Source organism: Pustulibacterium marinum (genome assembly GCF_900116665.1).
Classification (GTDB): Bacteria; Bacteroidota; Bacteroidia; order Flavobacteriales; family Flavobacteriaceae; genus Pustulibacterium; species Pustulibacterium marinum.
Genome location: NZ_FPBK01000009.1, coordinates 1 through 57,671 on the forward strand (window position 1 = coordinate 1; position 57,671 = coordinate 57,671).

Consider the following 57,671-nt stretch of genomic DNA (forward strand, 5'->3'; position numbering starts at 1 on the left):
AGCTTGAGAGAAAATTTCACGGGCAGTGATACTTTTAATTGTTCTGGCAATCTTTGTTGGACTGTAGGTTGGAACACTCTGTAACAGAAAATGAACGTGATTCTTGTCTGAACCTATTTCCAAAAAGTGAATTTCATATCTATCCTCAATTTCGATACAAGTTCTTTTTAATATTCGATCAACTTTTGGACTCAATACCAATCGACGATACTTCGTTGAACATACCAAATGGTATAATAACAAAGACACATTATGACTTTTATGAAAATGTCTACTTGAGCTCACGCTCAAAGATTACTATTTTTTTCACGCGAGGCAAGCCTCGGGGTATTTACCCGCCTAGAATAAATATAAAAACCCTTCGATAATAATTTATCGAAGGGTTTTTTATTGACTTTCCTTTCTGACAAAAGACAAAATAAATCAACCTATTAAACAGTTAGCATAATGAAACCTTACATAGAAATAATTTTAATCACCCAAATCAACACCAACAATAAGTAAACAACAAACAGAATTGACATCGGTCATTATCAATCAACTCACTAATATTTAGCACTACATAAAGAGCAAAAAAAAGCCTCAACTTTTCAGTTGAGGCTTTTTATATGTTAGTAATACAAAGGCTTTATTAGTCAGCCAAAATAATTACTTTATTATCATTCATTTCTATAGTTCCACTATTAATAGGTAAAATTGTAGCGCCATCAGCTTTTGTGAATTTAGCTTTAAACTCCTCTTTAATAGTTACATTTCCTTTTATCTTAATAGTACCTTCTCCCAATAAAGAAACAATAGGAGCGTGATTTTCTAAAATCTGGAACTCTCCGTTAACACCCGGAACAGCAACAGATTCTACGTTTCCGTTGAACAAAGTAGCTTCTGGTGTAACAATTTCTAAAATCATAGTTCTATTTTTTTAAAACAGCTAAATACTGCTTATTAAGCTTCAGATAACATTTTTTCTCCAGCTTCAATAGCTTCTTCAATAGTACCTTTAAGGTTGAAAGCAGCTTCTGGTAAGTGATCTAATTCACCATCCATAATCATGTTGAAACCTTTGATAGTATCTTTGATATCTACTAATACTCCAGGAATACCTGTAAATTGCTCTGCTACGTGGAAAGGCTGAGACAAGAAACGTTGTACACGACGAGCGCGAGATACAACCAATTTATCTTCTTCTGAAAGCTCTTCCATACCAAGAATTGCAATAATATCTTGAAGTTCTTTATAACGTTGAAGAATCTCTTTTACATTTTGTGCACAAGCATAGTGCTCTTTACCTAAGATATCTGCTGTTAAAATTCTTGAAGTAGAATCTAACGGATCAACCGCAGGATAAATACCAAGCTCAGCAATTTTACGAGACAATACTGTAGTTGCATCTAAGTGAGCAAAGGTAGTTGCAGGAGCTGGATCCGTTAAGTCATCCGCAGGAACGTAAACCGCCTGTACAGAAGTAATAGAACCTCTTTTTGTTGAAGTAATACGCTCTTGCATAGCACCCATTTCTGTTGCTAACGTTGGTTGGTAACCTACCGCAGAAGGCATACGGCCAAGAAGTGCAGACACCTCTGAACCAGCCTGTGTAAAACGGAAGATGTTATCTACGAAGAAAAGAACGTCTTTTCCTTGAGAATCACCTGCACCGTCACGGAAATATTCAGCAATAGTTAAACCTGATAAAGCTACACGAGCACGAGCCCCAGGAGGTTCGTTCATCTGTCCGAATACGAACGTAGCTTTAGATTCTTTCATTTGTTCTTTATTTACTTTAGATAAATCCCATCCACCTTCTTCCATAGAGTGTATGAAATCATCTCCGTACTTGATAATTCCAGATTCTAACATCTCTCTTAAAAGGTCATTTCCTTCACGAGTTCTTTCACCTACACCTGCAAATACAGATAAACCACCGTGACCTTTAGCGATGTTGTTAATTAATTCCTGAATCAATACAGTTTTACCTACACCAGCACCACCGAAAAGACCAATTTTCCCTCCTTTTGCATAAGGCTCAATAAGGTCAATTACTTTAATACCTGTAAATAAAACTTCGGTAGAAGTTGACAATTCGTCAAATTTTGGAGCTTCTCTGTGGATTGGTAATCCATCTTTTCCAGATTTTGGAAGATTTCCTAAACCATCGATAGCATCACCCATTACATTGAATAGACGACCATATACATCGGAACCGATTGGCATTTGAATAGGATTTCCTGTAGCAACAACTTCTGTTCCTCTACTTAATCCGTCAGTAGAATCCATAGAAATCGTTCTTACTGTATCTTCACCAATATGAGATTGAACCTCTAAAACTAATTTAGAACCATCTGCATTATCAATCTCCAAAGAATCATAAATTTTTGGAAGAGCAGCCTCGGTTTCGAATATTACGTCTACAACCGGACCAATAACTTGTGCAACTTTACCTGTAACTTTTGACATTACTTTTGATTGTTATAGTTTAATAAAAACTGTGCTTTTTCAGTCCGCAAAGATATGTTTTTAAACTTTAAGAATAAACTGCTTAGGAGATTTTTTTGCTTAGTTTTTATATTTTTCTTAACAAAGATAATTTTCTCAGTAAGTTACTCATGTAAAGCCTATTAAAGAAAAAGCCTTGCTTCATATGAAACAAGGCTTTTGTATTTGTATGTGTTAATATTTATGGCTGAATAGTCCAAGAAAGATAATACATAGAACCTATATACCCGGTACCAATAGCTTGAAAATACTCATGTCCACCAATATTTGTAGCTCCTAGTTTAAACGTAGAGTTTAAGAAATCTACTCCATAATTAACCTGTGCATCCACTACATGATATGCAGGAACATTACCATCTGCGAAAGATGCTTGCCAAAAATAAGCATCGCTCCAACGCCAACTAACATTGAAACCTACATTATCAAATAGCTTTTCATTTCCAAAACTAGCTTTTACTTTATGCTTTGGAGTATTGAAACTTGGTCTAAAATCTGGATCTTCAGATTCATCAAAATCAAATCCTGAATAGGTATAATTAACACCTAAATCGTAATTTTTGAAAATTTTCGTTTCTAAACCTGCATTTACACCATACGAATTAATGTTTACCGCAGAGTTTGTATAAGCTTGAAAAACTTGATAATCTCCATTCTGAAGTGCCAATAACGATAGCGAATTATCACCAACTTGACCATATAAGGGAACCAAAACATTTTCAGTAGAAATAAAGTCTTTATATCTATTGAAATATCCACTAACATCTAAGACTATATCTTTTATTTTACCTCTATAACCAAGTTCAACTGCCGTTACCTGCTCTGGTTTTACCAACTCTACATCTGCGGCAGTTGGCATTCCTTGATTTACAGAACGCAGAGAAAACGCATTTTCATAAGCATCTCTACCATAAACTGTAGCTTCTGTTTGCCCAGTTGTAGATTGACCACTTGTACTTAATGTACGGGTTACATTGTATCTATCTAAATTATCTGGTGAAGAACCTACTAATATTGCAGCTCCAGCATCTAAACCAATGTACAAATCTTGTGTAGTTGGATTACGGAAACCTGTTTGCATGGAAGCTCTTATATTATGATTTCTTGATTCTCCAATAGTATACCCAAGAGATAATCTTGGTGAGAAGAAACCATCAAATAACTGAGATTTATCAAAACGTCCAGAGGCTGTGATCTTTAATCTTTCATCCGCTAATTTTTTCTGAATTTGCGTGTATGCTCCAAATTCGGAATATGAAATTGGTCCGTCATAATCTGTAAAGATAGTTCCGTTAGAGTTCAAATTGTACTCTCTAAAAGACCCACCAATTTGAATTTCTGCAAACTTCTCTGTTAAGTGAGAAAAATTATAGTTTGCATCCACATGATGCATTTTGGTTTGATCTTGAAATTTTGCACCTGTGGCTAAATTTGGATCGTTGATCACCTGATTAAACGCAGTATTATAAGCTTCTGTACCCGGTAGTAATCTTCCTTGATCAGCTGCCTGTCTTGCCAAATTATGCGCCGTTTGGTAATCCAAAGGATTTCCTGTTCCCATTCCTAATCTTGCTCCAATGTAAGTCTGCGCATATTGTTCAAACCAATTTTGATCTGACTTCCAATATCTATTCACATTGATGGCAGCAAAACGCGTATCATAAGAATCTCCAGCATTCTCAGTAGTCATATATCCACGAACAAAGAAATTATCATTTCTTACCTCTAGCTTAAATTGTTGCATTAAAAAGTCGTTCAATGAATATCGGTTAGATCCTTGATAAATTGTGTTTCCACTTCCTATCTTATACACTCCAATAATTTCAAAATCATCTGCAAACGGCTTGTAATGAACCGCTACATCTCCTTTGAAACTTTGAGCATTGTAATTCATTAAATCTACTTCGTTATAACCCGTTCTAGAAACCACGTCAGAACCAATGGTTCCTGTTGGTAATCCAGCCAATTCATCAAAATTAAGTGTAGTAGCTACTTCATCCCCATAAATATTTAATCCATTAAAAGCAGGATTAGATCTGTCATACGAAGGATTATTAACATCTGTGTAGTTGGTAGCATACCAATCCGTTCCGCTCAAATAAGAAACAGAACCTTTTACAGCAAATTTATCACTAAACTTTTTTGCCAAACGCAATCCTAAATCGTAGTATTCATTGGTACCAGCGGCTTTTTGAGACGTAACTCCTCCTTTTACATAAGCACTAATTCCCTCATGCTCAAACGGACTTTTTGAACGCATGAATAAAATACCGTTAAAAGCATTAGCCCCGTACAGAGCAGAAGACGCTCCAGGAAGTAATTCTACGCTTGCCACGTCTAATTCATTCATACCCAATAAATTTCCTAAAACGAAATTCAAAGCAGGTGAAGCATTATCCATCCCGTCTACCAACTGCACGAAACGCGTGTTAGCAAAAGTGGCAAAACCTCTGGTATTAACAGATTTAAACGTTAATGAGTTGGTGTTGAGATCTACACCTTTCATATTTTCTAAACCATCATAAAAAGAAGCAGATGGAGTAGCTTTAATTTGTTGAATCCCCATTCTCTCAACAGATACAGGCGACTCAAAAACACGCTCTGGTGTTCTAGAAGCAGAAAGCACTATTTCATCTAACTGAGTGTGCTCTTCTTCAAGACTAACAGTAACTTTTTGATTGTTAGTAGAAATTTCTACCACTTGAGCAGTAAATCCAATACTAGAAAATACTAAATTAAAAGGAGGATTTTTCTCCGTTTCGAAAATAAAATTACCATCAAAATCGGCTACTACTCCTTCAGACGTTCCTTCGAGTACAACATTCGCTGAAGGAATTGGTTCATTATCACTATCTACAATAGTACCCGTCACCTTAGTTTGGGAAAAAGAGATAGCAGTGCATAATAATGCAATTACACATACTAACTGTTTCATGTTTTGGGATATTATTAAATTTTCGGTAGCAATATACGTTTTTTTTCAATTCAACAATAAAACTACCTTAAAATTTACAATAACTCAACAAATTATTCCACAGTAACCGATTTAGCTAAATTTCTAGGTTGATCTACATTACACCCTCTCATAACGGCTATATGATATGACAATAACTGCAATGGAATGGTTGTAATTAATGGTGTAAGTGACTCGGAAGTTTCAGGAACTTCAACTACATAATCAGCCATTTCTTTGATAGTAGTATCACCTTTGGTCACAATTGCGATAATTCTACCGTTTCTAGACTTGATCTCCTGAATATTACTTACAATTTTATCATAATGCCCCTTTTTGGTCGCAATAACCACAACAGGCATGTTTTCATCAATCAAAGCAATAGGACCATGCTTCATTTCTGCAGCAGGATATCCTTCTGCATGAATATAGGATATCTCTTTTAATTTAAGAGCTCCTTCTAAAGCAACCGGGAAGTTGTAGTTTCTTCCTAAGTACAAACAATTGGAAACCCCTTTATATTTTTCTGAAATCTCTGTTACAATACTATCACTTTTTAAAACCTCTTCTACTCTATTTGGAATAGATTCTAAGTCAAATAAGAATTTCTTATACTCACTTGTAGACATGGTTCCTTTGGCATTCGCTAAACGCAAAGCCATTAAAGTAAGCACTGTAATTTGAGTTGTAAATGCTTTTGTAGACGCAACTCCAATTTCAGGACCTGCATGCGTATAAGCTCCCGCATCGGTTTCTCTAGCAATAGAAGAACCTACTACATTACAAACACCAAAAACAAAAGCTCCGAAGGATTTTGCCAATTTGATAGCAGCAAGTGTATCTGCAGTTTCTCCAGATTGCGAAATGGCAATGACAACATCTTCACTACTGATTACAGGGTTTCTATATCTAAATTCAGATGCATATTCTACTTCGACAGGAATTCTGGCAAGATCTTCAAATAGATATTCTGCAACCAAACCAGCATGCCACGAAGTACCACATGCAACAATGATAATTCTTTTAGCATTCAAAAATTTCTGAAGATTATCTTCTACTCCAGACATTTTTATGATTCCTTCATTGGAAAGTAATCTTCCTCTAAAAGTATCGAGAATAGCACTAGGCTGCTCATATATTTCCTTAAGCATAAAATGATCGTAACCATTTTTTTCAATTTGCTCAAGGTTTAATTTTAATTCTTGTGTATTAAAATCAACTAAGGCATCACCTTTGATTTTTCTAACTTTTACATCTCTTCCAAGACGAATTACAGCCATTTCTTCATCCTCTAGATAAATGGCATTGCTGGTATACTCTATAAAAGGAGAAGCATCTGAAGCAACAAAATATTCGCTTTCACCAACACCTATTGCCAATGGACTTCCTAGTTTTGCAACAACAAGTTCGTCTGGTTTCTTTTTATCAAAAACGGCAATAGCATATGCCCCAACAACTTCATTTAAAGCAACTTGAACTGCCTTTCCTAGTTTTACCCCTTCTATTTTTTGAATTTCTTCAATCAAATTTACCAACACTTCTGTATCGGTATCAGAATAGAAAGTATATCCTCTCTTAATCAATTCTTTTTTGATAGAAGCATAATTCTCAATAATTCCATTATGGATGATTACCAAATCTCCGGAATTTGAAAAATGTGGATGTGAATTAACATCGTTTGGAACACCATGAGTAGCCCAACGTGTATGGCCTATTCCCAAAGTTCCTTTGGCATTAATAGTTTCTTCAACTTTTCGCTTTAACTCTGAAACTTTACCCTTGGTCTTACATAACTGAGTTTCTTCGCCATCAAATATTGCCACTCCGGCACTGTCATAACCTCTATACTCAAGTCTTTCTAATCCTTTTATTATAATAGGATAGGCTTCTCTATGACCAATGTAACCAACTATTCCACACATAAATTCAAAAAAATAACTAGTTGTTTATAGGATTTGTGTAATACACCTCTAGGCGTAATCTTTTATCTTCAGGAACCGTTTCACTAGTTCCGTAAAGTATAGTACCAAAAGGATTAGTAACCGATGCTGAAGGAATTAACTTATCATCCTCAGTAGACGTTTTTGCTGTTAAAACCGTAGTTGTATTTACATTGGAAGTAACTACAATTCCTAATCGCACATTTGTAGAATCACTTTGAACCAACGTATTCAAATGTTCTGTTAGTCTTATTTTATAGCGTTCGCTATTTCCATCATCATCCTTTTCTACAATACCGCCGTATACATATTTTGAGAAATAAGGATTAGACTCATTTGTTGTACCATCAAAAGCATAATCTATCACAGGAGCCGAATCGTCATCTAAACTAAACAAATACAGTCTTGATGGCTCTACAACATCCCCATTTTGATCTAATAAATCATGATTAATTGAGAACGTTAAGTTTGCCTCATTAATTAACCAATTTTCTGATTGCATCATTGATACTGCTTCCGGAGTAGTGATATCATCTTGATCTAAATCAAAATTATTATCAAACATACTCAACTCAACCATACTTCCCTGACCTCCTTTAACATATAAAGCTTCCGGATCTGTAGATGTATCAAAAGACGGAAAGTTCGAAGAATTGGTTCTTTGAATGATGTTTCCTGCCAATGATAGCTCAAATGAAGATTCTTCAATTGAATACCCTTCTTCTTCATCAGCATCATATCTACGGTATTCATATTCAATAACTATTTTTGCTTCCGATAAGCTTAATAACATTAACAAATTATCGCTGATATTTGAGGTACTGATTACAATTCCTCTAAAGTATTCTTTAAAATTATTATTGTTTTCCAAAGCAGTAGCATCCTCCATATCTAAAATTTTCGTTTGGAAAAAATTAGAAGTAACATCATCACCAATTGGAAAGTCTAATCGAAGTCTAGGTTCTAACACTTCATCTATTTCTTCAGATTCATCCTCTTCTGTAGTTTCATCATCCACTTGCATAATCTTGATAGTTTCACTACTAATTTGAAAATCAGTATCATTCACCAAGTTTTCTCCTAAATAATTCTGAAAATCAAGATCCGAAGATGATGAGAAATATTTGGCTCCTTCAGTAAAATTACTATCAGGATCGTAGTCTCCTAAATAATATGTAAGCTCATCTACTCTTAATGTAAATTCTTGCTCTTGGTTTCCATAAATAGAATCCAAGGTATATGTAGCTACGTCATCATCATCTAAAATTGCAGCACCATCATCGTCTGTTGCAGTAGAACTAAAATATGGGATATCTAAATATACACGCGTAATGGTTTCATGCTCATCAATGGTTGAAGAAAGTGTGTCATCTGCCATTTCCACAGCTTGACTATACGTACCAAAAGTTGGAGAAACCGTACCTAATTGCACCTGAGAAACAATATACGATTCTTCTTCCCCAAAAATCGGATTGTTATATTTCCCTAATTGATAAACATCTAAACCGTTTGTTTGAACAGCATTTAATTTTACATTCCTCGCATGTACCGGGTAAAATGCACGTTCTGCTTCAAAATTTGGGGTTACCCCCGCCAAGTCTAGATTGCTAAATTCTTTTTCACACGATGTTGCCATCATTATCACCATAACCCCCGCTGCAATGGTGAAAAAAAATCTTTTTGAGTTTTTAAACATATAAACTATGAAGTTAATTTCAATATTTCCTTATTATAGAATTCCATATAGGCTTCCTCAAATTCATAAATAGGAACAAATGGTAACGTAGGAACGTCTAAAGATGAAATATGTTTTTGAAGTTCTTCCGGAATATTTTCAGATGCCACAATAACACCGTCTGAATTTGCCGTAGCAACCTTCATTAGATTTGTATAATCTGGAGTTTCTAAAGCAGCTACTTTTTCTTTCTCAAAACCATCAAACAACACTTTATCCATCATCTTAGTATCTAACGTACCTTCAAACCCTTTGTTGTACACAGAAGTAACAATTTTACTTTCTGAGAACAATGGTTCATCTTCATAGTATTTTTTAAGATATAATGGAAGTAAAGATGCCATCCAACCATGTACATGGATAATATCTGGCGACCAGTTCAATTTTTTAACAGTTTCTACAACTCCTTTTGCAAAGAAGATAGCTCTTTCATCGTTATCAGGAAACAAATTTCCTTCTTTATCATTGAAAGTAGCTTTACGCTTAAAATACTCTTCGTTATCTATAAAATAAACCTGAATACGTTCTTTTGGAATAGAAGCAACCTTAATAATCAACGGCATATCCATATCATTCACCACCAAATTCATACCGGATAAGCGTATTACTTCGTGTAGTTGGTGTCTTCTTTCATTAATATTGCCATATCTTGGCATAAATATTCTAATTTGCCCACCTCTATCATTCACCATTCTAGGTGCTTCAAAAGACATCAACGATGTTTCATTTTCAGGTAGGTAAGGCATCACTTCAGAGGATACAAACAACACTTTCTTATCAGTCATAAAATCTTTGCTTTAGTTAAAGACTAGCTTTTAAACATGCAAAATTACAAAAATTATGTGTATTTGTCCTAAAATATATAATTTTGCACCGCTTAAAACGAGAACAATGAGCCTATATAGAGAGAAAGAAAAATTGCAAAATTTCCTTTCTGATCAACATCAAGACCAATTAAAAACAGGCTTGGTACCCACTATGGGAGCCTTACATGAAGGTCATATTTCCTTAATTCACAAAGCAGTATCCGAAAATGATTTGGTGGTAGTGAGCATTTTTGTGAATCCAACACAATTCAATAATGCCGATGATCTTGACAAATACCCAAGAACTTTGGAAGCTGATTTAGAAAAAATTAATGCTTTTAATGATAAGGTAATTGTTTATGCTCCAGATGCAAATGATGTGTATGATAGCAATGTTGCTGCAACAAACTTTGACTTTGACGGATTAGAATTTGAAATGGAAGGCAAGCACAGAGCCGGGCATTTTGATGGAGTTGGGACTATTGTAAAAAAACTGTTTGAAATTGTAAAACCAACCAATGCATACTTTGGTGAGAAAGATTTTCAGCAATTACAGATCATAAAGAAAATGGTAGCTAAAACACAACTACCTGTAAATGTAATTGGCTGTCCTATTCTTCGAGAAGCAAATGGTTTGGCTATGAGTTCTAGAAATGAAAGGTTATCAAAAGAAATGCGACAAAACGCTGCATTCATTTTTAAAACCTTAATGAAAAGTAAAGAAGTTTTTGGTCAAGAATCTATCACTGCAACAAAAGATTGGGTTACCAATCAGTTTGCAGAAAATCATGATTTTGAATTAGAATATGTAGAAATTGCAGATGAACACACGCTAAAACCTGCAATTGAAAAAACGAAAGAACAAAAATATCGCGCATTTATCGCCGTTTACACTGATGGTGTAAGACTAATTGATAACATCGCTTTAAATTAATTACCTTTGTGTCATGCAAGTACATGTAGTAAAATCGAAAATTCACAGAGTAAAGGTTACCGGAGCAGATCTTAATTACATTGGTAGTATTACTATTGATGAAGATTTAATGGAAGCAGCAAATATAATTCAAGGAGAAAAAGTTCAAATTGTAAATAACAACAATGGTGAACGCCTAGAAACGTATGTAATTCCAGGACCAAGAGGAAGTGGTGAAATCACTTTAAATGGTGCTGCCGCAAGAAAAGTTGCAAAGGGTGATATTCTTATTCTTATAGCCTATGCTATTATGGATTTTGAAGAAGCCAAAACTTTTAAACCGTCACTCGTTTTCCCTAACGAAGAGAACAATCTGCTTACGTAGTTTGAAAATCAATATTAAAAAAACATTAAGTATTTCACTCCCACTTTTGCTGGGAGTTTTTTTAATATGGTATTCTTACAATAAATTTTCAGAAGAACAACTCAGAGAAATTCAGCATTACTTCTCAAATGCAAATTACCGCTTTGTTCTTATTTCTGTGCTTTGTGGTTTTTTAAGTCATCTTTCAAGAGCTTACCGCTGGAATTATATGCTGAAACCACTAGGTTACAAGCCCAAAATAGCCAATAATACTATGGCTGTTTTTGTAGGATACATTATGAACTTGGTAATTCCGCGTTCGGGTGAATTTTCAAGAGCATTGATCATCAACAAATATGAAGATGTCCCTTATGATAAAGCTCTGGGAACCATTATTGGTGAACGCGTGGCTGATATGCTTATCCTTTTAATTATTGTTGCAAGTGCATTTTTTATTCAATTAGATGTACTGAAAGATTTTGTTCTAAGTATAGTTCCCATTAAAAACATTCTCATTTTACTCTTTATCTTAATCCTATTAGGCTTAGCATTTTTATGGTTTGTTTACAAAACCAATAATGTTTTAAGCAACAAAATAAGAGGATTTGTCACCGGAATTTTCGATGGAATTCTTTCCATTATCAAAATGAAAAATAAATGGGGTTTCATTTTTCACACTCTATTTATCTGGGTGATGTATGTAGCCATGTTTTACATAAATATTTATGCGCTACCCGAAACTAGCAATATGGCTGCCGGCACTGTAATTTCAGCATTTATTGTTGGAAGTTTTACCATTGCTTTTACAAACGGTGGTTTTGGCTCATACCCTTTTTTCATCTCAAAAATATTAGCTCTCTTCAGTATTCCATTAACCCTTGGCACGGCTTTCGGATGGATTGTTTGGATAGCTCAATTTGTGATGATGGTTTTCTTTGGAGCGCTATCACTTATTTTATTGCCAATCTACAACAGAAATAAATAATTGATTAAATTGCGTGTTTTACACCAAAAGCTTTCCAAGTATGAAAAAACTTTTATCATTGTTACTTTTTTGTGCATTTTTTTCAGCCCAAGCACAATTTTCTGTAGAAGAAGTTGAATCAGGAATCTTAAAAGAGAAGAGAACTCTCAAGATCTACAAACCTGTAAATTATACAGAAGAAAAAGTATATCCACTTATTATTGTTTTTGATGCTGATTATCTTTTTGAACCCTTAGTTGCCAATATTAATTACTACAGTTACTGGTTAGAAATGCCAGAAGCCATTATAGTTGGAGTGAATCAAAAAGGCATCCGTTATGAAGATTGCGAGTACAGCGGAGAAACAGGTTTACCGGATAATAAAGGAAATGATTTTTTTGATTTTGTAGGTTTAGAGCTTATTCCATACATTGAAAGTCAATACACCATAGCAAATTTTAGAGTAGCCGTAGGCCATGGAACCACAGCAAATTTTATAAACTATTATTTGTTTAAAGATGCTCCTTTGTTTAATGCCTACATAAATCTAAGCCCAACTTTCGCCCCTCAAATGGAAGAACGTATTGCTTCGCGATTAGGACAATTCAAAGAGAAAAAATTCTATTACTTGGCAACGGCAGAAAACGACGAGAAGAAAAATAGAACCAAAATAGGCAACCTCAACACCATGTTAAAACAAGTAAAAAACAATCAGTTGTATTATTACTACGATGATTTTGAGAGTGCCAACCACAATTCTACCGCAGTTTATGCAATACCAAATGCTTTAAATAAGATCTTCGGTATATTCAAACCAATCACACCAGCAGAATACAAGGAAAAAATTCTTACCATGGAAGAGCCTGTTATCAATTATTTGAATGACAAGTACAACACCATTGAAGATCTTTTTGGTTTCAAAAAAGAGATATTAATTAATGATTACATGGCCATTTATGCAGCCTGTAAAAAGAAAGAAGATGCAGAATCTCTTAGAAACCTTGCCGAGCTTGCAGAACAAGATTATCCGGCTACTATGATGTATGATTATCTTATGGGTGAATATTATGAGCAAATAGGCAACCCGAAGAAAGCCGTAAAACACTTTCAGGAGGCATTTGCAAAAGAAGAAATAGATTTCATGACAAAAGATTTGGCTTACGAAAAGATGCAAGCCATTAAAAACGACTTTGGTTATTAATGGCAAAAGTTAAAACATCCTTTTATTGTCAAAATTGTGGTGCTCAATACGCGAAGTGGCAAGGGCAATGCTCTTCGTGTAAGCAATGGAATACCATTGCAGAAGAAGTAATTCAGAAAGAAGAAAAAAACTCCTGGAAAACTACTACTGAAAACGGCTCTAAAAAACGAGCCCCAAAACCAGTTTCCATACATGAAATTCAAAGTGAAAATGAATTTCGTATGTCTACCAATAATATAGAATTTAACAGGGTTCTTGGAGGCGGTTTGGTTCCAGGTGCAGTGATTCTTCTTGGTGGAGAACCTGGTATTGGTAAAAGTACATTGCTATTGCAAATTGCGCTTAACCTGCCTTTTAAAACACTCTATGTTTCTGGAGAAGAAAGTCAGCGTCAAATAAAAATGCGCGCTGATAGATTACAAACAAGTCCTAATGACTGTTTTATTCTTACCGAAACCAAAACGCAACATATATTCAAGCAGATCGAAGCATTAGAACCTGATGTTTTGGTTATCGACTCTATTCAAACATTGCATTCAGATTATATTGAATCTTCTGCCGGAAGTATTTCTCAAATCAAAGAATGCACTACCGAACTCATAAAATTCGCAAAGGAAACACACACACCTGTGTTGCTTATTGGTCATATTACTAAAGATGGTAACATTGCCGGACCAAAAATTTTAGAACACATGGTTGACACCGTTCTTCAGTTTGAAGGCGACAGAAATCATGTATATCGTATTTTAAGGTCTCATAAAAACCGATTTGGTTCTACCAACGAATTGGGTATTTACGAAATGCAAGGTGCAGGTTTACGCGAGGTGAGTAATCCATCAGAAATATTAATTTCAAAAAATGATGAATACTTAAGCGGAACTGCCATTTCTGCAACTGTAGAAGGTTTACGACCGTTAATGATAGAAATTCAAGCATTGGTGAGTACCGCGGTTTACGGAACTCCACAACGAAGCACAACAGGTTTCAATGCAAAGAGATTGAATATGCTTTTGGCAGTTTTAGAAAAACGTGCCGGTTTTCGTTTAGGCGCAAAAGATGTATTCTTAAATATTACCGGAGGAATTTCTGTAGATGATCCTGCTATTGATTTGGCGGTTGTGGGCGCTATTCTTTCTTCAAATGAAGATATTGCCATTGACCGAAGAGTTTGCTTTGCAGCAGAAGTGGGCCTTGCAGGTGAAATTCGTCCTGTAACGCGCGTTGAACAACGAATTGTGGAAGCCGAAAAATTAGGTTTTACTACCATCATTATTTCTGGACAAAATAAAATCCCAGAAGGAAATTATCAAATAGAAATCAAAAAGGTTAACAAAATTGAAGAAGTTGTTAGCTTTTTATTTGGATAGATTTGGCACAGAAAATGCTTACTTATAAGCATGAAAAAGAAGTTGTTACCAAAATTTATCATATCGATAATTCTTATCAGTTGTTGTATTGGCTGTTCAAAAATCACCAAAGTTACCGACATAGTTACCAATCCTTCTGCGAGAGAAGTCTATGAACGAACATTGAAAGATAGCTTACAGGTGTTCTCCCAATGGAAAAACGCTTATGCTTCTGCCCAACAAGATAGTTTAGAAATAAACCTTCCATACACTGAAAATGGGAAATTCAGAAAAAACAGCTTCCACACCTACAGTTACAATTTTGAGGTAAAAGAAGGTAGTGCTATCATCATATCTGTAGCGCAAGACACGCTACCAAAATCTGTTTTCATTAGTGTTTTTCAGCAACAAGATTCTATATTTAAAGAAGTCACAAGTAATCAACCTACAGAAAAGAAACTTGAATTTACGCCTGAAACATCGGGTAATTTCAAGGTAATTATTCAACCTGAATTAGCAAATGACAATCATTTTTCATTGATCTTGAACACCAAACCGCAGTATGGTTTTCCAGTAGCAGGGAAAGGCAACAAGGCTATTCAAAGCTTTTGGGGAAATGCGAGAGATGGTGGTAAACGAAAACATGAAGGAATAGATATTTTTGCAAAACGCGGAACTCCTGTAGTGGCTGCCGTTGATGGAAGAGTGAGCAGCACCGGAAATCGTGGTTTAGGCGGAAAACAAGTTTGGTTAAGAGACGGCCTTTTTGGAAAATCCCTTTACTACGCCCATTTAGATAGCATTTTAGCTACCTCAGGGCAACGTGTTTATATAGGCGATACACTTGGGTTTGTGGGAAATACAGGAAATGCAAAATACACTCCTCCACACTTGCATTTTGGAATTTATAAGGGTTATGGTGGTGCCATAGATCCATTACCGTTTGTATTTAAAACCGAAGAAATATCCCATCAATTTACGGAGGTTTATGAAAGTGATTCGCTTCGTATTAAATCTTCCAAAGCCAATGTACGTGTAGGACCTAAAACAAGTTTTGAAAAAATTACTTCCTTAGAACGGAACGATATTATTTTCCCTCTGGGAACTTCGGACAATTGGATTCATTTTAAAAATGAAAATGGCTTACATGGATACGTTCATGCAAGCCTTGTTTCTAAAATTTGATATTGTTTTTGTAAATAAGCTAAATTCCCTGTTCTAAAACCTCAGCAGATGGATTGGTTTTTTCAAATTCTGTAGGCGTCATTCCGAAGTGTTTTTGAAAATTTCTTCCGAAGCTCGTCTGCGATTTATACCCCACCATTTCGGCAACTTCATAAATTTTCATATTGGTGGTTTTGATCAAATGTGCAGCCTTTTTCAATCTACTTAAATTGATCAACTCATTGGGAGATAAATCTGAAATTTCTTTGATACTTCTATACAAAGTGGATCTACTCATGTTCATACAATCAGCAAGTTTATCTACATTGAGCGATTGATCCTTTAGATTTTCTTCAATCACTTTATCCAATTTGGATAAAAATGATTTGTCTGTATTGGATGTGGCTAAAGATTTGAGATGCGCCAGTGGAGAACTGGAAAAATGTCCCAGAATTGTTCTTCTATTTTCTATAAGGTTTGAAATTTGAACCAGAAGATAATCCATAGAAAAAGGTTTGGTAATATAAGCATCTGCACCAGATTCTAAACCTTCTATTTTTGCATTCAATGCACTTTTTGCAGTCAAGAGAATTACAGGAATATGACTTGTTTTCTCTGTCTTTTTAATGTCTTTACACAATGAAATTCCGTTTTTAATAGGCATCATCACATCGCTCACCACCAGCTGAACTTCATTTTTTTCTAATAATTTCCAGGCCTCATCACCATTCTTTGCTAAGAGCACGTTGTAGCTTTCGGAAAGTTCTGAAAACATAAAATCTGCCAATTCTTTATTGTCTTCCGCTACCAAAATTAGCGGTGCTTGCTTGTTCAACGTGGCATGAGTTTTCTCCTCTAATACATTAGTTTCTTCTGCCGAATTGATAGTTTTAAATTCTTCTGATTGATGAATTGGCATTTCCAAAATAAAGGCATTCATCTTTGTATCCTTTTCATCTATTTGCAAAGATCCACTGTGTAATTGCGTTAAGGAATAGGCCAAAGACAAACCAATACCCGTTCCGGTATTTTGAGCATCCGCAGGCAATCTGAAAAATGGTTCAAAAATTCGATTCCTTAACTCAGAAGGAATCATTTTCCCATCATTTTTAATGGTTATTTTAAAGGTATCATCTGTCATTCTCAGCTTTACAGAAACTTGTTTATCTGAATATTTTATGGCATTCCCAAATAGGTTACTCAAAATTTTCCTGAAGGCTTCTTCATCTGCGAAGGCTGCAACATTCTTTTCCGGCGTATCAATGATAAACTGTAAATTTTTGTCTTGAATTAATTGACTAAATCGCATATGTGTTTCCTGAATAATTTCGGTGACATCTATGGCTACAAAACTCAATTTTATATGCTTCATTTCTGCCTTTCGGAAGTCTAGCAATTCGTTTACCAAATTCAATAAACGCGATGTATTCTTCTCCATAATCCCTAAATTTTTAGGAACCTCTGGCGATTTGTATTTCTGCTTCATTAATTTCTCCAACGGACTTTTGATCAACGTTAAAGGCGTTCTAATTTCATGAGCTATATTGGTAAAGAATTCAATTTTTGCTTGATAAATTTCCTTCTCCTTTTCATTTTGCAACTGTTCTATATGCCTGTTACTCTTTCTGCGAGTGTATCGATGATAGGTTCGCAAAGCGAAATATGCCAATAGAATCAAACTTAAAAAATAAATCAAAAAGGCAACTTTACTCAAATAAAATGGGGGAAGTACCGTAATAGCGAGCGCCGCATTTTCTTTGCTCCAAACCTCATAATTGTTCAAGGCTTTTACTTTAAAAGTATAGGTTCCAAAAGGAAGTTCTGTAAAATTTACTTCGTGATTTTTCCCTAGCGGAATCCATTCATCATTCAAACCTTCTAGTTTGTACCAATACCGTGTCATTTCGGGAGAAGTAAAACTCAGGGAAGCAAATTCTAATTTAAAAGTTGATTGATGATCACTAAGCGTAATTTCATCCGAAAATAAAATAGATTTATCCAATGGAGAGTTTAATTTCCCAACAGGAACATCTTCGTTATTAATAAAAATATCTGTAACATACACAGGAGGATTAAACGTGTTTTGCGTGAATTTAGCAGGGTTAAAACTAATAAGCCCTTTTACACTTCCAAAGTACATTTCACCATCGTTGGTTTGTAATGCCGAGCAATAATTGAACTGATCGCTCAACAAACCGCTAGACTTGGTAAACACTTTTACATCGTTATTTTCAGGATTAAAAGCCACCAAACCATTGGAACTGCTCATCCATAGATTTTGGTCGGCATCTTCCAACATGGTATAGGTTACATTGCTTGGTAAACCGTCTGAACGGGTATATCTTTTAAAGTTATTTTGCTCAGGCAGAAACTCGTTTAGTCCATTTTCGGTAGTAATCCAGAGTCGGTTTTTGCTATCTTCAAAAATTCCGTTGATCACATTAGAGCTAATGCTATTTGGATTGTTGCTCTCATACCTGTAAAAACCTTTTTCTCCTGTTTTTGGATTGAAATAATACAATCCGTCCCAATATGTACCAGCCCAAAATGTGCCGTTGTGATCCTCCAAAAAGTACGTGTAATGATACACTTCTGGAAAGCCCGAAACCACTTCAAAGGTGTCCGTATCCTTTATGTATTTGTGAATTCCTGCAGAAGTTAACACAAAAATGGAACCGTCAAGACTTTGATAAATGTACAGAATGAAATTACTACGAAGATTTCCCTGCTCTACTCCAGTACCATAATGCCTTTTTATAGTTCCGGTTGCTATATCCATAACATCTAAACCATGCTCAAAAGTACCTATCCATAATTCATTGTCCACGGCAAGTAATCCGTGAATATTGTAATGAGCTAAATTTCCATGTTCTTTTCCGTATGAATAGTTTTTGAATACACCCGTTTTAAGATTCAATTGATTAAGACCGGCGTCCTCTGTTCCTATCCAAAGATTTCCATAGACATCTTTTTCAATTTCTCGCACAGCATTACCACTTATTGAGTTTTCGCCAACTCGAGGGAAATACCGAGTAAAAGGTGTGTATGGCTTTGGATAATAATTTACACCACCAAAATATGAGCTTATCCAAACACCTCCTTCTTTATCTTCTACCAAGGCATAAATTGCATTATCAGAAAGCGAATATGGATTTCCATAATTCTTTTTAAAATTTTGATAACTTCCATCTTCCTGGTTTACTATAAATACACCCGATTCACTAGCAACCCAAAGTTCTTTATCACTTTTCATCAAGAAATCTCTAATGAACAGCGGATTTTCATCTTGTGATAGAATAGAATTCATAGTTTGACTTGAAATCGAATATGTAAACGCACCTTTATTTTTTGTTCCCACCAAAATGGTATCATCACCTTCCGTTTGCATAATGGTAATGATGGTTCCTTCGGTTTCAAAGTTAGCTGCGGTGATTATTTTCTTGAAAGAATTATTCTCAGGAATATATTTAAAAACGATATCTCCAGAACTTACATAAACATCGCCGTTAGAAGTATGCGAAACAAACGTAGCATAGAATTGATCATACTTTTCCACATTTCTCAGCCCTCCCTTGCTCGTTATTTTTAAAAGCACACCATTAGCAATAATCCATAAATCACCATTTGTTGTGCATTCTATATCTAAAATAGGTTGATTCTGCGTTTCCTGTATCAGTGTAAAAGATTCTGTACGTTCATCATATTTAAACAATCCGGTATCGGTTCCTACCCACAAAAAATCATTGAATTCATGAATACATCTAATGAAATTACTCCCTATACTTGTGGAATCTCCTGGAATATGCTGAAATGTTTTGAAGTTGTAACCATCATATCTGTTCAAACCATCCTTAGTACCAAACCACATAAATCCTTTACTGTCTTGTAGCATGGATATGACAGAGTTTTGAGAGAGTCCATCCTCTACTTGCAAGTGTTTAAAAGAATGGTCTTGCCCCTGTAAACTGAGCGAAAAGAAACAAATAATGGAAAATATAATACTGTTTTTCATACACTACAAAGTAAGTTAAGGCAACGTTTTCGAAAGCATACAAATCATGTCATTTTTCCACAAATCATTTCAAACCAGTCGGAAATTTGATAAAATTTTAACATTGAAACAATTTGAACAAAGATTGAAACACAATCGTAGAAATTCTTCCCCAAAAAATAATCTACTTTGGAAAACGAAATAGTTACGCTTTTTAACGTCTTCTAATTTTTGTTTCTTCAAAAAGACACAATGAAAATTGCATAATCAGCAATTTACAAAATAGTTCAAAAGAAGCAACATTAATGAATAAGTGTAAAAAACACACAATTATTTCTGCAAATCGTTTCAAACAACCTTAAAGGTCAAAAATTTCAAAATGAAATTCTATGAAAACTATTTTTAAATGTATGCTTAACACAAAATGCCTACTCCTACTGGCAGTGTTTTTTGCGCAAAACGCATTTTCACAGAGTACGAGTCAGGTATCAGGTACCATCACCTCTACAGATGGACAGCCGGTAGCTTTCGCAAACGTTATCGTCAAAGGCACGAGTAACGGAACATCGGCAGATTTTGATGGTAACTATACTATTGAAGCAGCATCAGATGCTGTTTTGGTTTTTAGTTACATCGGTTTTAAAACACAGGAAATCCCTGTTAACAACCAAACTACTATTGATGTTACCATGCAAGATGACGTTGCTACACTAGATGAAGTAATCGTTGTTGGTTATGGTACTCAAAAGAAAAAGGATTTAACCAGTTCTATTGCTGTAGTAGAATCTGACCAAATCCAAAAAAGACAAAGTACCACTGTTGCAGAAAGCTTACAAGGTTTAGCTGCGGGTGTAAATGTTCGTGGAGGTGGTTCTCCTGGACAAGAAGCTCAAATTGAAATTCGTGGTTTAAAAAACCTTCAAAATGCGAATCCGTTATATGTTATTGACGGAAACATTACGACAGCAAACCGCGATTTTAACCCAAATGACATTGAGTCTATTCAAATTTTAAAAGATGCTGCTGCCGCTGCAATTTATGGTTCGCGTGCTGCTAATGGTGTAATCATCATTACTACCAAAAAAGGTAAAAAAGGACCATTGAAAATTGAAGTAAGTTCAAAAATGAGTATTACCGAAGTTCCTCGTTATGATCTTGCAGGTCAAGAGGAATTTGTGCGCCTAACGCACATGGCTCATGACAACGCTGGAATTCCAAGACAGAACTTAGATCTTTCTGTAAATACAGATTGGCAAGATGAAGTTTTTAGAACTGGATTAATTCAGGATCAAAACTTAAGTTTTTCCGGTGGTGGAGAAAATACCAATTTCTTTATGTCTGCAAACTACTTTGGAAACAAAGGAACAGTAATAGACACAGATTTTGATAGACTTTCGTTCCGTGTTAATTCAAGCGGTACAAAAGGTATTTTCAAAATTGGAGAAAATTTAGCTTTATCTAATTCTAAAACCAATGAAACCGGAGGTCCGGAAGCATTTAGAGGGAACCCTTTTATTGATGTAGTTAGAATGTTCCCAACTATTCCTGTAAGAGACGAAGACAATCCTGGAGGATATGGTTATGGTGAGCAAGGCGTTGCAAATACTTTTGCAGCAAACCCGGTTGCTATTGCAAATTTGATAGACCGATCTTTAGAAAACTTTAGAATTAGAGGTAATATTTTTTCAGAATTACAACCATTTGAGTTCTTAAAGTATCGTTTAAATTTTGGGTATGAAACTAGTTTCGATCATTTCCGTCACATTAGAAAAACAGGAAACTGGACCCTAAATCAACCTTACGAGCCATCTTTCATGAATGAAAATCGTGCTCAGTTCCAACGTAAATTATTAGAAAACACATTAAGCTTTTCTAAAGACTTCGGAAAACACAATGTAAATCTTGTAGCCGGTACAACGTATCAATCAGATATGTACGAACAAATTAACGGTACTAAAAGAAACCTATTGGTTAATAATGCCAACGGACAATATTTTGATGTATTAGATCTTGGTGACAATCCACAAGTTGGTGGATTTAGAACAGAATCTATCTTAATCTCTTATTTAGGTCGTTTAGAATACAACTATGATAACAAATACCTTTTAAACGCGGTAGTGCGTAGAGATGGTTCTTCAAAATTTAGCGATGCCAACAAATGGTCTAGCTTCCCATCTGTTTCTGCTGCATGGCGTTTGAGTAATGAATCTTTTTTCAATGTTGAAGAAATAAGCGACTTAAAACTTCGTGTAAGTTATGGTGAACTTGGTAGTGGAAACATTGGAGAATATGAATATTTAGGATTCATAAACACTTTTGGAGCTGTTGTAATGGGTAACGAGCAATCATTAAACCCATCTGCTACACAGGTAAAACTTTCCAACTCAGAATTGAAATGGGAAATTTTAAAACAAACCAACTTTGGTGTAGATGTGAGTCTGTTTGACAACAAACTTACCGCAACTGCAGATTATTTCATCGCTCGTACAGAGAATGTATTATTTGGTTTCCCAATTCTATTATCTACAGGTAATGATGGCGGTAACCCAATTGCAAACGCTGCAACTGTAGAAAACAGAGGTTTTGAATTCAACGTAAACTATAATCAACAAGTAAATGATGACTTTAGTTTTAATGCTTCACTTAACCTTACAACACTTCGTAACGAACTAGTTTCTCTTGGTAACGGATTAAATGAAAGCATCCAAGGAAATACACTTACGGAAGCAGGACAACCTGTAGGTATGTGGTATGTTTTACAAACCGATGGGCTATTCCAAAGCCAAGACGATGTAGAAAGCTATACAAACTCTGAAGGCGTAGTTATTCAACCAACTTCTCAACCAGGAGATGTGAAATACAAAGATTTGAATGACGATGGTCAAATTACAAATGAAGATAAAACAGTAGTGGGTAGTCCTTGGCCAGATTTCCAAATGGGCTTCAATGGAGGCTTTACCTATAAAAATGTTGATTTTTCAATGAACTGGATCGGTTCCTTTGGTGCCACAGTATACAACGGGTATAGAAGTATTGTAGAAAATGTAGACGGAGAGCATAACTATCCGGCAGGTATTCAACCTTGGACTCCAGAAAACCCAAATACCGATATTCCTAGAGCTGTTAACGGAAACACTTTGAACAGCCGTGGAGATAGTGACCGTTGGTTAGAAGATGGCTCATTCGTGAGATTAAAATATGTAGGATTAGGATACAATTTCAAATCAGATCTTATTGAAAAAATTGGATTTAACAGAGCTAGAGTTAGCCTTTCAGCTCAAAACATTTTAACCATTACAAAGTATACCGGGTTAGATCCGGAATTCAGTAACGGAAACATCTTTCAAAGAGGTGTAGACTTTGGATCGTTCCCTAACCTTCATACCTATTCTTTAGGCGTAGAATTCAGTTTCTAATAAAACACACAAGAAAAGATGAAAAAATTTATAGCAATTAGCGCAGTCATATGTTCGCTTGTTACATTCAACGCATGTAACAAAGAAGAACTAGAAATTAACAACCCAAATGCCCTTACTACAGACCAGTATTGGGCAACTCCAGATGATGCAGAGAAAGGCGTCAACTCTATCTACGCCATGTTTTATAAAGACGGGCTTTGGGCAAGATGGATTTATTTTAGACTTGATTTGGCATCGGATGAAGGCTTTAGTAAAAGTCCATGGGTAGAATTGGCAGACTGGACACGTTTCAAATATGTAAACTACAACTTCTGGGAGGGTAACAGTGTTACTTGGAGAGACTCTTACAAAGCAATTTTTAGAGCTAACCAAGTATTGGCAAACGTTCCTGATATTACTTTTGAAGACGAATCAAGAAAGAACTCTATCATTGCAGAAGCAAAATTTCTTAGAGCATTCCACTATTTTTATTTAGTTGAACTTTGGGAAAACATTCCATTAATTTTAGAGCCTTCTACCCCACAAGACCTTCCATTACAAAGCAATAAGGAAGAAGTATATGCTCAGATAGAAATGGACTTGAATGATGCATTCAATGATCTTCCTGCAACTTGGGATGCCAGCGATGTTGGTCGCCCAACTAAAGGAGCTGCAAAAGCAATGCTTGCAAAATTATACATGCAAGATCATGACTATACACAGGCAAAAGCTGCATTGGAATATTTAATTACAGGAAGTGGAGCCATGTATAGCTTGGTAGATAATTTCCAAGATAACTTCACCCACTTAAATGAAAACAATGAAGAATCTGTTTTCGAAATTCAATATGGAGATCAGCGTTTAGGTGGTACAGGAGAAGGTGCTGCAGCATCAGTTTCTTCTACCAGAGCACAATTCTTTGCACCGAGAGGTATTGGCTGGTCAGATGGTCAAGCAAGATGGTGGATAGTAGATCTTTTCAAAGAAGAAGCAAACCAAAACGGCGGTATCGATGAAAGACTTCAATACTCATTATTCTATCCAGATCTAGAAGCTGATTTTGGACTACAAACCTACGGTAGATCTTGGGAATGGAATGCTGATGAAGCTTGGTTCAAAAAAGGATCTAGAGACTACTACCGTAACAATGAAGATTATTACAACGAAGTAAATTATCGTTTAATTCGTTATGCAGATATTCTTTTAATGTATGCTGAAGCATTGAACGAACTAGACATGACTGCAGATGCATATGCATATGTAGATATGGTAAGAGCACGTGCAAATATGGCTCCGTTAGCCACTGCATATCCTGCTATAGGAAATGATCATGACATGTTTTTAGAAAGATTGAAAAAAGAAAGAGTCTTGGAACTTTGTGGTGAAAGTGTTCGCTATTTAGATCTAAAAAGATGGGGAGCATTTGATTCTCAAAGTGCTATTGATGAAATTATCACAAGAGATTCTGATTTTGAAAACTTCGTGGTTGGTAAAACAAACATTCTCCCAATTCCTCAAGCAGAGGTAGAAAACAACCCAAATTTTGAACAAAATCCTGGTTATTAATTAAATGAATGATTTTTCCTGAGGTAACAAAAGTTGCCTCAGGAATTTTAATAATACACAAAATGATACGTCAAAAAATACAACTTAAAAAGCTACTAGCTATTGGTTTTATTGCGTTCTCTTTATTTTCTTGTGATTCAAATCAAAAAGAAAAAAGTAAAGAAGTAGCCAATACTCCAAAAGAAGAAACTACCAAAAGAGAAATTTGGACTAAAAAACAAGCTAACGATTGGTATGCAGCACAACCTTGGTATGTTGGTGCCAATTTTAACCCAAGCACAGCCATCAATCAGTTAGAAATGTGGCAGGCTGACTCTTTTGACACGGCCACTATAGATAAAGAACTTGGTTGGGCAGAAGAGATTGGAATGAATGCCATGCGCGTTTACCTGCACGATTTATTATACAAGCAAGATCCTGAAGGTTTCTTTAAAAGAATGGATGAGTATCTTGCTATTGCAGATAAGCATCATATAAAAACCCTATTTGTATTGTTTGATTCTTGTTGGGATCCTTTCCCTGCATTAGGTACACAAAGAGCTCCAAAACCACATGTACACAATTCTGGTTGGGTACAAAGTCCTGGTCAAAAAGTACTACAAGATTCAACTCAATACAGCCGATTAGAAAAATATGTAAAGGCTACTGTTGGCCATTTTAATAACGATGAAAGAATTTTAGGTTGGGACGTTTGGAATGAACCTGATAACATGACAGGCCCTTCGTATGAAGCTGTAGAAATTGCAAACAAGAAAGAACTTGTATACAATTTATTAGGTCAAGTGTTTGAATGGGCTCGTTCAGAAAACCCAAGTCAGCCATTAACTTCTGGTATTTGGATAGGAGATTGGGCAAACCACGATACTATGGAAAAAATGCATAAACTACAAGTAACACAGTCTGATGTTATTTCTTTCCACAATTACGAAACACCAGAAATCTTCGAAACAAAAATTAAGCAATTGCAACGTTATGGCAAACCATTATTATGTACAGAATATATGGCTAGACCTAACGGAAGTACTTTTCAAGGTTTCCTTCCAATAGCAAAAAAATACAACGTTGCTATGTTTAATTGGGGATTGGTTGATGGTAAATCGCAAACTAAATACCCATGGGACAGTTGGACAAAAACTTACACTGCAGAACCAGAAGAATGGTTCCATGAAGTTTTCCACACCGACGGAACTCCATATAAAACCGAAGAAACAGAATTCATCAAAAAAATCACATCCGAAGTAAATTCAAAATAAAAAATTATGCTGAATAAGGTAGTGTTAAATTTCATGTTTTTAGTATTGTTTACTGTGTATTGTTTCTCTCAGCAACCTGATCTACCCGGTCAGGTTGTTGCAGGAGAACAAGCTACCAATCAAGCTTATCTTTTTGCCCACATGACGCATCAAGATTATGGTAGGCTTTACTATTCTGTAAGTACAGACGGTTTACACTGGCAAACATTAAACAATGGTAAACGTGTTTTTGATGCCTATCAAGGGCATCCAGATATTGTAAAAGGGCCAGATAACGCCTATTACATGGCTGGCAACACTAGTGATGCAGATCCAGACATTACTATTTGGAAAACAACAGATTTGATTACGTGGAAAAAACATAGCACCTACACGCCTAATTTAAAACAAGTAGAAGGTTACCCAAACCCACTACAGCGTATTGGTGCCCCAAAATTATATTTTGATGAGCCTTCTGGTAAATTTATCATGACGTGGCATACACCACACAAAGAAGGTATCCCAGGTGATGGCGAGCGCTATTGGGCAAGCCAACGTACCTTGTATGTACTTTCTAAAGATTTAAAAACTTTTGAAGGCAACCCTAAAATGCTATTCGATTGGGATTTTGGTACCATCGATGTATTTATTCGCAAAATAGACAATAGTTATTATGCTATTTTAAAAGATGAAACATACCCAACATTATATTGGCCTACCGGTAAAACCGTACGTATAGCCAGAGCTAAATCGCTTCTTGGGCCGTATTCGCTGCCCGAGGAGCCTATTAGCCCAAATTTTAGAGAAGCTCCTACCCTTATACCATCTCCAAATGATAAAATTTGGTATTTGTATTACGAGCAATATCCTGGTGTTTCCTACGGATTATCTGTTGCCGATAATTTAAATGGTCCATGGTTTCAGGCTTCAGGATATACGTTTTACAGCGATTGGGATAAGTACAATTTGCCAGAACACGTGAGACATGGTTGTATGATTACCATTTCTACTAAAGAATACGATAACTTGATACAAGAATTTGGAATTACAACAACAAATGAAAAATAAACTATTGCTATTGATGCTGCTTGCGTTTGGTAGTCTATTCGCACAGCATAAAACTTTTCAAAACCCATTATTACCAAGCGGTGCAGATCCCTTTAGCACATACCACGATGGGTATTATTATTACACGCATACTTTGGGCGATAAATTAATGCTTTGGAAAACAAAAAACCTTGCAGACCTTAAAAATGCCGAAAGTAAATTGATATGGACACCTCCTACTGGCACCATGTATTCTAAAGAAATATGGGCTCCTGAGTTTCATATTATCAACAATAAATGGTATGTATATTTTGCTGCCGATGATGGCGACAACAACAACCATAGAATGTTTGTGTTAGAAAACACATCTTCAGACCCATTTAAAGGTACTTGGGAGTTTAAAGGTAAAATAGACACACACCCAGACCGTTGGGCTATAGATGCCAATGTGTATAACTACAACAACCAATTGTACATGATTTGGTCTGGTTGGGAAGGTAAAACCAACGGCCAACAAAACATTTACATTGCTAAAATGAAAAACCCTTGGACCTTAGAAGGTAATAGAATTTTAATTTCTGAACCTACCTACAATTGGGAAAAACAAGGAGATTTAGATGATGCTATTAATCCGCCGCATGTTAGCGTTAACGAAGGCCCACAGTTTTTAGCACACAACAACAAGCTATTTATTGTGTTTTCGGCAAACGGATGCTGGACAGATTTTTACAACCTAGGGTTACTAGAACTTAAAGGCGATAATCCTTTAGGCCCTCAAAACTGGGTAAAACACAGTCAGCCTATCTTCACCAAAAATGAAGAAAATGGGGTGTACGCTCCAGGGCATAATTCGTTCTTTACATCTCCAGACGGAACAGAAGATTGGATTCTTTTTCACGCCAACGATAACCCAGGCGAAGGCTGTGGAACAAAACGTTCGCCACGCATGCAAAAAATAGAATGGAATGAAGATGGTACTCCAAACCTTGGCATTCCGGTATCTAACAAAACTATATTAGAAATTCCTTCAGAATAAAACCAAATACAACATACAACATGAAAAAAATACTAACACTTATTGCGTGTATTGCTAGCATTACCGCTATAGCTCAAGGGCAAAAATGGAGTAAAGAAAAAGCAGACCAATGGTATGCAGAACACCAATGGATAACAGGTGCAAACTTTATACCTAGCAATGCCATTAATCAATTAGAAATGTGGCAAGAAGCTACTTTTGATACCGAAACTATAGACCGCGAATTGGGCTATGCCGAAGGTATTGGTTTTAACACCATGCGTGTATACTTGCACAGTTTGGCGTACAAAGCAGATAAAAAAGGCTTTAAAAAACGTGTAGACGAATATTTAAAAATTGCCAACAAACACCATATACAAACCATTTTTGTAATTTTTGATGACTGTTGGAACAAAGACCCAAAAATGGGTGTACAGCCAGAACCAAAAACAGGTATTCACAACAGCGGTTGGGCTCAAGATCCTGGATATCCTGCATCAAAAGATAGAGCAAACGATAAAGAACTAGAGGCATATGTAAAAGATGTATTAACCACTTTTGGTAAAGACGAACGTATTTTGTTGTGGGATTTATACAACGAACCTGGTAACAATGGTAAAGGCAACGAAACATTACCATTACTTAAAAATGTATTTAAATGGGCTCGCGAAGCAAACCCACAGCAACCAATTTCTGCTGGGTTATGGAAGTGGGATTACCAAGAACTAAATACATTTCAAGCACAAAACTCAGATATTTTAACATACCACTGTTATGATACTCCAGAGGCTCACCAAAGAATCATCAACCTTTTAAAAACGCACAACTTGCCGATGATTTGTACAGAGTATATGGCAAGAACGCGAAATAATAACTTTGCCAACACCTTACCTATGTTGAAAAAAGAACATATTGGGGCAATAAACTGGGGCTTAGTAAATGGTAAAACCAACACTATTTTTGCTTGGGATACGCCAATAGATTCTGGTGAAGAACCAAATGTATGGTTTCACGATGTGTTTAGAAAAGACGGTACACCTTACCGTAAAGATGAAACCGATTTAATTAAAAAATTAAACACAGAAAAGTAATGAAAGGACTCAAACATATAGCGGTAGCTGCTTTGCTATCGCTTACTTTCTTTGCCTGTAACGATGCAAAAAAACCGGTAGAAACGGTACAAGAAGAAAGTAAACCTATGGTAGATACACATCTTAAAAAAGAAGATTTTGAAGCTACTATAAACGATAAAAACACCAGCTTATATTTTATTGAAGACAACAACATTATGGTAGCGTTTACCAATTATGGTGCGCGCATTGTTGGTCTTTGGGTTCCCGATAAAGATGGCAACATGACAGATGTTGTGGTTGGTGTAAACAGTGTTGAAGGTTTTCAAAACTCAACCGAACCTTACTTTGGTGGTACCATTGGGCGTGTAGGTAATAGAATTGCCAAAGGTACTTTTTCTTTAGAGGGTGAAACCTATCACATACCACTTAACAACGGAGCAAATAGCTTACATGGTGGTACAAAAGGTTTTCAAGATATTGTTTGGGATGTAGCACAACCCAATAAAAAAACATTGGTATTTACCTACCATTCGCCAGATGGCGAAGAAGGCTTTCCAGGTAACTTAGATGTAGAAGTAACCTATAGCATTACAGCAAACAACACATTGCAAATGCAATACAAAGCTGTAACAGATAAAGCTACCCCTGTAAACCTTACCAACCATGCATTTTTTAATTTGAATGGTGAAGGTAGTGGTACTATTTTAAACCATAACGTAATGATTAATGCCGATGCGTTTACACCAGTAGACGAAGGCTTAATACCTTTTGGTACATTAAAAGAAGTAGCTAATACACCTTTTGATTTTACTACCTTTCATACTATTGGAGAACGTATTAAAACCGAAAACGAACAGTTGAAAAATGGTGTTGGATATGACCATAACTTTGCCTTAAATACAACATCAAAAGATATGACTCATGCTGCAACTGTAGTAGGAGACAAATCTGGTATTGAAATGAAAGTATATACCGAAGAACCTGGCTTACAGTTTTACAGCGGTAACTTTATGCAAGGTAAAAACACCTTTAAATCTGGTGCAAAAGATGAGTTTAGAACTGCTTTTGCTATGGAAACACAACATTTTCCTGATGCAGTAAACCAACCTGATTTTGAGTCTATTATTCTACAACCAGGCAAAACGTATTTAACAACCTCAACCTATCAATTTAGTATAGCAAAATAACGTATGAAACATTTCATTTATATCATTTTACTATCGTTTACCCTAACTGGTTTTGCACAACATACTAATTTGTTTCTGGCAGACCCTACCATTTTTGAACATGATGGTACGTATTATGCCTACGGAACCAAAGAAAACGGTAACATAAAAGCCGAAGGCTTTTTGGTATACACCTCAACAGATTTAAAACACTGGGAAGGACCAAAAGGAGCTACAGATGGTTTTGCATTTAAAAAAGGTGATGGCTATGGAACATGGGGGTTTTGGGCTCCACAAGTTTTTGAAAAAAACGGCACATTTTATATGGCATATACTGCCGATGAACATATTGCCATTGCGAGTAGCGATAGTCCGTTAGGGCCATTTACCAACAACGGTAACGCTTTACCTTCGGATGTTAGACAAATAGATCCTTTTATCTTTTTTGACAATGGTAAAACCTACCTGTATCATGTGCGTTTAGACAACGGAAATAGAATTTTTGTAGCTGAAATGACCGATGATTTTTCAGCAATTAAAACAGAAACATTAACCGAATGTATTCATGCTGAAGCAGGCTGGGAAGATACCGAAAGCGTAACTTGGACAGTTACCGAAGGCCCTACGGTTTACAAAAAAGACGGTATGTATTACCTACTCTATTCTGCAAACGATTTTAGAAATAAAGATTATGCTGTTGGTTATGCTACTGCTACATCCCCTTATGGACCATGGAAAAAAAATGAAAATAGTCCGTTTATTTCTCAAACGCTTTTAAACTACCCTGGTACAGGACATGGTGATGTTTTTTATGGCAAAAACAACAACATGTATTATGTGTTTCATACCCACTTTTCTGAAGAGAAAGTTGGCCCAAGAAAAACAGCCATTATCAGATTAAAACAAAAAAACAATACTATAAAAATATTGAACGCTAAGTCTATAATTTGGTTAGCTTTATAAATGTAGACTTTTTTGTGTTTTATTTATTAATTCGTGAAAGCCATCCTAATTAGGGTGGCTTTTTTTGAATTTATTTAAATTCTTCAAACAGTAAATTCGTGTTTGGATCTAAATCTAAAGAAATAGGTTCTTTTTCAATTTTCAATTTGAACTTATTCTTCATTTCATTGATATCCAATTTTTGTATTTCTAAAGTACCATCGGCATAATTAAAACGAATTTCTAGCGGAAACTGAAATTCTTCCTTCTGCATTTGTTTAATTTCCAATTTCAGCTTTCCGTTTTTGTAATCATACTCCATTTTAATTTTTGGTTGGCCATACTGCGTTAACCACTGCGTGAAGAATAATTGTAAATCTTCACCAGAAACCGCTTCAAAAACCTTTTGTAAATCTACTGATGAGGCATTGGCGTATTTGTATTTTTTATAATACTGCTGAATACCTTTCCAGAATATTTCATCTCCCAATTTTCTTCTCAACATGTGCAAAACCCAAGCTCCTTTTTGATATGAATTCGGATTCAATAATTCCATCAAATCTGTTCTAGAACTGTCTATAATAGCCGTTTTTGTAGTCTCACTAAACTTTATTACTTGTGCTCTTTCTTCCTGAAGTTTTTCGTCCAATTTGCTTTTTCCATAAGCATGTTCAGCATATAAATCGGTAAAATAAGTAGCAAACCCTTCGCTTAACCAAAGGTGAGACCAATCGGTTTCTGATGCAGAATCGCCAAACCATTGGTGAGCAATTTCATGAGCCAGCAAAAATTCTGAAGAACGTGTTCCCGTTACAGAATTTTCATAATAGAAAATATTCCCGGCATTTTCCATTCCTCCATAACGTGTAGTTGACTGTACGTTGGCCAATTTGGTAAAAGGGAATGGTGCAATATGCGTAGAGAAATATGCTAAAATATCTTCCGCCTGCGCATAGTCATAAAAACCTGCTTTCTTATTTTCAGGATATACCCATGAAGAAAGCGGCACGTTTGCAATGTTTCCTAAATGATTTACAGCAAATTCTGCAACCCCAATCACCATGACTTTTGTAGGCAACTCTATTGGCGTGCTATAAACGTACAACGAAGTTTTGTTATCCAAATTTGTATGTTCCGTAAGCATACCTGTGGCTACCACTTGATATTTTGAAGGAGCGGTAACATGAAACGAAACGGTAGCCTTGTCAGACGGATGATCTATAATGGGCAACCATTGGTGCGCACGATTTGGCCAATTATCACCAAAAAAAGTACGGTCTCCATATTTATTTTCACTAATGATGAGTCCGTCTTTTGGAATTCCATGGTAATAAATAACCACCGATCCTGGAGTAGCAGTTGTTATTGATAGTTTTTCATCGCTTTGCGAAAACTGCAATTGATTCTTTTTCTGAATCACGCTATCTACACGCATTCCTTTACCAGAGCCATCGGCCTCAACCAAATCTAAAACCAATTGTGATGATGGATTTGTAAACTCAAAATCTAATACGGCTTTACCTTTAATAATGTTGTTTTCATCATTCAAGGTCAGATGAAATTCATAATTCTTGATATCAACATTTGGATTTTGAGCCCATAAAACAACGGGAGCACATAAGAGACTTAAGAAATAAAGGAACTGATTACGTTTCATGCAATTGAAATTTAAAACTTTAAAATTAATGCTTTTGGAAACCTTAGAAAACTATTATGTTACTGAAAGTTGCTATCTTATTGATATTTTGAGATCTTCATTTCTGAAAATTTTAAACTATAAAAAAGAAAAAGCCTTGAAAATCAATTGATTTTCAAGGCTTGCTGTACTCGAGGTGGTAGTTAGGTAAATTTGTCTTATCAAGCACCAAATGAGGGTTTGAAGCCTTCCGATTTGGAGTGCACCCGAATGGAGAACTTTAACTATTTTTTAACTTTACACTCCTTAAAATTTGGGGTGGTAGTGCAACTTTTTTGTTAATTCCTTTAACATTTTAAGAAAATCTTATCCTTGGTGCACCCGAATGATTCAAATCGGGCGCACTTATTTTCGTAATTATTGTAGTTTACAATTCACTAAATAGTTCTATGTATTGTTCGAACAATATAAAATATCCTTCTTCACCTAATCATTAGAATATTGATAGGTGAAAGTTCTTCTCTAAATAATAGAAACATACACAAAACCATATAATTCCTATTAAATTTATCATTTTATCAATTATAGGGATTAATAAAATGTCCAGTTTTTTAGCTAAAAAACTGGACAAAAGTTATTGATACATACTACCTCTATAATAGTGCATTCTCCGCAAAACTGCAAAAGTCACCATCGGGTGATAGTATCAAATGATCCAATACTTTGATATCAAAAAATTCAGCAGCTGACCTTATTTTTTGAGTCAATTGCTTATCTGCTAGACTCGGCGTTAATTTTCCTGAAGGATGGTTATGAACCAAAATAATCGCTGTAGATAACGATTTCAGTATTAATGCAAATACAATTCGAATATCCACCAACGTTCCCGTAATCCCACCAGAAGACACTTCGTAAATTCCTTTTACCTTGTTACTGTTATTTAATAAAAGTACTTTAAAATGCTCCTGAAAGCCTATGGTGTTTTTGTTCCAATGCTCAAAAGCAATGCTCGCTCCATCCTTAGCACATGTAATCCCTTTTGATTGCAATACGCTTCTTTTTTCCTTGTAACATAGGGTTACCACATTCACTCTCGTTATCATACCTCTTAAGATTAAAAATTCAACATTCCGTTTGTAAATCCAACCACAACAAAACTCACTTTGAAATCAGCTTTACTTTTTTTATCCGGAGCGGTGTCTTTTTGTTTTTCACCTTTCTCCCGTTAAGAAACTGCTGTAATGAATTCATAGCACTTGTTGTTTTTGATTTACTTCTTCTAGCGCCGTATGCGTCTTGCCTTTTTGTTTGCCGCACATTTTCAACCTTTACGGATTGATAAGGATTTATAAAAAGAGAGGTAGGAATGGTTTATGCAATCCGTTCAAATCTGAAAGGTTGGTGCTTTGCAATTCAAAAAAGTAAGGGGTATGCGAGTGTACTTCCAGAAGTCAAAAACAACGGAAAGTCTAATTGAATGGAAGTAGTTTTAGGGAGTAAGGTTTTTACAGTAAATGCCCTTGTAGTTCCTATAAACACATAAATTATTTACTGTAAATGATAGTTTACTTTTTCATAAAAAATCATGCTTCACCGGTCATTACTATATTTATAGGTAAAAGTTTTCGTCTAAACAATAGAAACTATATAAATCCTATTAAACAAATCATTTATCAATTATAGAGGTTAATAAAATGTCCAGTTTTTTAATTAAAAAACTGGACATTCTCCCATTATAAATCAGTCATTTTTATTGTAGAAAATAAATTTTCTATTTTCTTATTTTCTACAAGAACTTTATCATGGACTTCCTTATAATATTCCTTTCGCTTTTTTTCTCTCCCTAAAAACTCTTGATTATTTGATTCATTCTCCTTTAGTTGATTAAGCAACTCATCTTCACTATAGTGTCTCGGAATATCCATAGCTATATCAGAACATAATTTGTTCATTAAATTATGTGTAATATCGTTAACATCATCATATATTAATGATTCATAATCGTCCATGTTTATAACTTGATCTTTATATGAATCCATTAAATCCTTTTCTGTTTCTAAAACTATTTTAGATATCATTTCTAAAACTAAATTTTGAAAAGACTCTTTCAAAATGAAATTTTCATAATTAAATCCAAATTTTTCAAAAATTTTAGGAAGTTCCATTGCCAAATTCTTATCGTCAATATTTTTTATATATTTCCCAATAATCATTAAAAAATTCTGTTTAATAAATAATTCGGTCGTAGGACAATTATTAAGGCTTTCAAAAACATATCTTAGTTCTTTTTCAAACCACCAAATCCTATCTAAATTTAATCTCTTGAATACTTCTAATAAACAATTATCAATATTAATTGATTTACAATACTTAACCAATACTTGTAAATAAATACCATCAAGTCTATACTCCTTGTATCTATCTATACTATCAAGATTATTGTTACAGATTTTATTCAGAATAATTTCTTGAATTTCTTCTTCCAAGATAAATTGATTTTTTTCAGGATTAAAAATTTCAAGTTGCTCTACATATACAGCAGAAGCAATAATTGCTTTTTTAAAAGCATAATTATTGTTTAGAAAAACAACTAAATAATCGGAAATTGAAGGATTGATAAAAGAATAGCGCTTTTTACCTTTATCTAGATCACTAATAATGGAAACGATAAAACCATTTAAAAGACTTCTAACTGAATCTATAAATTGTTCTGAATTTACGGATATATTATTTAGATTTTTCTCATACACTAATCTTTCTCCAAAAGCCTTAATCAAGAAACTCTCTTCAACATTCCTTTGAAATGTAAATAATGTCATCAAAAAACACCTGTCTTGTAATCTAATTTGATTACGAAAAGAATAATTCCAAATTTCTTCAGGGTGCTCTAAATTAAAACTTATAAACTCTTTATAATCAACACCACTCATTTTTTTTGTCCTGTCATAGTCTGTTATAAATTCAATTATTCTAGGCGTATAATTTTTATGTCTAATTATATCAAAGTAAAACTTATCTTTTAAAATAATTGAAAACAATTCGTCATTCAATCTTTGAAAATATAAGTGGTTATATAGAATTTTTGCTTTATGGTAATCACTATACCTAAATACTTCTATTTCATATTTTCCTGATTCTATTCGTGACCTCTTAATTTTTTCTGATTTAGCTTTGGCCTGCTCAAGTATTACAGTTCTAGTTGATAGAATAATATACTTATTTGGAGAATGCTTAATTCTATCTATGAATCTAGATATTTCGCTCTCCTTCTGACTTCCACTTAAAATTTCATAATAAACTTCTCCTAAAAAATCATCAAAATAAAATAATTGTTTCGATTCGTCAGATAAGATAACATCTTCAGCCTCCCGTATTGTATTTATTAGATAGATTTTGTGATCCCACCGGGCTCTCTCAATAATTAACATTTCTGCAAGTGTTGTTTTACCTACTCCTGGCTGGCCCGTAATCAGAAGAATTTTCTCTTTTTCTAGAATTTTATTAGCTATGTCAAAATCCTTTGTCATTACAAAAAGAGGTATCTTATACTTTATCCGCTCTAAGTAACTTCGCGTACGCCCTTCAATTGCACTATTTAGTATTGAGCCTAGAACTTCCGTACTTGAGAACCACAATTTAAAATGACTTTTTTCTATCTTTTTATGCTTTCTTAAAAGTTTATTCATGTCTTCATTACCTAAAACATCATTTGCCGATATGATGTAAGGTTTGAAAATTTCCACAATAATATCTTTTTCCTTAGCCGAAAGTTGCAGGGAAGTAACACAGAAATATCTATCAGGATTTAATTTTCTTACTTTAGGTAGCTCTTCATTTTCTAGCTTATATTTTAAAATAGAAAAACTCGATTTCAAATAATGCTTTACCTGAACAACAATTGAATTTTTATTATTTGGTGATGAAAACCTTAAGTCTATACCTCCATCTTTCCCTGTTTTGAAATCCTGTAAATTAAGATTATATTCAGCGTTTAAAAGATCCAATGATAAAATTTCAAAATCTTTATCATTAAGAGTATTAAAACTATAATTATTCATTCAGTATATAATATATTTTGTTACTGCCTCTCTGTAAATAGCACTTACTCTACAATTACTTATTACCCAAATTCAAACTTTATTTAGACTGTTATAGATTGTCTATTTATTTTAAAAATTAAAATTTTAAGTTTTATCTAAAGGCAATTTCAAATCTTTACATACCTCATTCAATATCTCAGATGGATCTTCATCAATTGCTAAAGCTATCAAATAAAGTTCTTTCACTCTTAATTGGGTATTTTCATTATTTGCTAACTCACTAAGTCTCGTTTTACTGATACCAGTTTTACGAGAAACATCTGCTCTGTTAATAGACTTTTTAGCAAAATATAGACCTAATTCCGTCATTGATATATCTTATTTAAGGTATATAAAGTTAGGATTTAAGACACAATATTCCGATTTTCTGAATTTCCGCTTGTTATTTTATCCTTTTATAATTACATTTGTTCCGATAATCGGAACATTTATTCTTTTAAAGCAAATATTAAATTGTAACAAAATGACAAGTGAATTAAAAATCCCACAACAATTTCCTTTCAAGAAGGAACTCAAAAAACTTTTAAATCAGTTATTAGACTGTTTTGATCTACAAATTATCTACCTCTCAGAACTTGAAACTAAAAAACATAAATTTTATATCATTAATGGAATTCTTGAGAGAAAAAGAACTTCTTCTAAAGAGCAACTAACACTCTTGCATAAAGTTGAAAACAATAACTCACATTTTAAGCTACAACTATATACAAAAAAGCAATTAAGAGCATCTCTACATAATGGAGAACTTTACTTTATACAACATTGCTATTATGGTCAAGTAGTTTATCAGAACAATGACAATAATTTAATTCTATCAAAATTCAAGGATACTTTCTTATTGAATCAATCTAAAAAGCAGATTAAGCAAAATAGTAACAGCATATGTAAAGGTTTTCATGCTATACAGCATCGCTTTGAAGCATTAGAATATAATGCTGGTACAAATATGTTACTTAGTATAATGATTACATTATTCCAACATTTAGGAAAATTGTATTCTGGTCAAAATATAAAGTTTACTACTTTAAACGAATACATACAGTACTTATCATCCTATGATTCTGAAATTCACAAGTTCTTCATGGAAGGACGAAAAGAGGTATCGGAAATGCTTGAACTAATGGAATTACTTCATTCGAAGCCTGAAAAACCGCCTACAACTAAAATATACCGGAGTGATTTTTATGAAATGTTTGTTGTAGTACAAATCCTTTTCAAAAAATACAACGAACTTTCAAATCGAATGCTCACTTCATGTAGAGAATTCAAACAAGAGTATACTCAACCTGCTTTTGAAGTCAAAGAACCAAAGCTTCACCAACCCTTTGAAATAGCAATACAAAAGGTAGTTGATTTTCTAAGGGAGCATTATCAGATTCATGCCATGCTACTAATCAATAAGCAACAGGAATCATATAATAGTACGAAGCTATTTGGTACTAAAACAGCTCCTGAACACTTTACATTTTCTGCTACGGCATTTCTTATTGTCCATCAGACTATTCCAATTAACCCTTCACAACTGACAGATTTGGTATATAATCATATGAACAAGCAAATGAAAATATACTTCACTTGGTCAACATTATCCAAAGTAAGGGAACAAGCAGATTACGGAAATAACTTTTTGTATCGAGTACTGCAAACCGATAATGTCATTTTTAAAGAAGACGATCAATTAACCAAAGATTTTGACAGAGCACCGTATTATTATATTCAAATGTGGGAAAAGCTACAAAAGAGATGGCAAGACCGATTTGATAGAGCTCTTTATTTACAAGAGTTAACACATGCGTTGGATAATGAACATGATTACATTGCTAACATGGCTTTATTTGAAAATGCTATAGTCCAAGCTTGCATTGGTTTGTTAGCTGTATTCTGGGAGTACAAACCTTCCTATACTTCTTTAGATTACTTAATGCATCTATGCAATGATTTCACAGATTTACCCAAGGATATTTTTTGGAATAGTTCTTATATGTCAGCACGCAATTATAATCTAATTACTCAATCTAAAAACCATTTAAGACATGGTTGCCCTTATAAGATTAGCGAAAAAGATAATGACCAAGTATACAAACTATGCGATCGGTTTATTACAGCAGCAGGAAAGGAAGTCAATAAACACCTAGATTATTTGAAAATACAGTGTTTTGAACGTGAAACACCGTTATTCACTAAATCTTCATAAACCTTGAGCTTATGAAAAAGAAAAACTATAAAAGGTTAGTAAAACAATTGAAGTCGGAGCTAACATCCAAAAACGGGCCCTTGAAATCTGCCGGATACAATTGCAATGGCAAGCCCATGAAAAAAGGTGAATTCTTGATTGGAGACAATGACGAACTTATGTTCACGATTTCTTGCTTATTAAAAACGTGTATTCTAGCGTTAGAAGGAGATGCTAATTTTTCTTTATCAACTATGAATAAGGCGGATCCTAAAGCTAGTGTTATTGTATCACTAGAATTTATTAATAGTTTGCTGCCTCGAGAGCAAATGGTTGTATTGGATAAAATATCTGAGTTGTTAAAATAAAAAAGGATTAATAGCACCATTAAGTATACAATTAATCCTCATAATTTTATCAAATACTCTCTTCCATTAATCTTTCAGAAAGTTCTTTTTTCTTTTGATTATCTAAAAAATCACATAATTGAATGTATTGATATAAAATACTCTTGTCATTCATACAGACCTTAATTAATCTACCAGTTGACAATGAAGTAATTCCTTCATTTTCAATATTCGATATGGTATTCTTACTAAATCCCAATATCAAACTAAAAGTTGATGCAGGAATATTATACTTATTTCTATAATTAACAATTTCAATTGGATCAGCGGCTCCCTTTGCTATGTGATAAGCATTCTTTAAAGCTTTTAAATTGCGATCCATTTGATTTCTAGTATAATGCTTAACTAATTTATTCTTATTGATCATTCCCGTATCTTCATCAACTTCATGATCCAAATAATAAACTTCAGTATACTCCAATTCAACACCTTTAAATCTTTTTCTAACAGAGCCATGTAATTCACTTGTAGGCTCATTTTGCCTTGTCAATACTTTCTTTGTTTCCATAAATTAATTTCTAAATGGTTGACTCATTGGATAATTTGGCCTATGGTTTGAAAAAAGTAAAATTTGCAAACCATTAACCTCTAATCCATATTTTAAATAAATCTGAACTGTGCCTCTTTCTGAATTTAGATTTATACAAAATGCACAAACATTAAAATCAGCACTACCAGAAGGATCTATACCTCTGTAATAGTTTTCTACGGTCAAATCCATAATAGCAGATTCTATATCTTCAACATCTATTTCAAACTCAATAGCTAATTCTTGTAATTCATTACTAGCCTTATTAGTAAATGTAATTTGAACTCCTTCTGAAATTCTTTTATGTGTTTCATCTATAAATTCTTGAATTAAAGAAACATTATCAATAGTATAAGGTAATTCAGTCATAGGCTTAGTTGTAAAATCTTTTTCAAAGGTACAAAAACAATACCACATTCCCAATGATTGGGAATTTTAATTTCATATTTAACACAATCATTTTTTAAATCTTTTCCAAAAGTCTGATTAACATTAGCATCTCCATCATAAGTTATATCACCAACCCCACTATAAAAAACAACAAACAAAGCACCAGTACCAATCCATACAATATAATTATCCACCTTGGGATGAGCTGTGATTTTTGTAACTTTTGCTTCAACTCTCTGATTTCTTGAAATTCACGTTCCAATCGTCTATTCTGTTGCTCCTGTTTATCTTCAATAAGTATTCTGATTCGTTGTAATTCTCTTTGCAGCTGTGGTTCTTTTAACTCCTCTGCAAATGTTTTCAATTCTGCTACTGAAGAAGAAAAGGAATGTACTTCCTCTTCCAGTACTACTAATAAGTCGTCTAATTTTGCCATCGTTTCTTGTTTTAATATTCAATACCTCGGTCTTTACTCGCTGAGATTACTTTACTCACTACTTTATTGGCTAATGTTTTCACTATAGCCGGATTGAGCTGTACTATCTGACTAGCGATCTTCACCGCTTGAATCGGATTGATATGCTTACTTCTGCTAGGCGCTTGGTAAATACCTTTCACAATCTTACTTCCGGACATCGCTCTGTTTACTTCACTCCCTTTTAGGTTTTGACCTTTGTACACAAATCGGAATCCTTGCAGTTCTTTGGATTTGTTGATATACGGTTTCACTTCCACCCCTTGCTTTTGCATGCCTTTCATATACGTATTCAAATCTCTGGGACGTTCCCGCATCACTTGCTGGTGCTTTTCCATGATCTGATTTCTGGTAATCCTCAAATTGAGTAGTTTTTCTTCTTGACGCTCTCGGGCGGTAGTTAAGTTCATTTCTTGAGCCACCCGTTCCGCAGCCTGTTGGCTTCGTTTGCCGACAAACTGATCGTTATACGCCTTCCCTTCAAAATCAATTCGATTCACATACAAATGCACATGCTTGTGCTCTTTGTCCTTATGCACAAAAGCAATTGCTTGATGTTCCTGTAACTTCATCTCTTTGATAAAAGCTTCTGTGATTTTTCCCAGCTCTTTGTTGTTGAGTTTCTGTCCATCTTCAATAGCCGGACTGAGCACAAAACTGAGCGTATTCTTTTCACAGTTGACATTCTGTTCCTGGATCATTTCAAACTCTTTGGTGATTTCTCTGGGATCATCCCCAACCAATAGTTCACGGTACACAATCTCCGCATCTTTCTCTTGGTTCCATCCATACGCCATTGATGCTTGTGTATGTGCAATGGCTTTTCCTTTTCCTATCATTTTTGAAAGTTTTGTAAATGATTCTTGATAGCTTCGCTAAGCTTTTCTACTTCCTGAGACAATCTCGGATTGCGCTTGCGAAACATATTTCCAATTCGTTTAAAGTTGATCTGATATTGTACCAACGTGCGGTACAAATCAATCTGTTCTTCGCTGAGTCGTTCGATAATTTTATCCTCCAACGCAGCCCTTCTGCAATATTCACTTAAGGTCAATCCAGCTCGTTTTGCCTTGGCATTGAGTAGCTTCTTTTCAAACCGTGCACATCGAAATTTGACCAGTGCATTCTTATTCCTTTTCATCTTCTCTTTTTTACTTCCTTTGCAACCATCGGGAGCAAAGCAAGATGTGTTTGTGGACACAAAGACACATCTTGAATTCGTTACTCAGCAATGGCTTCGTTCCTCATGCGTCCACCAGTCATTGATGTCCTTAAAATCTTTGTAGAAATCAGATCGATCCCAAACCTTGGGATGTACTGATTGTATAAATTCTGTAGCCTTTCTTCCGGCAACATCCCGATCCAAATACAGATGCAACTCACCATACCCCAGCAACTGTTCCCGTACTTTAGTAAGCAATGCCGTTGAGTTCAACACCAACCAATCAAACCCATATATTTTTTCCTTTTTCATGGAAATGAGGGAGAGCATGTCGAACCAGCCTTCACAAATCAACAGGTTGGTTTGAGCATGTACTCCCCAACTGCATGCTTTAGGACGACTGCTCAACTTTGCATACTGACTTCGAAGTTCAAAACCACCTTTGCTATTTTGGAAACCTAAAGCAAAACGGTTTTGTTCTTTGATCCTATAGTGTACTTGTTTCGCATACCGTCTGATTAATGTTTCTGAAATTCCTCTGGATTTTCCATACCGAAACAAAGCAGGATGTGAAACCGCAGTCACTCGAGTAATTTCCAATTCCTCTTTCTGTATGATCTGCTGCTTTTCAATACGGTTGAGTTTTGGAACCATGGTAAGCGTTCCACTTAATTGACAAACACGTTCCAATACTGTACTGATGTCCACTTGCCAATATTGTTGTAATAGATCAATTAGATTTCCGCCTTGCCCCAATCCGAAATCATACCATCTATTAAGTCTTTTATGAACCTTGAAAGAGGCTTGTGTCTCTGACCGCAATGGACTCAGATACCAAGCTTCTTTCTCCGATGTTTTGGTGGGAAAGTGTCCGAGTTGTTCCAGCACCGTAGTAATGGAATAATCACGGACGTTTTCACAGTTTATTTTTTCTCTTTTCATTTGCCCAGTAATTTGTAGTGATATTTTGATGAATCGATGAGAAAGTGTGCTCAACCCTTACCAATACAGAGATGTTGCCGTCATCGCTCCGCATCACTTTTTTATTTTTCTCTTTGAAAAGCCCCTTTTCTGTCATCAGTATTTTTTTTGATGACAAAATGATGCTACTTTGATATTTCTCTTAACCCTTATAAATACAAGGATTATATTAAGTTGTCATCACGTCATCGAAATTCTGTATCAAAAAGTCCTTATCGATAGAATAATAACGACCTTTTCCTTCTCCAAGCACGACATCACCCGTCTGTAAAACAATGAATTTTTGATACTTATTAGAATTCGACTGATTTGTCAATTGCCAAGTAGTTTTTAGAATCTTCCTGAGCTGTGTCAGATCCGTTTTCACTCGTGTTCGATTCAGCATCTGCATCAAATCAAGCGGACAAAAATCAATGCTATCCCAATCAAAAAGTTCCATGATTGTTAATAGTGTACTCGCTATTTCTTTTTCCACTCGATTGCGATTGTTCCGAATCAGCCGTAACAATGCCGGTGTTTTAATTTCTGCAAACTCAAACCACATACGTGTTCTCCGTTTCGTACTGTAGGTTCGCTGGTCAAGCATATGGAGAAAGGCCGGAATCTCAGCTTTCAACTTTTCAAGAAATGAAGTGTCTTCTTCAGAGAATACTGGAACTTTGATCACCCAAAAGCGGGTTTCATTCGGATCTATCTTAATGAAGCTATCTTCATTATTACTACAGAGAACAAACTTGCCAAAGAAATCCATCTCCCTTTTGTCCTTTCCCTTAGCTTCCATTTTATTGGTACTAGCGGTACTCAGGTATTTGATACGCTCGGTTAATTCTTCTTTATTGAACAGCACTTCATCAATACAGATGAGAAGTTTATTGGTCCAATCAGAGTTGAATTGACTGCTAAAACTATCGTTGGTTAAAAAAGTCATATTCCCTTCAAAAATGAGTTTTAGCCATTTGAGAAAAGTACTTTTCCCTGTACCACGTTCCTCGGACACCAAACACAGAATGGGTAAAATTTGAGTTGGCACCAAAAACAGTAGTTGGAAGTAATCCAATCCCATTTCATATTGCGTTCCAAAGATGTGTTTTATAAATGCCAGGGAATGTTCACAAGATCCTTCTTGCATTTGATGACTCATGGGGGCATACCGATTGTAAAACTTATGGAATTCCCGCTCATAATCCAAATGACGTGGAATACACGTAAATCCATCAAACTTGGGTACATTACTCAAGTAGTTCTTGCCATGATCTTGTCGGATGGTTTCTATATTCCAAACCACCAACTCTTCATTAAAATCGCCTGATATGGAAGGAACTCGAACCAATTTGTAGTAGACAGTTCCCACACGTACATAAGGTATATATTCCATAATGAATTGGAATTACGAACGTGACTTCTTGCGATTCTCATACAGTTGGCGTTCCAACTGCTCTTCCAGATACTCATCCGAAAGGTTCGGATTGCCCATGAGCCATTTATCAATCTCCTCCTTATCAAAAAACTTCTGACGCAGGTACGGATTATTACTAGTCGGAATCAACTTTAGGGAAGTAAGCTTATATATCTTACTAGAGGAAAGTCCGGTATAAGCTACCAGTTCCTTTACATTCATGGTGCGTTTTTGATGTGCCAGCAGGGTTTTAATCTCTGACAATAGCGTTACAATTTTGTTTTGATCTTCCATTAGAATCTGATTTTAGATTATTAAAAAAAGATCATTAGCTAATGATTCACTGTATATACTTCCACAAACATAAAACAGCAAAACACTATGAGTCAATACAGTAATAAAGAATTATCCTTTATTATGCTATCATTATGCTTTATTTTTTAAGAAGGGGATATACCAAGTACTTTTTGCACAAAAAAACGTTGTTCCAAAGCTCGTTTTTTGTCCAAACTATACTTCCAAGTAGAATAACTAGTCTGCAAGGTATTGGACTTTATGGGCTGTCCATTCATCAAAAAAGAAGTTCGGAGAAAGAAAAAGAAGGTCTTTTTTTCTTCCGTAGTCAACGACTGAATACCGCCCTCAATCAGCTCATCAAACAAGAAAAAGAGAATCCGATGGTTTGAAGAATCCATACTCCGGTTGGTCATTGTATAATTAATAGGACTATCCACTTCCTTACCATTCAACAGCAATTTAAAATTATGCTGACTGGTTTCATCAAACCCTAATAAATCCAACTGTAATTTTTCTTTTGATACTGCAACCATAGCAAAAGGATGGCGCTCTTTTTGGCGTATGCGTTTGGCTTGGTAATAAGCCGCCACCAATACCAAAAGCAACCACATAATTGGAATAAGAAGTAAAAATTGTAAACCAAAAGAAACCGAACTAACACTCCCCAATAAAAGCACTAAAGCAAAGCTCCCTAACACAAAGAAAATCCGGTACGAGATTTTACTTGGTAACACTACTTCCAACAAATGTTGCCACCATTGTAACCCCACCGCCATTTTGTTTCCTAAAAAGTATACAAATCGTTCCATATGCCATCTGCATTTTGTTCTTTCTTAAGTTACGAAATGCAACCAAATGAAACCATAGGCAAAGTAGCTACAATTAGCATCAATTAACAGTAAATAAAATGGAAAGGGTGGTTTGGGATTCTGAGAGAGCTAAATATTCTCATATTAAACAAATGAACTACCACACCACCTAATCACTTTTTTTATTATATTTTTAATTAAAATTAATTTACTATTTAAAATGAAAGAGGAAGAGATAAGTTTAAACGATTTCATCAAGGTGATAAGTCTTCATAATACTAGTAGTGAAATTGATGCGTTACAATTCTTGACCAGCCTAAATCCAAAAAAAAATAGTAGTCATAAAGATCCTATTTAACATATTAGATGATTTAAGAAATATAATAGGTGCTTATGTTATTTTTGTTTCAGATAAATTTGATGGATATCCACCAAATCAAAACCCTATCCACAATAGTTTTAATTTTGTATTCAAAAAAAATGAAGCTTATAGAATTAAATATATATATGAACTCAAACATTCATACTATGAAGTATTTGATAAACTTGATATTGAATATTTAGGAAGCGGTAAATTGAAATATTATCAACATTTAGGTAATTGTGAGTTAGCAATTATTAGTAAACCTAACGATGAATCAAATATAATCAGCTTAGACAATATATTAGATTGGTTGAAATTTGATTACGATCAAGTATTTGAGTATCCTCGCGGCGTTATAATAGGAGAAATAAAGAATCTATATTCATCTATCTTTATGGAACTACCAATACACAGCTTATTTCATAATTCAGATTTAATTGAAATTTATTTTGACAAATTGAATTATGATAGTCGAACTTACTGGAAACGAATCATGTCATTGAATAAATATCAAGCATATATAAAAAACGGCACTTTATTTATACATTGTTCTTATGAATATTATAAAGGTGACAATCCAAGAGATGGTATTGCTGAATTCTGTATTGAAATAAAGAAATTGATAACTATTTTAAAATAATTATTGATTTAAGTCTTTAACAGAATTTACTAAATTTATAAGTTTGGTATTATATTGTTTACAATATATAACTCAGCTTTCCTCTTGTCGAACTTATCATTTTTCCTATTTCGCAATAATAAAATACTTGATGTTTTACTGTCTATATACTCAAACTGTTCAGGGCTAAAATACCTCCTAATATAAAGATGATATACTTTGTAACGCTTTGTATTAGCTACTGTTCCATCAGAATTTATATTTTTTTTATTCTTTTTAGCATCCATTTCACTGATCTTTGGGGCTCCCATAATGCCGAATGAAGCAATACTATCATTTTTCGAAATTTCCCTAATAATTTTAAGTATCGTATTTAAAACTTTAAGGCAATTCATATTTCCCAAATGTTCCTTTCCACTTTTATCAGTTTTATCTTCTTTAGAATATGCCATTGAGTATTTGTCTCTAGATATACTATGTCTTTTCAAGAAAAACTTCACAGCATATATATTATAATCATAAAAAAAAACTTCAACGATAACTTTATCATTGAAGTCATTTGTAAATCTGTAAATATCGTAATTAGGCTTAGCCTTTTTATTCCTATGTACTCTTTGAAAGGTAAATGTATTCATTTAATATCCTACACATAATAAATTTAAAATGCAAGATATTCGTATGCACGAGCTCTATTATTGTTTACATCTTCATTTGGAATGCTTACAAATTTGTGACGTGTTGTTTTAGAGAAACTTTTTGTATTTACTGTTTTTAAAGAGCTTCCCTTCGCTTTTTTTGACAGTTTACTCATCTTTCAATTTTTTAATCTTTTAGTAAAAAGTTGTTATTGTTGATGTTGCTATTAGACTACAACAAAGAGATTATATATAACTATATAATCTTTTTGTTCTTAATTACTGAACAAATATATATGCTGAGCCCTGAAATTAAACATAATATGGTCTTAAATTCGATAAACAACATATCTATTTAGATTAATTCTAAATAAAACATGCTTTTCAATCAGACTAGTTGTTAATAATCAACATTATTCTTGTTAATATCTTCACTCAAATATTTGTACTATAAAGCATAAAAAGTTACAATTTCATTTTTCCAGCTCTTTTACTTTCCCCAAAAACCTTCTTAAGTTTTTGAACATCATCACTAAGCTTACGGTCAACAATCTTAGCATAGTGTTGCGTAGTTTTTAGTGATTTGTGGCCAAGCATTTTACTTACGGATTCAATAGGTACTCCATTGGATAAAGTAACGGTAGTAGCAAAAGTATGGCGAGCCACATGAAAAGTAAGATTCTTATTAATCTCACAGATATCGGCAATCTCTTTAAGATAGCTATTTGTTTTTTGGTTGCTAGACATCGGTAACAAAGGCAAACCTTTTTGCGCTTCATCATAATATTTAGCAATAATATGTTTGGCTGCCGGAAGTAAAGGAATATTACTTACGGTTCCGGTTTTGGTACGCTTTACTTTAATCCATTGTTCACCATCAATTCCTAAGATGATATCATCATGGGTTAATTTGGTAACATCTACATACGCCAGTCCGGTAAAACAAGAAAATATAAAAGCATCCAACACCTGCTCCAAACGTTCATTGGAAAGTTCCTTTTCTATCAGTTTATTCAATTCCTCTTTGGTCAAAAACTCTTTCTCAATTTCCTGAGTTCGTAACTTGAAATTGTAAAACGGATCTTTCTCTATCCAACCATTGGCATAACAAATACGAATTACCTTTTTTAAATAGGATAAATACTTCATTGCTGAGTTGTGGGAAACGTTTGCCGTAGTTTTTAGGTAGTAAATAAAACTATTGATATACTTTACATCAATATCTTTGACCAAATAGTCCTTTCCAGAATAGGTTGCCAAATTAAAATCAGAAACATGACGCTTCGTAGTTTTGTAACGCTGCAACGTTCGCATGGTATAGTCCTTCCCTACCAATTTTTCCATCTTAGCATTATGCTCGTCAAACACCTCAAGAATGTGTTTTCTGGAATCGTCTTTCCCTAAATAACGGTTGCGAAGTTTTAAGGCTGTAATATCTTGTTGCTTATCCATCATATCTTGATAAGCTCGATATACATTCTTCTTAATCATGTCCAGGTTTCGGTTTACCTCCTTGGTAGTAGGTGAAGTACCCATTAATTTATTAGCCTTGGCATTCCACTTCTCCAAACGCACCTTTAAAAAGGTGCTTAATTCGGAGCGCTCTCCATTATAAGTAATGCGTAAATAAATAGTACCAACGTCTAAATCTTGCGCTTTACTTTTTCTTATATAGAATAATATGGATAAAGGCCTATAGTCAATTTGTTAAAAAAATTAGACCAAGTGCCAATGTACGTGTTCAATTTAAGACTTGATTGTTTACTTTTCAAAATCATAAAAATTAAGCCCCACTTCTTCATTCTTCACCTTTATAACTTTCTGATTGAGAGGGTAGATGAAAAACTCGCCTGCGCCGCGTATTTTTGCATCCTGTAAATGTCCGGCCAATGCGGTATAATCTCTCCTTCCGAGTGTTGCGTGAATGTGGAGCAGCGGTTTACCTTCCACTTCGGAGATATTACCGGAAAGGTTGGAGATCTCCATTTGTTCTGTAAATGTCTTATCGACATATTTTTTTGTAGTGGGATCAAAGAAACGTAAAGTCGCTTCATTTGCAGCGCCGATTCCTGTAATTTGGCCAGCCTGAATATTCTGGTTTTTCACAAAATCGGTAAGCGCATCAAGGATGCTGGTTTTATCTTTTACGCTTACAATATAGTTGTCGCCTGCTTTTCTCGCAGTCCAAAGGGTTGATTTCAAATTTTGTGCATTCATAACGTTGGTGACAAAAATTAATGCCAGTGTGATTAAAATATATTTTTTCATAATAATTTTTTTGAGGGTTAAAGTAATGTTGTTAGCATTGGAGAATAAATCATAATAAAAAAACTTATTTCCAATACTTTTTTATACCGTCGTTTTTCCCTAAAAGCGGATCGTCAGAAGGAAAAGGAACTTTTTGTATGTTTTTAACCGATTGGGCGTGCTTTGATTTTTCTTCTTTTACCAGATCATAATCCATTCCGTTCGGATAAGCGCCTACAACGGTAAAATCTTGGAAATGCGAAATACATTTGTGGCCTACGCCTGCCGGAATAATGAGGATGTCGCCTGCTTCCACATTCAGTTTTTCACCGTTTGGACCGCCCATATGTAGCAGCGCATTTCCCTGGAAAACACCCAAGACTTCGTGCGAAACGCTGTGGTAATGGTGAAACGGATAAACGCCCCAACGCCAGGAATTGTACCAGTTATGGTCCCTGAATTTTTTCTCCAGAAAATCAGCACCGGCGTTTCCCCGCTCGCTGAACGCGTTTTTATATACTAAAAGCGGGAATTTGCTGTTGGGGATAATGCCGTCATCTTTAAAGTAAAAAGTTTTAACTTCCATATTTTCCAAATTCAGTATTCCTGTAATGCTGAAGAAAGGCGTCGCCGCGATTCCAAATGACGATAATTGTATAAATCTTCTTCTTTTCACGTTTGCATTCTTGAATCAACTTTATCCAAAAAAATCACTTCCATTGGCTCTGCGAGCAGTTCTTTCTGCTGGTCGCTCCAGATTTTCAAGTGGTCAGATTTTAGGTGTTTATCCAGTATCTCCCGGCTTTCCCATCTTTCGTAGAAAAAGAAAATTTCCGGTTTGTCCTGATCCTGGTGCAGGTCATACTGGATGCACCCATCTTCACTATGCGTAGGCTCCAGCAGTGCGGTCATTGCTTTCTTTGTCTCATCTATTTTGTCGGTTTTCGCGACGCTTTTGGCGATTACGTATATCATTTTTTGAATTTGATTATGGTCAAACAATTTTCTTATAATCTTTAAGTTATTTCTACTAGTTCAAACCGGTTTCCCCACAGGTCGCGGAAAAAAATCCTTTCCCGCCCTTCGATTTTCGTTGACCGGGAAATGTCTATTTTTTGAGATTCCAGGTAAGTTTTTGCGGCTTCCAAATTTTCTACAACCAAGGCGAGATGTCGGTTGCTTTCGGAATTATTAATGTTTTCTTCTTCGCGGATGTGCAATTGCTTGTCGCCCAGTTGGAACCATTCTGCCGTAGGTGTATGATCCTTGGCGATATAATCAAACCCGAGAATTTTTGTGTAAAAATTGACCGCTTCAGCTCTGCTGCCAATTGGAATGCTAATCAAAACGTGATCTATGGTTTTTACTGTGAGTTTCGACATTGTTAATTTATTTTTCCGGTGTCCATCTTTGCAGTTCCGGATCAGCAAGCCCATCGGGATAAGTAATCAATTCTAACAGGCTTCCCCAAGGGGTTTTTCCGTAAACCCCTTTGTTGCGGGGAGCATCTTCCACTCCCGCCAACGGATGTATTTCCGACAGCAGTTCGCCGCCTGCTATTTCAAATTGTTTGGCGGCTGTTTCAATATCATCCGTGTACAGACAGAAGTGCTGCAATCCATAATCATTCAGCTTTGCCGGATCATTTTGGTTTGTATTTTCAAACTCAAACAGTTCTATTGTCGCCGATTCTCCAATCTGTACCAGCCTCATATGCACAATCTTTGCGCCTTTCGGGATGCCCAGTTGCTGCTCGGTTAGTTTGCCTTCCATTGGCTTGTCATTTTCAGGTTGCACATCGTACAAAACTTCTGCGTCAAAAGCTTTTATCAGAAAATCCGAAGCGTCATTTACATTTGGAACGGTAATACCGATGTGGTCTATCCCTCTTGAAATTTTAGTTTTTTCCATCATATTTATTTTTACTCATCTTTTCCTGACTCGGGTTTCCATCTCCTGAGTGGCGTTGTCTTTTCAATTTCCAGTTCAGATGGATAGGTGATCAGTTCCACAAAGCTACCCCAGGGAGCCACTGTGTACATAAACTGATTGCCTTCTCCGCCTTCACGTCCGAGCATTTCATTCGGGCCTTTCAAAATACGTCCACCAGCAGCCAATACCTTTTGTTTTGTTTCCTCGATATTGTCAGTATAGACGGCAAAATGCTGCAATCCTATATCCGTTGGTATAATATCTTTCTTGCGATTGCCGGGAACCTTCATCTCAAAAAGTTCGATACAGGCACCATCACCAATCCGCATCATACGCATATGGACAATGGCTGAACCCTTTGCAAGACCAAGTTTGGCTTCGGCATCAACGCCTGTTTGTGGTTCATCAGCAGGCACAACATTATCATAGATTGTTACTGCACCGAAAGCTTTTTCTAAATATGTGGCTGCAGCTTCCAGATCAGGTACTGTAATACCGATATGGTCAATTGCCCGCACTTCTGATTTTTGATAATTCATAATAATACTATTTTTAGTTGTTCAATGGGATTTTTAATACTTGATAGGGCTGTGTCCTCAGATCTTTGCCATCGTTCATATTCGGAAGACGGTGCCATTGCCCGATGGTTACGTAAAGAAAACCATTTTTCACTGCCATTCCATCCGGCCAAATCAGACGTGGGTCGTAGGCAACAAGCGATACATTCCCTTGCGTGTCTTTTTTGATGATGCTGTAGCGGGAAGCGTCACCGAAATAAATACTACCTTCTTCGTCAATGGCAATACCGCCATTGGAAACAATTTTTCCTTCCCATTTGATTTCCTTTCTCAAATCAAAATCCGTAAGCGTAAAGTCACTGATTTTATCGGTAGAGATGCTATAATAATCCGGATTGGTCGGCGTAGTCCAAATGAGCTTTTTAAAATCTTTGCTTAATTCTATCCCGTTCACGCCGCCTTGTGGCATCGTTGGTTTATCAAAGTTCAAAACGTGTGGTTTGCCTTCCACGTAACTTATAAAACCTTTTACAGGCGACACCTCGGGAATATCCTTAAACACTTCTCGCAGTTCCCCACTTGCCACGTCCAGTACTATAAGCGATTGGTCAGGTTTTGAAAAGCCATTGTTGGTAATATAGATCATTCCTTCCTTGCCGTGTGTAGGGTCGTAGCGCAGGTCGTTCAATTGAATGGATTCCCTGAAAAATGGCTTGGGGATAGGAATGTTTTTAATGACTTTTTTTGTGTTTATGTCTACCGCAACAACCTTTGTGGAGCCATCAGGAATACCATCTATACCGGCTCTTTTGCCCTGGTCAAGTATCCAGAGTGTGTTTTTGTACAAGGTGATGCCCAATACGGAAACCAAATGGTTTTTATAATCCGAATTTACATTTTTATTGATTTCTGAGTTCGGGAAGGCTACCATCTTTTGTCCTGCCATTTCTACAACCGATGGCAGCTGATGATTTTCGCCTCCACGGGGAAGTGCCAGGAAAACCCTTCCGTCATCGCTCACTGCGACACCGGCTGCTTCCTTTTCGAGTTGGTACTCCAAACTGATATTTTTTGGTATTTGATTTGGCATTTGTGAAAATGTTTTTTTGCTGACGGAAAGCGCCAGGACGATTGCCGCCATTTTTATTGAGTTTTTCATAATTCAATTATTTTATACTCCATTGAACTGCTTCTCAGGTCTTCTATCAATTCTAATATCTGCGGTCGCAAAGCTTCAAAAAGCGGATGGTTCTTTTGTCTAATAATTACTTTTGTAAACAGTTTAAGGCCAACTGCAAATTCAAGGTCTGTCACTTCTTTACCGAACAAATTCTTATCCCGTATGGCATTGAAGATGTGTAAGAGGGCATTGTAGTTTGCCAAATCAAAGCCTATTAAAGGTTTTGTTCTGCACCATTTTTACGTTCCCAATTTTTTGGCTGAATTTGATATTTATTGTTTCTTTTTTCCGTTTTAAACTTTGGGGATTGCCACATTTTCCAAAATCAATTGCTGTTTTTTCAAATCGTCCCAAAATTCATTAGGAATTTTTACACCGAACGAAGCTGCATTTTCCGTTGCCTGCTGAATAGTGTGCGAACCAGGAATAACGCCCGAAACAATGTCAGGAGCTGCACAAAACTGCAACGCTGCGGTACGCAAATCGACATTGTGTTTAGCTGCAACTTTCTGTAGCGCTGCCAGCTTTGCTTTAACGCCAGACGGAAAATCAGGACTGTATAGATAGCGGTCTTTTCCCGAAAGAAAGCCGGCACAAAGCGGTGAGCCGATCACAAAAGAAATGTCCCGCTTGGCAGCCTTCGGAAAAACCTTATTAAACAATTCATCGTGTTTGATGAGATTGTACTGGCAGGCCGAAAGGAAAATATCAGGGTCGGCAACATCAATGGTTTTTAAAATCGGTTCAATGGTATTCACGCCTAAACCCCAGGCTTTAATCAAGCCTTCTTCACGCATTTTGGTCAGTTCGGGCATTGCACCTTTTGCAGCGATGTCAAAATACTTTAACCAGTCCTGCTTCATATCGCCATTGTCGGGTGAGAGGTCGTGGATGAATATAATGTCGAGCGTAGAAACGCCCAAACGTTGTAAACTGTCTTCGACACTTTTCCTTACGCCGGCAGCAGAATAATCGTATCTATAGGAAAAATTAAGCTTTCCATACCATAGGCTTCTTTCCATCTTGAAATCTTCCTTCGGCGAAAGTATCCTGCCAACTTTCGATGAAAGTGTAAATTCTTCCCTTGTTTTGTCTTTCAAGCTGATCCCCATCCTTCTTTCGCTTGTTCCCAATCCGTACCAGGGTGAGGTATCGAAATAACGGACACCTGAATTCCAGGCTTCTTCAACCGCTTGTATGCATTCTACGTCGGGGTTCACGTGAAAGCCATTGCCCAGTGCAACGCCGCCCATCCCGATTTTTGTTTTCGGGCGGAATCGTGACGATTCAGACTGTAGAAAATGGTTTTCGATTTCGTCTATCTTTATATCTTCCATAGTTTTTTTATTATTGGGTGAAATTGCAGAAGCAGATAAGCCTGTTGTTGCAAGCCCCGCTGTTGCGAGGGTTGATTGCAGTAAAAACGTTCTTCTATCCATACCGTTCACTTTTAGTTATTTTGCTAAAGGCTCTTTACTTACTTCTTTCCCTGCTTTATAAACTGAATTGATATTTTCAGTATTCTTAATATCGTTCAACGGATTCGCATTCAAAATGAGGAAATCTGCTGTTTTGCCGTTTTCGATGGTTCCAAAATCTTTATCGATACCAATAGCTTTTGCCGCATTTTTGGTCGCAATGGTTATCGCCTGGCTTGGCGTCAAACCTGCTTCTACCATTAATTGCAGTTCCAGGTGTTCGCTAAAACCTTGTGCCCTCAGGAACATCGCTCCGCTATCAGTCCCAAATGCCACAGGGATACCGGCATCAAATACCCTTTTCAGGTTTTGCAGTGCCGTCTTAAAAGCTTTGGTATTTACTGTAAAGAGCGGACTGTTTTTAAGTTCGTTCTGATAAGTTTCGGACGTAATCTTTTCGTAAACTCCCGGCTCCAATGAGTTTCTGAAAAATTCGTTATTCAGCCATTCCGGTTTTTTGGCGTAGATGTAAGCAAATTCATCCAGCGAAAGCGTAGGTATATATGTAACGTGTTTAACTTTCATTTCCTGTAAGGTGGCATCGTCAATAACCTTATCACGAACGCTGTGACCGATGATGTCTGCACCATCTTTTACCAATTGCTGCAGATCGCTCAGGTAGTACACGTGTGCGGCAACCCTGAGGTTTCTTTTGTGTGCTTCGTCAATGATTTTTTTATAAATGGCCGGATCCATTTTTTTTGGATATTTCCCATTGAAATCATCTACCCAAAGTTTCACTACCGTTGGTTTTACTTTTACGAGGCTGTCCATTTCTGCAGCAATCTGGTCGGGTGAAGTCGGTCGGTAAACATAGTCCATTCCCACTTCTTTTGGCGGTGCACCGTTGGGAACGCCAAAGCCGTAACCGGCGCTGTAAAACCGTGCCCCTTCCAATGTTCCTGCAACCGATTTATCACGCAACCCGCTTTCAAAAATCAGCGGGCGGTCGCTCCCCATAGCCAGCACGTTCAAAACACCATAATCCTGGTATTTTTTCAGCTGGTGCATAATATTTTGGTCGGTATAATGATCGCCCGAATTGGTCGTTCCCTGTAAAAGTCCGATGTGTACGTGCGCAGAAATCAATGCCGGCATCAGGAACTTACCCGTCAAATCAACCGTATTAGCAGCTTTTTCGTTCAGGTTTTCGCCAATTTTGGTAATTCTTCCATCTTCCACAAGAATGTCGCTCACCTTTGCATCGTCACCATTACCGGAAAGAACAGTGGCGTTCTTAAATAACGTCGAATTTTCACCTGCTTTCTTTTCGCTGCCGCAGCCGAAAAACGCAAGCAATGTCAGGCACAATGCCGATAGATTGATTAATTTTTTCATATTTCTATTATTTAATGATCAACTTTCACTACATCCGGCCATTCGTTAGGCAGTTCGCCGCTGAAGCCCATTACAGGCAGCTCACAGATAATGGAAACGTCTTCTGGTAAAAGTTTAAAATCGAAAACTTCCAGATTTTCAAGTATTCTTTCACTGGTGGTCGATTTTGGAATGGGTACAGCACCGAGTTCAATAATCCATCTTAAAGTCACCTGTGAAACTGTTTTGCCGTATTTTTCTGCAATTGACCGCAAAATTTCATTATGAAAAATTTTTCCCTTTGCCAAAGGCGACCACGCTTCTACCAATATGGAAAGGTCGTTGCAGAGTTTCGTAACTTCCGGCTGCCAGTAACCGGGATGAAATTCAATCTGATTGACCGCCGGAACCACTTTTGCCTTCTCCAGAAGCGCGTCCAGGTGTTTTTTCCTGAAGTTGCTCACGCCGATCGATTTTATTTTGCCTTCGCTTTGCAGCTCTTCCATTGCCCGCCACGTTTCGGAATTGGCTTTTTGCCAATTGTCGTAATTTTTTGTATTGGCAGGCCAATGGATCAGGTACAGATCTACATAGTCCAGCTTCAGCTTTTCCAAAGATTCTGCAAAAGCTTTTTTTGCACTTTCATAGCCAAGGTTTTCACGATGCAACTTTGTGGTCAGAAAAATTTCATTTCTGGGTATTTCGCTTTCTACAATGCCTTTGCCTACCGCCACTTCATTTCCATAGATAGCAGCTGTATCCAACAAACGATAACCGTTTTGAAGTGCAAATTTTACACTGTCAATACCTTCTTGCTCGGCAGCTTTGTAGGTGCCGAAACCCAATTGTGGTATTTTATTACCATCGTTCAGTGTGATTTTATCTATCATATTCCTTACTGTTTGTGTTACTCAGGAACCTTGATTTTCATTACGAGATAAGGTGGTTTGCGCAGATCCTTTTTGTTGTTGAAGTCCGGAAGCCGGTTCCATTGCCCGAGGGTTACATACAAATAACCATTGCGAAATGCCAAACCATCAGGCCATACATAGTTTTTGGTGTCGTGTGAAACGGTTTCGTAATTCCCATCGGGAGTTCTTTTTACCAATGATTGTTGTTCAAAGGCACCGAAGTAAATATTGCCATTCTCATCTTCCGCCAGGCCATCGCAAGCCGGATGCTGACCCTCAGATTTTATGGCGGCTTCAATTTCCATTTCCGGCTTCTCAAAATCACTTAACACAGCAGTTGGTAAACTATACATATTCCTTCCGGAAATGGTTGTCCAGTATAAGGTCTGGTTGTCCGGGCTGATGGAAATACCGTCCGCACCACCTGCAGGCAGACTGTACTGTTTATTTTCCCTGCGTCTTGGTTCTCCTTCCAGAAACGCCATAAAGTCAGGCTCGGGAGAAGTGGACACGTGATTTCGCAATACTTCCTTTACCTTTCCCGAAGCCACATCAATAATAACCAACGAAAAATCGTTTTTAAAGCCAGAATTAGCAATGTACACCGTACCGCTCTTACCGTGAGAAAGGTCAACACGAAGATCATTGAAATGAGCCGTGCTGCGCAAGGTTGGTTTCGGAATAATCAACGAATGCAAAATCTTTTTTGTCTTAATGTCAATGGCAACCACTTTCGCCGCCCCTTCAGGTATTTCATCTGTTCCTGAACGTTTTCCGTCGTCCAATATCCAGAGTACGTCATTTTTGTCCAT

At 35.7% G+C, this 57,671-nt stretch carries 53 protein-coding genes (1 of these 53 running past the window's edge); 17 read left to right on the forward strand and 36 right to left on the reverse strand.

Annotation, left to right across the window (positions count from 1 at the left end; all coding sequences use genetic code 11):
- The 7 genes from tnpA to BM383_RS11965 all read right to left on the reverse strand — a co-directional run.
- Positions 1 to 285, reverse strand: a 285-nt coding sequence (gene tnpA / locus BM383_RS11935; RefSeq protein ID WP_245766578.1) for an IS200/IS605 family transposase, incomplete at its 3' end; no start/stop codon positions are given.
- A gap of 346 nt (positions 286 to 631) precedes the next feature.
- The gene (locus BM383_RS11940; RefSeq protein WP_093025376.1) at positions 632 to 907 is read right to left on the reverse strand and encodes a F0F1 ATP synthase subunit delta/epsilon; all 276 of its coding nucleotides are present in this window, start codon (positions 905 to 907) and stop codon (positions 632 to 634) included.
- A 35-nt stretch (positions 908 to 942) separates the two neighbouring features.
- The gene (atpD, locus tag BM383_RS11945) at positions 943 to 2,451 is read right to left on the reverse strand and encodes a F0F1 ATP synthase subunit beta (protein WP_093025377.1); all 1,509 of its coding nucleotides are present in this window, start codon (positions 2,449 to 2,451) and stop codon (positions 943 to 945) included.
- Positions 2,452 to 2,671: 220 nt separating this feature from the next.
- Entirely contained in the window at positions 2,672 to 5,422 is a 2,751-nt protein-coding gene (locus BM383_RS11950) for a TonB-dependent receptor (RefSeq protein ID WP_093025378.1), read from the reverse strand.
- A gap of 92 nt (positions 5,423 to 5,514) precedes the next feature.
- A complete protein-coding gene (gene glmS, locus BM383_RS11955; protein WP_093025379.1) occupies positions 5,515 to 7,362 on the reverse strand; it encodes a glutamine--fructose-6-phosphate transaminase (isomerizing) in 1,848 nt (615 codons plus the stop codon).
- Between the two features lie 16 nt (positions 7,363 to 7,378).
- Positions 7,379 to 9,076: a BamH family beta-barrel-assembly machinery protein gene (locus BM383_RS11960; protein ID WP_093025380.1), complete on the reverse strand. Its 1,698-nt coding sequence runs from the start codon at positions 9,074 to 9,076 to the stop codon at positions 7,379 to 7,381.
- 5 nt (positions 9,077 to 9,081) lie between these two features.
- Complete coding sequence (locus BM383_RS11965) at positions 9,082 to 9,900, reverse strand: glycogen/starch synthase (RefSeq protein WP_093025381.1); 819 nt, start codon at positions 9,898 to 9,900, stop codon at positions 9,082 to 9,084.
- A 106-nt stretch (positions 9,901 to 10,006) separates the two neighbouring features.
- Here BM383_RS11965 and panC point away from each other — a divergent pair, with 106 nt between their 5' ends.
- The 6 genes from panC to BM383_RS11995 are packed head-to-tail and all read left to right on the forward strand — an operon-like array spanning position 10,007 to position 15,894.
- Positions 10,007 to 10,855 (forward strand): pantoate--beta-alanine ligase, encoded by an 849-nt coding sequence (gene panC, locus BM383_RS11970; protein ID WP_093025382.1) that lies wholly within the window; start codon positions 10,007 to 10,009, stop codon positions 10,853 to 10,855.
- Between the two features lie 13 nt (positions 10,856 to 10,868).
- Positions 10,869 to 11,219 carry an aspartate 1-decarboxylase gene (panD, locus tag BM383_RS11975; protein ID WP_093025383.1) on the forward strand — a complete coding sequence of 117 codons (351 nt, stop codon included), beginning with the start codon at positions 10,869 to 10,871 and terminating at the stop codon, positions 11,217 to 11,219.
- A complete protein-coding gene (locus tag BM383_RS11980) occupies positions 11,137 to 12,183 on the forward strand; it encodes a lysylphosphatidylglycerol synthase transmembrane domain-containing protein (protein ID WP_093025384.1) in 1,047 nt (348 codons plus the stop codon). Before panD ends, BM383_RS11980 begins: the two co-directional genes overlap by 83 nt.
- Positions 12,184 to 12,223: 40 nt before the next feature.
- Positions 12,224 to 13,363, forward strand: a complete 1,140-nt coding sequence (locus BM383_RS11985; protein WP_093025385.1) for an alpha/beta hydrolase — start codon at positions 12,224 to 12,226, stop codon at positions 13,361 to 13,363.
- Positions 13,363 to 14,730: a DNA repair protein RadA gene (gene radA, locus BM383_RS11990; protein ID WP_093025386.1), complete on the forward strand. Its 1,368-nt coding sequence runs from the start codon at positions 13,363 to 13,365 to the stop codon at positions 14,728 to 14,730. Before BM383_RS11985 ends, radA begins: the two co-directional genes overlap by 1 nt.
- A gap of 30 nt (positions 14,731 to 14,760) precedes the next feature.
- Positions 14,761 to 15,894, forward strand: a complete 1,134-nt coding sequence (locus BM383_RS11995) for a peptidoglycan DD-metalloendopeptidase family protein (protein ID WP_093025387.1) — start codon at positions 14,761 to 14,763, stop codon at positions 15,892 to 15,894.
- A 19-nt stretch (positions 15,895 to 15,913) separates the two neighbouring features.
- Here BM383_RS11995 and BM383_RS12000 read toward each other — a convergent pair whose 3' ends face one another.
- On the reverse strand, positions 15,914 to 19,885 hold the full coding sequence (locus BM383_RS12000) for a two-component regulator propeller domain-containing protein (RefSeq protein ID WP_093025388.1): 3,972 nt from the start codon (positions 19,883 to 19,885) through the stop codon (positions 15,914 to 15,916).
- 368 nt (positions 19,886 to 20,253) lie between these two features.
- On the opposite strand from BM383_RS12000, the gene BM383_RS12005 reads away from it, so the two are divergent.
- The 8 genes from BM383_RS12005 (at position 20,254) to BM383_RS12040 (ending at position 31,324) form a co-directional block, all read left to right on the forward strand.
- Entirely contained in the window at positions 20,254 to 23,280 is a 3,027-nt protein-coding gene (locus BM383_RS12005) for a SusC/RagA family TonB-linked outer membrane protein (RefSeq protein ID WP_093025389.1), read from the forward strand.
- Between the two features lie 18 nt (positions 23,281 to 23,298).
- Positions 23,299 to 24,828 (forward strand): RagB/SusD family nutrient uptake outer membrane protein, encoded by a 1,530-nt coding sequence (locus BM383_RS12010; protein ID WP_093025390.1) that lies wholly within the window; start codon positions 23,299 to 23,301, stop codon positions 24,826 to 24,828.
- Positions 24,829 to 24,890: 62 nt separating this feature from the next.
- Positions 24,891 to 26,081, forward strand: coding sequence for a glycoside hydrolase 5 family protein (locus BM383_RS12015; protein WP_093025506.1), 1,191 nt, complete (start codon positions 24,891 to 24,893; stop codon positions 26,079 to 26,081).
- A gap of 6 nt (positions 26,082 to 26,087) precedes the next feature.
- On the forward strand, positions 26,088 to 27,128 hold the full coding sequence (locus BM383_RS12020) for a glycoside hydrolase family 43 protein (RefSeq protein WP_245766579.1): 1,041 nt from the start codon (positions 26,088 to 26,090) through the stop codon (positions 27,126 to 27,128).
- The gene (locus BM383_RS12025; RefSeq protein ID WP_093025392.1) at positions 27,118 to 28,143 is read left to right on the forward strand and encodes a glycoside hydrolase family 43 protein; all 1,026 of its coding nucleotides are present in this window, start codon (positions 27,118 to 27,120) and stop codon (positions 28,141 to 28,143) included. Before BM383_RS12020 ends, BM383_RS12025 begins: the two co-directional genes overlap by 11 nt.
- A gap of 20 nt (positions 28,144 to 28,163) precedes the next feature.
- Positions 28,164 to 29,213 (forward strand): glycoside hydrolase 5 family protein, encoded by a 1,050-nt coding sequence (locus tag BM383_RS12030; RefSeq protein WP_093025393.1) that lies wholly within the window; start codon positions 28,164 to 28,166, stop codon positions 29,211 to 29,213.
- Positions 29,213 to 30,382 (forward strand): aldose epimerase family protein, encoded by a 1,170-nt coding sequence (locus BM383_RS12035; RefSeq protein WP_093025394.1) that lies wholly within the window; start codon positions 29,213 to 29,215, stop codon positions 30,380 to 30,382. The genes BM383_RS12030 and BM383_RS12035 overlap by 1 nt, the downstream gene beginning before the upstream one ends.
- A gap of 3 nt (positions 30,383 to 30,385) precedes the next feature.
- On the forward strand, positions 30,386 to 31,324 hold the full coding sequence (locus BM383_RS12040; protein WP_093025395.1) for a glycoside hydrolase family 43 protein: 939 nt from the start codon (positions 30,386 to 30,388) through the stop codon (positions 31,322 to 31,324).
- 70 nt (positions 31,325 to 31,394) lie between these two features.
- On the opposite strand, the gene BM383_RS12045 is transcribed toward BM383_RS12040, so the two are convergent.
- From BM383_RS12045 to BM383_RS12060, 4 genes are all read right to left on the reverse strand, one after another.
- On the reverse strand, positions 31,395 to 32,960 hold the full coding sequence (locus BM383_RS12045) for a M1 family metallopeptidase (RefSeq protein ID WP_093025396.1): 1,566 nt from the start codon (positions 32,958 to 32,960) through the stop codon (positions 31,395 to 31,397).
- A gap of 632 nt (positions 32,961 to 33,592) precedes the next feature.
- The gene (locus tag BM383_RS12050; protein WP_093025397.1) at positions 33,593 to 34,042 is read right to left on the reverse strand and encodes a JAB domain-containing protein; all 450 of its coding nucleotides are present in this window, start codon (positions 34,040 to 34,042) and stop codon (positions 33,593 to 33,595) included.
- Positions 34,043 to 34,672: 630 nt separating this feature from the next.
- Complete coding sequence (locus BM383_RS12055; protein WP_093025398.1) at positions 34,673 to 36,997, reverse strand: nSTAND3 domain-containing NTPase; 2,325 nt, start codon at positions 36,995 to 36,997, stop codon at positions 34,673 to 34,675.
- A gap of 126 nt (positions 36,998 to 37,123) precedes the next feature.
- Positions 37,124 to 37,348: a helix-turn-helix domain-containing protein gene (locus BM383_RS12060; protein WP_093025399.1), complete on the reverse strand. Its 225-nt coding sequence runs from the start codon at positions 37,346 to 37,348 to the stop codon at positions 37,124 to 37,126.
- Between the two features lie 154 nt (positions 37,349 to 37,502).
- Between BM383_RS12060 and BM383_RS12065 the strand changes: the two genes are divergently transcribed.
- Positions 37,503 to 39,233, forward strand: a complete 1,731-nt coding sequence (locus BM383_RS12065) for a hypothetical protein (RefSeq protein WP_093025400.1) — start codon at positions 37,503 to 37,505, stop codon at positions 39,231 to 39,233.
- 11 nt (positions 39,234 to 39,244) lie between these two features.
- Entirely contained in the window at positions 39,245 to 39,580 is a 336-nt protein-coding gene (locus tag BM383_RS12070; RefSeq protein WP_093025401.1) for a hypothetical protein, read from the forward strand.
- 49 nt (positions 39,581 to 39,629) lie between these two features.
- Here the strand turns inward: BM383_RS12070 and BM383_RS12075 are convergent, their stop codons facing one another.
- From BM383_RS12075 to BM383_RS12120, 9 genes are all read right to left on the reverse strand, one after another.
- Positions 39,630 to 40,127: a transcriptional regulator gene (locus tag BM383_RS12075; protein ID WP_093025402.1), complete on the reverse strand. Its 498-nt coding sequence runs from the start codon at positions 40,125 to 40,127 to the stop codon at positions 39,630 to 39,632.
- Positions 40,128 to 40,130: 3 nt separating this feature from the next.
- Positions 40,131 to 40,517: a hypothetical protein gene (locus BM383_RS12080; protein ID WP_093025403.1), complete on the reverse strand. Its 387-nt coding sequence runs from the start codon at positions 40,515 to 40,517 to the stop codon at positions 40,131 to 40,133.
- A 142-nt stretch (positions 40,518 to 40,659) separates the two neighbouring features.
- The gene (locus BM383_RS12090; RefSeq protein ID WP_093025405.1) at positions 40,660 to 40,974 is read right to left on the reverse strand and encodes a DUF6730 family protein; all 315 of its coding nucleotides are present in this window, start codon (positions 40,972 to 40,974) and stop codon (positions 40,660 to 40,662) included.
- Between the two features lie 11 nt (positions 40,975 to 40,985).
- Positions 40,986 to 41,852: a relaxase/mobilization nuclease domain-containing protein gene (locus BM383_RS12095; protein ID WP_093025406.1), complete on the reverse strand. Its 867-nt coding sequence runs from the start codon at positions 41,850 to 41,852 to the stop codon at positions 40,986 to 40,988.
- Positions 41,849 to 42,154: a mobilization protein MbpA gene (mbpA, locus tag BM383_RS12100; RefSeq protein ID WP_093025407.1), complete on the reverse strand. Its 306-nt coding sequence runs from the start codon at positions 42,152 to 42,154 to the stop codon at positions 41,849 to 41,851. Before mbpA ends, BM383_RS12095 begins: the two co-directional genes overlap by 4 nt.
- A gap of 84 nt (positions 42,155 to 42,238) precedes the next feature.
- On the reverse strand, positions 42,239 to 43,117 hold the full coding sequence (locus BM383_RS12105) for a toprim domain-containing protein (protein ID WP_093025408.1): 879 nt from the start codon (positions 43,115 to 43,117) through the stop codon (positions 42,239 to 42,241).
- A 208-nt stretch (positions 43,118 to 43,325) separates the two neighbouring features.
- Entirely contained in the window at positions 43,326 to 44,531 is a 1,206-nt protein-coding gene (locus tag BM383_RS12110) for a primase-helicase family protein (protein ID WP_093025409.1), read from the reverse strand.
- 12 nt (positions 44,532 to 44,543) lie between these two features.
- Positions 44,544 to 44,846 (reverse strand): helix-turn-helix transcriptional regulator, encoded by a 303-nt coding sequence (locus BM383_RS12115; RefSeq protein ID WP_093025410.1) that lies wholly within the window; start codon positions 44,844 to 44,846, stop codon positions 44,544 to 44,546.
- Positions 44,847 to 44,992: 146 nt separating this feature from the next.
- On the reverse strand, positions 44,993 to 45,658 hold the full coding sequence (locus BM383_RS12120; protein ID WP_093025411.1) for a hypothetical protein: 666 nt from the start codon (positions 45,656 to 45,658) through the stop codon (positions 44,993 to 44,995).
- A 575-nt stretch (positions 45,659 to 46,233) separates the two neighbouring features.
- On the opposite strand from BM383_RS12120, the gene BM383_RS12125 reads away from it, so the two are divergent.
- Positions 46,234 to 46,662, forward strand: coding sequence for a hypothetical protein (locus BM383_RS12125; RefSeq protein ID WP_093025412.1), 429 nt, complete (start codon positions 46,234 to 46,236; stop codon positions 46,660 to 46,662).
- Between the two features lie 35 nt (positions 46,663 to 46,697).
- Here BM383_RS12125 and BM383_RS12130 read toward each other — a convergent pair whose 3' ends face one another.
- From BM383_RS12130 to BM383_RS12195, 15 genes are all read right to left on the reverse strand, one after another.
- On the reverse strand, positions 46,698 to 47,276 hold the full coding sequence (locus BM383_RS12130; protein ID WP_093025413.1) for a hypothetical protein: 579 nt from the start codon (positions 47,274 to 47,276) through the stop codon (positions 46,698 to 46,700).
- Positions 47,277 to 47,299: 23 nt separating this feature from the next.
- Positions 47,300 to 47,452: a hypothetical protein gene (locus tag BM383_RS18845; RefSeq protein ID WP_177229114.1), complete on the reverse strand. Its 153-nt coding sequence runs from the start codon at positions 47,450 to 47,452 to the stop codon at positions 47,300 to 47,302.
- A 289-nt stretch (positions 47,453 to 47,741) separates the two neighbouring features.
- The gene (locus BM383_RS12135) at positions 47,742 to 48,980 is read right to left on the reverse strand and encodes a site-specific integrase (RefSeq protein ID WP_093025414.1); all 1,239 of its coding nucleotides are present in this window, start codon (positions 48,978 to 48,980) and stop codon (positions 47,742 to 47,744) included.
- Between the two features lie 57 nt (positions 48,981 to 49,037).
- A complete protein-coding gene (locus BM383_RS12140) occupies positions 49,038 to 49,544 on the reverse strand; it encodes a PPC domain-containing DNA-binding protein (protein WP_093025415.1) in 507 nt (168 codons plus the stop codon).
- A gap of 64 nt (positions 49,545 to 49,608) precedes the next feature.
- Positions 49,609 to 50,199: a cupin domain-containing protein gene (locus BM383_RS12145; RefSeq protein ID WP_093025416.1), complete on the reverse strand. Its 591-nt coding sequence runs from the start codon at positions 50,197 to 50,199 to the stop codon at positions 49,609 to 49,611.
- On the reverse strand, positions 50,196 to 50,498 hold the full coding sequence (locus BM383_RS12150) for a putative quinol monooxygenase (RefSeq protein ID WP_093025417.1): 303 nt from the start codon (positions 50,496 to 50,498) through the stop codon (positions 50,196 to 50,198). The genes BM383_RS12145 and BM383_RS12150 overlap by 4 nt, the downstream gene beginning before the upstream one ends.
- Positions 50,499 to 50,539: 41 nt before the next feature.
- Entirely contained in the window at positions 50,540 to 50,905 is a 366-nt protein-coding gene (locus BM383_RS12155) for a VOC family protein (RefSeq protein WP_093025418.1), read from the reverse strand.
- A 7-nt stretch (positions 50,906 to 50,912) separates the two neighbouring features.
- Complete coding sequence (locus tag BM383_RS12160) at positions 50,913 to 51,434, reverse strand: VOC family protein (protein ID WP_218157935.1); 522 nt, start codon at positions 51,432 to 51,434, stop codon at positions 50,913 to 50,915.
- 11 nt (positions 51,435 to 51,445) lie between these two features.
- A complete protein-coding gene (locus BM383_RS12165; protein ID WP_218157936.1) occupies positions 51,446 to 51,994 on the reverse strand; it encodes a VOC family protein in 549 nt (182 codons plus the stop codon).
- A gap of 13 nt (positions 51,995 to 52,007) precedes the next feature.
- Positions 52,008 to 53,132 (reverse strand): L-dopachrome tautomerase-related protein, encoded by a 1,125-nt coding sequence (locus tag BM383_RS12170; protein ID WP_093025420.1) that lies wholly within the window; start codon positions 53,130 to 53,132, stop codon positions 52,008 to 52,010.
- Positions 53,129 to 53,368 carry a DUF3861 family protein gene (locus BM383_RS12175; RefSeq protein ID WP_093025421.1) on the reverse strand — a complete coding sequence of 80 codons (240 nt, stop codon included), beginning with the start codon at positions 53,366 to 53,368 and terminating at the stop codon, positions 53,129 to 53,131. Before BM383_RS12175 ends, BM383_RS12170 begins: the two co-directional genes overlap by 4 nt.
- Positions 53,369 to 53,446: 78 nt before the next feature.
- Complete coding sequence (locus tag BM383_RS12180; RefSeq protein WP_093025422.1) at positions 53,447 to 54,592, reverse strand: aldo/keto reductase; 1,146 nt, start codon at positions 54,590 to 54,592, stop codon at positions 53,447 to 53,449.
- Between the two features lie 15 nt (positions 54,593 to 54,607).
- Positions 54,608 to 55,969 carry an amidohydrolase family protein gene (locus BM383_RS12185; protein WP_093025423.1) on the reverse strand — a complete coding sequence of 454 codons (1,362 nt, stop codon included), beginning with the start codon at positions 55,967 to 55,969 and terminating at the stop codon, positions 54,608 to 54,610.
- Positions 55,970 to 55,980: 11 nt separating this feature from the next.
- Positions 55,981 to 56,838: an aldo/keto reductase gene (locus BM383_RS12190; RefSeq protein WP_093025424.1), complete on the reverse strand. Its 858-nt coding sequence runs from the start codon at positions 56,836 to 56,838 to the stop codon at positions 55,981 to 55,983.
- 17 nt (positions 56,839 to 56,855) lie between these two features.
- On the reverse strand, positions 56,856 to 57,671 hold the 3' portion of the coding sequence (locus tag BM383_RS12195; protein ID WP_093025425.1) for an L-dopachrome tautomerase-related protein. 303 nt of this gene lie beyond the right edge of the window; 816 of the gene's 1,119 nt are visible here — the last part of the coding sequence; its start codon lies beyond the right edge, outside the window; the stop codon is at positions 56,856 to 56,858.

Excerpts from the sequence above, each read along its gene's own strand:
- BM383_RS11940 (WP_093025376.1), bottom strand. The coding sequence starts at position 907 with ATGATTTTAGAAATTGTTACACCAGAAGCTACTTTGTTCAACGGAAAC.
- atpD (WP_093025377.1), bottom strand. The coding sequence starts at position 2,451 with ATGTCAAAAGTTACAGGTAAAGTTGCACAAGTTATTGGTCCGGTTGTA.
- BM383_RS11950 (WP_093025378.1), bottom strand. The coding sequence starts at position 5,422 with ATGAAACAGTTAGTATGTGTAATTGCATTATTATGCACTGCTATCTCT.
- glmS (WP_093025379.1), bottom strand. The coding sequence starts at position 7,362 with ATGTGTGGAATAGTTGGTTACATTGGTCATAGAGAAGCCTATCCTATT.
- BM383_RS11960 (WP_093025380.1), bottom strand. The coding sequence starts at position 9,076 with ATGTTTAAAAACTCAAAAAGATTTTTTTTCACCATTGCAGCGGGGGTT.
- BM383_RS11965 (WP_093025381.1), bottom strand. The coding sequence starts at position 9,900 with ATGACTGATAAGAAAGTGTTGTTTGTATCCTCTGAAGTGATGCCTTAC.
- panC (WP_093025382.1), top strand. The coding sequence starts at position 10,007 with ATGAGCCTATATAGAGAGAAAGAAAAATTGCAAAATTTCCTTTCTGAT.
- panD (WP_093025383.1), top strand. The coding sequence starts at position 10,869 with ATGCAAGTACATGTAGTAAAATCGAAAATTCACAGAGTAAAGGTTACC.
- BM383_RS11980 (WP_093025384.1), top strand. The coding sequence starts at position 11,137 with ATGCTATTATGGATTTTGAAGAAGCCAAAACTTTTAAACCGTCACTCG.
- BM383_RS11985 (WP_093025385.1), top strand. The coding sequence starts at position 12,224 with ATGAAAAAACTTTTATCATTGTTACTTTTTTGTGCATTTTTTTCAGCC.
- radA (WP_093025386.1), top strand. The coding sequence starts at position 13,363 with ATGGCAAAAGTTAAAACATCCTTTTATTGTCAAAATTGTGGTGCTCAA.
- BM383_RS11995 (WP_093025387.1), top strand. The coding sequence starts at position 14,761 with ATGAAAAAGAAGTTGTTACCAAAATTTATCATATCGATAATTCTTATC.
- BM383_RS12000 (WP_093025388.1), bottom strand. The coding sequence starts at position 19,885 with ATGAAAAACAGTATTATATTTTCCATTATTTGTTTCTTTTCGCTCAGT.
- BM383_RS12005 (WP_093025389.1), top strand. The coding sequence starts at position 20,254 with ATGAAAACTATTTTTAAATGTATGCTTAACACAAAATGCCTACTCCTA.
- BM383_RS12010 (WP_093025390.1), top strand. The coding sequence starts at position 23,299 with ATGAAAAAATTTATAGCAATTAGCGCAGTCATATGTTCGCTTGTTACA.
- BM383_RS12015 (WP_093025506.1), top strand. The coding sequence starts at position 24,891 with ATGATACGTCAAAAAATACAACTTAAAAAGCTACTAGCTATTGGTTTT.
- BM383_RS12020 (WP_245766579.1), top strand. The coding sequence starts at position 26,088 with ATGCTGAATAAGGTAGTGTTAAATTTCATGTTTTTAGTATTGTTTACT.
- BM383_RS12025 (WP_093025392.1), top strand. The coding sequence starts at position 27,118 with ATGAAAAATAAACTATTGCTATTGATGCTGCTTGCGTTTGGTAGTCTA.
- BM383_RS12030 (WP_093025393.1), top strand. The coding sequence starts at position 28,164 with ATGAAAAAAATACTAACACTTATTGCGTGTATTGCTAGCATTACCGCT.
- BM383_RS12035 (WP_093025394.1), top strand. The coding sequence starts at position 29,213 with ATGAAAGGACTCAAACATATAGCGGTAGCTGCTTTGCTATCGCTTACT.
- BM383_RS12040 (WP_093025395.1), top strand. The coding sequence starts at position 30,386 with ATGAAACATTTCATTTATATCATTTTACTATCGTTTACCCTAACTGGT.
- BM383_RS12045 (WP_093025396.1), bottom strand. The coding sequence starts at position 32,960 with ATGAAACGTAATCAGTTCCTTTATTTCTTAAGTCTCTTATGTGCTCCC.
- BM383_RS12050 (WP_093025397.1), bottom strand. The coding sequence starts at position 34,042 with ATGATAACGAGAGTGAATGTGGTAACCCTATGTTACAAGGAAAAAAGA.
- BM383_RS12055 (WP_093025398.1), bottom strand. The coding sequence starts at position 36,997 with ATGAATAATTATAGTTTTAATACTCTTAATGATAAAGATTTTGAAATT.
- BM383_RS12060 (WP_093025399.1), bottom strand. The coding sequence starts at position 37,348 with ATGACGGAATTAGGTCTATATTTTGCTAAAAAGTCTATTAACAGAGCA.
- BM383_RS12065 (WP_093025400.1), top strand. The coding sequence starts at position 37,503 with ATGACAAGTGAATTAAAAATCCCACAACAATTTCCTTTCAAGAAGGAA.
- BM383_RS12070 (WP_093025401.1), top strand. The coding sequence starts at position 39,245 with ATGAAAAAGAAAAACTATAAAAGGTTAGTAAAACAATTGAAGTCGGAG.
- BM383_RS12075 (WP_093025402.1), bottom strand. The coding sequence starts at position 40,127 with ATGGAAACAAAGAAAGTATTGACAAGGCAAAATGAGCCTACAAGTGAA.
- BM383_RS12080 (WP_093025403.1), bottom strand. The coding sequence starts at position 40,517 with ATGACTGAATTACCTTATACTATTGATAATGTTTCTTTAATTCAAGAA.
- BM383_RS12090 (WP_093025405.1), bottom strand. The coding sequence starts at position 40,974 with ATGGCAAAATTAGACGACTTATTAGTAGTACTGGAAGAGGAAGTACAT.
- BM383_RS12095 (WP_093025406.1), bottom strand. The coding sequence starts at position 41,852 with ATGATAGGAAAAGGAAAAGCCATTGCACATACACAAGCATCAATGGCG.
- mbpA (WP_093025407.1), bottom strand. The coding sequence starts at position 42,154 with ATGAAAAGGAATAAGAATGCACTGGTCAAATTTCGATGTGCACGGTTT.
- BM383_RS12105 (WP_093025408.1), bottom strand. The coding sequence starts at position 43,117 with ATGAAAAGAGAAAAAATAAACTGTGAAAACGTCCGTGATTATTCCATT.
- BM383_RS12110 (WP_093025409.1), bottom strand. The coding sequence starts at position 44,531 with ATGGAATATATACCTTATGTACGTGTGGGAACTGTCTACTACAAATTG.
- BM383_RS12115 (WP_093025410.1), bottom strand. The coding sequence starts at position 44,846 with ATGGAAGATCAAAACAAAATTGTAACGCTATTGTCAGAGATTAAAACC.
- BM383_RS12120 (WP_093025411.1), bottom strand. The coding sequence starts at position 45,658 with ATGGAACGATTTGTATACTTTTTAGGAAACAAAATGGCGGTGGGGTTA.
- BM383_RS12130 (WP_093025413.1), bottom strand. The coding sequence starts at position 47,276 with ATGAATACATTTACCTTTCAAAGAGTACATAGGAATAAAAAGGCTAAG.
- BM383_RS18845 (WP_177229114.1), bottom strand. The coding sequence starts at position 47,452 with ATGAGTAAACTGTCAAAAAAAGCGAAGGGAAGCTCTTTAAAAACAGTA.
- BM383_RS12140 (WP_093025415.1), bottom strand. The coding sequence starts at position 49,544 with ATGAAAAAATATATTTTAATCACACTGGCATTAATTTTTGTCACCAAC.
- BM383_RS12150 (WP_093025417.1), bottom strand. The coding sequence starts at position 50,498 with ATGATATACGTAATCGCCAAAAGCGTCGCGAAAACCGACAAAATAGAT.
- BM383_RS12155 (WP_093025418.1), bottom strand. The coding sequence starts at position 50,905 with ATGTCGAAACTCACAGTAAAAACCATAGATCACGTTTTGATTAGCATT.
- BM383_RS12160 (WP_218157935.1), bottom strand. The coding sequence starts at position 51,434 with ATGGAAAAAACTAAAATTTCAAGAGGGATAGACCACATCGGTATTACC.
- BM383_RS12165 (WP_218157936.1), bottom strand. The coding sequence starts at position 51,994 with ATGAATTATCAAAAATCAGAAGTGCGGGCAATTGACCATATCGGTATT.
- BM383_RS12170 (WP_093025420.1), bottom strand. The coding sequence starts at position 53,132 with ATGAAAAACTCAATAAAAATGGCGGCAATCGTCCTGGCGCTTTCCGTC.
- BM383_RS12180 (WP_093025422.1), bottom strand. The coding sequence starts at position 54,592 with ATGGATAGAAGAACGTTTTTACTGCAATCAACCCTCGCAACAGCGGGG.
- BM383_RS12185 (WP_093025423.1), bottom strand. The coding sequence starts at position 55,969 with ATGAAAAAATTAATCAATCTATCGGCATTGTGCCTGACATTGCTTGCG.
- BM383_RS12190 (WP_093025424.1), bottom strand. The coding sequence starts at position 56,838 with ATGATAGATAAAATCACACTGAACGATGGTAATAAAATACCACAATTG.